46 protein-coding genes (1 of these 46 running past the window's edge) are annotated in these 57,671 nt (G+C 72.4%); 24 read left to right on the plus strand and 22 right to left on the minus strand.

What is annotated here, in order from left to right; genetic code table 11:
• Window positions 1-290 precede the first annotated feature (290 nt).
• Window positions 291-1,226: an acyl-CoA desaturase gene (locus ABD126_RS29345; protein WP_343937218.1), complete on the plus strand. Its 936-nt coding sequence runs from the start codon at window positions 291-293 to the stop codon at window positions 1,224-1,226.
• Window positions 1,223-1,780, plus strand: a complete 558-nt coding sequence (locus ABD126_RS29350) for a GNAT family N-acetyltransferase (protein WP_343937219.1) — start codon at window positions 1,223-1,225, stop codon at window positions 1,778-1,780. Before ABD126_RS29345 ends, ABD126_RS29350 begins: the two co-directional genes overlap by 4 nt.
• Window positions 1,781-1,930: 150 nt before the next feature.
• Here the strand turns inward: ABD126_RS29350 and ABD126_RS29355 are convergent, their stop codons facing one another.
• The 3 genes from ABD126_RS29355 to ABD126_RS29365 form a co-directional block, all read right to left on the minus strand.
• A complete protein-coding gene (locus tag ABD126_RS29355) occupies window positions 1,931-3,073 on the minus strand; it encodes a GTP-binding protein (protein WP_343937220.1) in 1,143 nt (380 codons plus the stop codon).
• An 82-nt stretch (window positions 3,074-3,155) separates the two neighbouring features.
• Complete coding sequence (locus ABD126_RS29360; RefSeq protein ID WP_343937353.1) at window positions 3,156-3,677, minus strand: TVP38/TMEM64 family protein; 522 nt, start codon at window positions 3,675-3,677, stop codon at window positions 3,156-3,158.
• 230 nt (window positions 3,678-3,907) lie between these two features.
• On the minus strand, window positions 3,908-6,037 hold the full coding sequence (locus ABD126_RS29365) for a hypothetical protein (protein ID WP_343937221.1): 2,130 nt from the start codon (window positions 6,035-6,037) through the stop codon (window positions 3,908-3,910).
• Window positions 6,038-6,195: 158 nt separating this feature from the next.
• On the opposite strand from ABD126_RS29365, the gene ABD126_RS29370 reads away from it, so the two are divergent.
• The 6 genes from ABD126_RS29370 (at window position 6,196) to ABD126_RS29395 (ending at window position 17,340) form a co-directional block, all read left to right on the plus strand.
• Window positions 6,196-9,504 carry a protein kinase domain-containing protein gene (locus tag ABD126_RS29370; protein WP_343937222.1) on the plus strand — a complete coding sequence of 1,103 codons (3,309 nt, stop codon included), beginning with the start codon at window positions 6,196-6,198 and terminating at the stop codon, window positions 9,502-9,504.
• 332 nt (window positions 9,505-9,836) lie between these two features.
• Window positions 9,837-11,099 carry a NucA/NucB deoxyribonuclease domain-containing protein gene (locus ABD126_RS29375; RefSeq protein ID WP_343937223.1) on the plus strand — a complete coding sequence of 421 codons (1,263 nt, stop codon included), beginning with the start codon at window positions 9,837-9,839 and terminating at the stop codon, window positions 11,097-11,099.
• An 18-nt stretch (window positions 11,100-11,117) separates the two neighbouring features.
• Window positions 11,118-11,696 (plus strand): hypothetical protein, encoded by a 579-nt coding sequence (locus ABD126_RS29380; protein WP_343937224.1) that lies wholly within the window; start codon window positions 11,118-11,120, stop codon window positions 11,694-11,696.
• Window positions 11,697-12,340: 644 nt separating this feature from the next.
• Window positions 12,341-15,079 carry a hypothetical protein gene (locus ABD126_RS29385; RefSeq protein ID WP_343937225.1) on the plus strand — a complete coding sequence of 913 codons (2,739 nt, stop codon included), beginning with the start codon at window positions 12,341-12,343 and terminating at the stop codon, window positions 15,077-15,079.
• Window positions 15,076-15,627 (plus strand): hypothetical protein, encoded by a 552-nt coding sequence (locus ABD126_RS29390; protein WP_343937226.1) that lies wholly within the window; start codon window positions 15,076-15,078, stop codon window positions 15,625-15,627. Before ABD126_RS29385 ends, ABD126_RS29390 begins: the two co-directional genes overlap by 4 nt.
• A 192-nt stretch (window positions 15,628-15,819) precedes the next feature.
• Entirely contained in the window at window positions 15,820-17,340 is a 1,521-nt protein-coding gene (locus ABD126_RS29395) for a non-reducing end alpha-L-arabinofuranosidase family hydrolase (protein ID WP_343937227.1), read from the plus strand.
• 41 nt (window positions 17,341-17,381) lie between these two features.
• On the opposite strand, the gene ABD126_RS29400 is transcribed toward ABD126_RS29395, so the two are convergent.
• Complete coding sequence (locus ABD126_RS29400) at window positions 17,382-18,527, minus strand: hypothetical protein (protein WP_343937228.1); 1,146 nt, start codon at window positions 18,525-18,527, stop codon at window positions 17,382-17,384.
• Window positions 18,528-18,915: 388 nt separating this feature from the next.
• On the opposite strand from ABD126_RS29400, the gene ABD126_RS29405 reads away from it, so the two are divergent.
• From ABD126_RS29405 to ABD126_RS29415, 3 genes are all read left to right on the plus strand, one after another.
• Complete coding sequence (locus ABD126_RS29405; RefSeq protein ID WP_343937229.1) at window positions 18,916-19,500, plus strand: CGNR zinc finger domain-containing protein; 585 nt, start codon at window positions 18,916-18,918, stop codon at window positions 19,498-19,500.
• Window positions 19,497-19,940, plus strand: a complete 444-nt coding sequence (locus tag ABD126_RS29410) for a protein-tyrosine phosphatase family protein (protein WP_343937230.1) — start codon at window positions 19,497-19,499, stop codon at window positions 19,938-19,940. Before ABD126_RS29405 ends, ABD126_RS29410 begins: the two co-directional genes overlap by 4 nt.
• Window positions 19,941-20,534: 594 nt before the next feature.
• Window positions 20,535-20,885 carry a hypothetical protein gene (locus tag ABD126_RS29415; protein WP_343937231.1) on the plus strand — a complete coding sequence of 117 codons (351 nt, stop codon included), beginning with the start codon at window positions 20,535-20,537 and terminating at the stop codon, window positions 20,883-20,885.
• On the opposite strand, the gene ABD126_RS29420 is transcribed toward ABD126_RS29415, so the two are convergent.
• Window positions 20,869-21,168 carry a hypothetical protein gene (locus tag ABD126_RS29420; RefSeq protein ID WP_343937232.1) on the minus strand — a complete coding sequence of 100 codons (300 nt, stop codon included), beginning with the start codon at window positions 21,166-21,168 and terminating at the stop codon, window positions 20,869-20,871. The two genes, ABD126_RS29415 and ABD126_RS29420, sit on opposite strands and share 17 nt — an antisense overlap.
• Window positions 21,169-21,435: 267 nt before the next feature.
• On the opposite strand from ABD126_RS29420, the gene ABD126_RS29425 reads away from it, so the two are divergent.
• The 4 genes from ABD126_RS29425 to ABD126_RS29440 all read left to right on the plus strand — a co-directional run bounded on the left by ABD126_RS29425 (window position 21,436) and on the right by ABD126_RS29440 (window position 24,212).
• Window positions 21,436-21,648 carry a DUF397 domain-containing protein gene (locus ABD126_RS29425; protein ID WP_343937233.1) on the plus strand — a complete coding sequence of 71 codons (213 nt, stop codon included), beginning with the start codon at window positions 21,436-21,438 and terminating at the stop codon, window positions 21,646-21,648.
• A 72-nt stretch (window positions 21,649-21,720) separates the two neighbouring features.
• Window positions 21,721-22,575, plus strand: a complete 855-nt coding sequence (locus ABD126_RS29430) for a helix-turn-helix domain-containing protein (protein WP_343937234.1) — start codon at window positions 21,721-21,723, stop codon at window positions 22,573-22,575.
• Between the two features lie 81 nt (window positions 22,576-22,656).
• Window positions 22,657-23,517, plus strand: a complete 861-nt coding sequence (locus ABD126_RS29435; protein WP_343937235.1) for an SAM-dependent methyltransferase — start codon at window positions 22,657-22,659, stop codon at window positions 23,515-23,517.
• Between the two features lie 263 nt (window positions 23,518-23,780).
• Entirely contained in the window at window positions 23,781-24,212 is a 432-nt protein-coding gene (locus ABD126_RS29440) for a hypothetical protein (RefSeq protein ID WP_343937236.1), read from the plus strand.
• A 66-nt stretch (window positions 24,213-24,278) separates the two neighbouring features.
• On the opposite strand, the gene ABD126_RS29445 is transcribed toward ABD126_RS29440, so the two are convergent.
• A complete protein-coding gene (locus ABD126_RS29445; protein ID WP_343937237.1) occupies window positions 24,279-24,644 on the minus strand; it encodes an exonuclease/endonuclease/phosphatase family protein in 366 nt (121 codons plus the stop codon).
• A gap of 387 nt (window positions 24,645-25,031) precedes the next feature.
• On the minus strand, window positions 25,032-26,240 hold the full coding sequence (locus ABD126_RS29450; RefSeq protein WP_343937238.1) for an MFS transporter: 1,209 nt from the start codon (window positions 26,238-26,240) through the stop codon (window positions 25,032-25,034).
• An 87-nt stretch (window positions 26,241-26,327) separates the two neighbouring features.
• Here ABD126_RS29450 and ABD126_RS29455 point away from each other — a divergent pair, with 87 nt between their 5' ends.
• The 3 genes from ABD126_RS29455 to ABD126_RS29465 all read left to right on the plus strand — a co-directional run bounded on the left by ABD126_RS29455 (window position 26,328) and on the right by ABD126_RS29465 (window position 28,698).
• On the plus strand, window positions 26,328-26,780 hold the full coding sequence (locus ABD126_RS29455; protein ID WP_343937239.1) for a winged helix-turn-helix transcriptional regulator: 453 nt from the start codon (window positions 26,328-26,330) through the stop codon (window positions 26,778-26,780).
• Window positions 26,781-27,066: 286 nt separating this feature from the next.
• Window positions 27,067-28,515 carry an amidase gene (locus ABD126_RS29460; RefSeq protein WP_343937240.1) on the plus strand — a complete coding sequence of 483 codons (1,449 nt, stop codon included), beginning with the start codon at window positions 27,067-27,069 and terminating at the stop codon, window positions 28,513-28,515.
• A gap of 9 nt (window positions 28,516-28,524) precedes the next feature.
• Window positions 28,525-28,698 (plus strand): hypothetical protein, encoded by a 174-nt coding sequence (locus tag ABD126_RS29465; RefSeq protein ID WP_343937241.1) that lies wholly within the window; start codon window positions 28,525-28,527, stop codon window positions 28,696-28,698.
• A 52-nt stretch (window positions 28,699-28,750) separates the two neighbouring features.
• On the opposite strand, the gene ABD126_RS29470 is transcribed toward ABD126_RS29465, so the two are convergent.
• Both ABD126_RS29470 and fxsT read right to left on the minus strand, forming a co-directional pair.
• A complete protein-coding gene (locus tag ABD126_RS29470; RefSeq protein ID WP_343937242.1) occupies window positions 28,751-29,074 on the minus strand; it encodes a hypothetical protein in 324 nt (107 codons plus the stop codon).
• 265 nt (window positions 29,075-29,339) lie between these two features.
• The gene (gene fxsT / locus ABD126_RS29475; RefSeq protein WP_343937243.1) at window positions 29,340-31,688 is read right to left on the minus strand and encodes an FxSxx-COOH system tetratricopeptide repeat protein; all 2,349 of its coding nucleotides are present in this window, start codon (window positions 31,686-31,688) and stop codon (window positions 29,340-29,342) included.
• A gap of 299 nt (window positions 31,689-31,987) precedes the next feature.
• Here fxsT and ABD126_RS29480 point away from each other — a divergent pair, with 299 nt between their 5' ends.
• Window positions 31,988-34,387 carry a tetratricopeptide repeat protein gene (locus ABD126_RS29480; protein ID WP_343937244.1) on the plus strand — a complete coding sequence of 800 codons (2,400 nt, stop codon included), beginning with the start codon at window positions 31,988-31,990 and terminating at the stop codon, window positions 34,385-34,387.
• A gap of 233 nt (window positions 34,388-34,620) precedes the next feature.
• Here the strand turns inward: ABD126_RS29480 and ABD126_RS29485 are convergent, their stop codons facing one another.
• Window positions 34,621-35,079 (minus strand): hypothetical protein, encoded by a 459-nt coding sequence (locus tag ABD126_RS29485; protein WP_343937245.1) that lies wholly within the window; start codon window positions 35,077-35,079, stop codon window positions 34,621-34,623.
• A 173-nt stretch (window positions 35,080-35,252) separates the two neighbouring features.
• On the opposite strand from ABD126_RS29485, the gene ABD126_RS29490 reads away from it, so the two are divergent.
• Window positions 35,253-38,039 carry an AfsR/SARP family transcriptional regulator gene (locus ABD126_RS29490; RefSeq protein WP_343937246.1) on the plus strand — a complete coding sequence of 929 codons (2,787 nt, stop codon included), beginning with the start codon at window positions 35,253-35,255 and terminating at the stop codon, window positions 38,037-38,039.
• Window positions 38,040-38,218: 179 nt separating this feature from the next.
• Window positions 38,219-39,283 (plus strand): spore photoproduct lyase family protein, encoded by a 1,065-nt coding sequence (locus ABD126_RS29495; protein ID WP_343937247.1) that lies wholly within the window; start codon window positions 38,219-38,221, stop codon window positions 39,281-39,283.
• A gap of 124 nt (window positions 39,284-39,407) precedes the next feature.
• On the opposite strand, the gene ABD126_RS29500 is transcribed toward ABD126_RS29495, so the two are convergent.
• The 10 genes from ABD126_RS29500 to ABD126_RS29545 all read right to left on the minus strand — a co-directional run bounded on the left by ABD126_RS29500 (window position 39,408) and on the right by ABD126_RS29545 (window position 53,683).
• Window positions 39,408-39,662 carry a hypothetical protein gene (locus ABD126_RS29500; RefSeq protein ID WP_343937248.1) on the minus strand — a complete coding sequence of 85 codons (255 nt, stop codon included), beginning with the start codon at window positions 39,660-39,662 and terminating at the stop codon, window positions 39,408-39,410.
• Between the two features lie 215 nt (window positions 39,663-39,877).
• Window positions 39,878-42,298 (minus strand): tetratricopeptide repeat protein, encoded by a 2,421-nt coding sequence (locus ABD126_RS29505; RefSeq protein ID WP_343937249.1) that lies wholly within the window; start codon window positions 42,296-42,298, stop codon window positions 39,878-39,880.
• 1,050 nt (window positions 42,299-43,348) lie between these two features.
• On the minus strand, window positions 43,349-44,065 hold the full coding sequence (locus ABD126_RS29510) for a GAF and ANTAR domain-containing protein (RefSeq protein ID WP_343937250.1): 717 nt from the start codon (window positions 44,063-44,065) through the stop codon (window positions 43,349-43,351).
• Window positions 44,062-44,838 (minus strand): GAF and ANTAR domain-containing protein, encoded by a 777-nt coding sequence (locus ABD126_RS29515; protein ID WP_343937251.1) that lies wholly within the window; start codon window positions 44,836-44,838, stop codon window positions 44,062-44,064. The genes ABD126_RS29510 and ABD126_RS29515 overlap by 4 nt, the downstream gene beginning before the upstream one ends.
• On the minus strand, window positions 44,835-45,206 hold the full coding sequence (locus ABD126_RS29520; RefSeq protein ID WP_343937252.1) for a hypothetical protein: 372 nt from the start codon (window positions 45,204-45,206) through the stop codon (window positions 44,835-44,837). The genes ABD126_RS29515 and ABD126_RS29520 overlap by 4 nt, the downstream gene beginning before the upstream one ends.
• A gap of 360 nt (window positions 45,207-45,566) precedes the next feature.
• Window positions 45,567-46,952, minus strand: coding sequence for a DUF7125 family protein (locus tag ABD126_RS29525; RefSeq protein WP_343937253.1), 1,386 nt, complete (start codon window positions 46,950-46,952; stop codon window positions 45,567-45,569).
• Complete coding sequence (locus ABD126_RS29530; RefSeq protein ID WP_343937254.1) at window positions 46,949-48,022, minus strand: DNA-binding transcriptional response regulator; 1,074 nt, start codon at window positions 48,020-48,022, stop codon at window positions 46,949-46,951. Before ABD126_RS29530 ends, ABD126_RS29525 begins: the two co-directional genes overlap by 4 nt.
• Window positions 48,023-48,299: 277 nt before the next feature.
• On the minus strand, window positions 48,300-49,073 hold the full coding sequence (locus ABD126_RS29535; RefSeq protein WP_343937255.1) for a GAF and ANTAR domain-containing protein: 774 nt from the start codon (window positions 49,071-49,073) through the stop codon (window positions 48,300-48,302).
• 567 nt (window positions 49,074-49,640) lie between these two features.
• Complete coding sequence (locus tag ABD126_RS29540; RefSeq protein WP_343937256.1) at window positions 49,641-50,159, minus strand: hypothetical protein; 519 nt, start codon at window positions 50,157-50,159, stop codon at window positions 49,641-49,643.
• A gap of 101 nt (window positions 50,160-50,260) precedes the next feature.
• On the minus strand, window positions 50,261-53,683 hold the full coding sequence (locus ABD126_RS29545; RefSeq protein WP_343937257.1) for an indolepyruvate ferredoxin oxidoreductase family protein: 3,423 nt from the start codon (window positions 53,681-53,683) through the stop codon (window positions 50,261-50,263).
• Between the two features lie 163 nt (window positions 53,684-53,846).
• Here ABD126_RS29545 and ABD126_RS29550 point away from each other — a divergent pair, with 163 nt between their 5' ends.
• Window positions 53,847-54,302 carry an Lrp/AsnC family transcriptional regulator gene (locus tag ABD126_RS29550; RefSeq protein WP_343937258.1) on the plus strand — a complete coding sequence of 152 codons (456 nt, stop codon included), beginning with the start codon at window positions 53,847-53,849 and terminating at the stop codon, window positions 54,300-54,302.
• 67 nt (window positions 54,303-54,369) lie between these two features.
• On the opposite strand, the gene ABD126_RS29555 is transcribed toward ABD126_RS29550, so the two are convergent.
• Window positions 54,370-55,014, minus strand: a complete 645-nt coding sequence (locus ABD126_RS29555) for an HD domain-containing protein (RefSeq protein ID WP_343937259.1) — start codon at window positions 55,012-55,014, stop codon at window positions 54,370-54,372.
• Between the two features lie 237 nt (window positions 55,015-55,251).
• Here ABD126_RS29555 and ABD126_RS29560 point away from each other — a divergent pair, with 237 nt between their 5' ends.
• Both ABD126_RS29560 and ABD126_RS29565 read left to right on the plus strand, forming a co-directional pair.
• Window positions 55,252-56,733, plus strand: a complete 1,482-nt coding sequence (locus ABD126_RS29560; protein WP_343937260.1) for an MFS transporter — start codon at window positions 55,252-55,254, stop codon at window positions 56,731-56,733.
• Between the two features lie 4 nt (window positions 56,734-56,737).
• Entirely contained in the window at window positions 56,738-57,307 is a 570-nt protein-coding gene (locus tag ABD126_RS29565; protein WP_343937261.1) for a TetR/AcrR family transcriptional regulator, read from the plus strand.
• Window positions 57,308-57,425: 118 nt separating this feature from the next.
• On the opposite strand, the gene ABD126_RS29570 is transcribed toward ABD126_RS29565, so the two are convergent.
• Window positions 57,426-57,671, minus strand: the end of a protein-coding gene (locus ABD126_RS29570; RefSeq protein ID WP_343937262.1) for an NAD(P)-dependent oxidoreductase. The gene runs 621 nt beyond the window's last position; 246 of the gene's 867 nt are visible here — the last part of the coding sequence; its start codon lies off the right edge, out of view; its stop codon occupies window positions 57,426-57,428.

Here is a 57,671-nt window from a genome sequence, read left to right on the forward strand (position 1 = left end):
ACCGGAGCCTCCTGCCCACCCCGGCCGGTCCTGCCCTGTCACGTGCTGGTCGCTCGATGCGGCCACCGTACGCCCGGTCGCAGGCGGCGGCTCGCGGTAATCGGTGCCGGGTCGTGGAGCCGTGTACCGTTGGGGGCAAGCGCGGAAGCCGCTGCCAGACCGGTCGGCACGCCGCTTCCCCGCCATCCTCCGGCCGTCCGGCCCGCTGGGGTCCGGACGTGATTCGCGCCGACGCCGGTTCGACCGAGCACCGCTCGGCACCGTGTCGCTCTTCAGTCAGGTAGTGCCCCATGACTTCGTCCACACTCGCCGCACCGAAACCGCTGTTGGCCGAACAACCCCGTTCCCGCACCGAGATGTTCGTCATCCGGGCGTTCCTGGTGATCCCGTTCGCCGCGCTGGTCGCCGCCGTGCCGCTGACCTGGGGGTGGGGGTTGAGCTGGGTGGACGTGACGCTGGCGGCGGTGTTCTACACCCTGTCCACGCTGGGTGTGACGATCGGCTACCACCGGTACTTCACCCACGGCGCGTTCAAGGCCAAGCGGGCGCTGCGGGTGGCCCTGGCCATCGCCGGCGGCCTGGCGGCGCAGGGCCCGGTGATCGGGTGGGTGGCCGACCACCGCCGCCACCACGCCTTCTCCGACCGCGAGGGCGACCCGCACTCGCCGTGGCTGTTCGGCACCTCGCCGGTGGCGTTGGCGCGGGGTTTCTGGCACGCGCACATGGGCTGGCTGTTCGGCCGCGACACCACCAACGTCGACCGGTTCGCGCCGGACCTGCTGGCGGACAACGACATCCGGGTGGTGGACCGGCTGTTCCCGTTGTGGGTGGCGCTGAGCGTGGCGGTGCCGACGGTGCTGGGCGGTGTGATCACGTGGTCGTGGTGGGGCGCTCTGACGGCGTTCCTGTGGGCCGGTCTGGCGCGGATTTCCTTCCAGCACCACGTGACCTGGTCGGTGAACTCGATCTGCCACATGATCGGCGACCGCCCGTTCGCCGCCCGCGACCGCTCGGCCAACTTCTGGCCGCTGGCGATCCTGTCCATGGGCGAGTCCTGGCACAACTCCCACCACGCCGACCCGACCTGCGCCCGCCACGGCGTGGACCGCGGCCAGCTCGACGTGTCCGCGCGGGTCATCTGGGCGTTCGAGAGGCTCGGCTGGGTCTGGCAGGTCCGCTGGCCGCGCCCGCGGCGCCTGGCGGCGTTGCGCGTGGACACCCGGTGAACACCGACCGGCTGGTGCTGCGCGCCTGGCGCACCGACGACGCCGAGGCGGCGCTGGGCATCTACGGCCACGCCGACGTCGCCAAGTGGCTGAGCCCCGCCATGGACCGCGTCCCGGACCTGCGCGCCATGCGCCTGCTGCTCCAGCAGTGGATCGCCGAGGACGCCCGCTTCGCCGAACCCGGCGGTCGCTGGGCGGTGGAGCGCGCCGCCGACCACAAGGTGATCGGCGGCGCCGTCCTGCTGCCCCTGCCACCCGGCAACGAGGACTGGGAAATGGGCTGGCAACTGCACCCGGACGAGTGGGGACAGGACTACGCCGGCGAGTGCACGTTCGCACTCGCCTCCTGGGCGTTCTCCCACGGCCTGGACGAGATCTTCACCGTCGTGCGCCCCGACAACACCCGCACCGCCGGTGCGGTGCGCCGCAACGGCATGCACTGGGTGGGCGAAACCCGCAAGTACTTCGACCTGGACCTCCAGGTCTTCCGCCTGCGCGCGGCCGACCTCGACCGCGCCGCCCACGAAGGCCACCGCCCCCCGAACCACACCTGACCACCCCGCGGGCCGGCGCCGCGGTTCCGGGAGCGGCTCCTGGAACAGCGGCTGGTCGTCGTGCGGCGAGGTGGTCCGCGCCGGCCGGTGGACCTCGGGGCGGCTGACCAAGCTGTCGGACACGGCTGGGGCCCAGCGCCGCCGCCGCGTTCAGCGCCGGGAGAGGGCGTGGTCGTGGTCGTGCGGCTCCACGTCGTCCCACAGCGGCAGCGGGTCGTCCAGCTGCCGCCACGCGGTGGGGCCTGAGGCCAGTTCGGCGTCGGTGAGCAGGGCCGGGTCGAGGCGGCGGCGCGGCTCGTCGGGGTCCAGGCCGATGCCGATGAAGACCAGTTCCTGGCGGGCGGTGCAGCCGTCGAGCAGTTCGCCCGGTTCGATGGTCAGGTTCGGCCCGGCCTGGGACCACACGGCGAGGGTGTGCGGGCGGCTGGCGATGTGGCAGAAGCCCTTGCTGCGCACCACGCCCTCCCAGTCGGCCAGCGCGGTGACGAGGCGGGCGGGGTGGAAGGGCCGGTCGGCGCGGTAGGTGACCGAGCGGATGCCGTACTCCTCGGTCTCGGGGGTGTGCGTGCCCGCCAGCTCCTGTGCCCACCCCGGTGCCGTGGCGGCCGTGACCGGGTCGTAGCGGCCGGTGTCGAGCACCTCGGCCAGGTCGACCACGCCGCGCCGGGCGCGGACCAGCCGGGCGTTGGGGTTGAGCCCGCGCAGCAGCGCCTCGGTGGTGGCGAGCTGCTCGGGGGTGGCGAGGTCGGTCTTGTTCAGCACGAGCACGTCGGCGAACTCCACCTGGTCCACCAGCAGGTCGGAGATGCCGCGCTCGTCGTCCTCGGCCGCTTCCAGGCCGCGCTGGTCGAGCCGGTCGCCGCGCTCGACCTCGGGCAGGAAGGTCGAGGCGTCGACCACGGTGACCATCGTGTCCAGGCGGGCGTGGTCGGACAGGCTGGTGCCGTCCTCGAAGGTCCACTCGAACGTCGCCGCCACCGGCATCGGCTCGGAGATCCCGGTGGACTCGATGAGGATGGTGTCGAAGCGGCCGGCGCGGGCCAGTTCGCCGACGCTGTCGAGCAGGTCTTCGCGCAGGGTGCAGCAGATGCAGCCGTTGGTCAGCTCGACCAGCCGCTCGCCGCCCCGGCCGGAGACCAGCGCGGCGTCGATGTTGACCTCGCTCATGTCGTTGACCACCACGGCCACGCGCCGTCCCTCGCGGTTGGCCAGGACGTGGTTGAGCAGGGTGGTCTTGCCCGCGCCGAGGAAGCCGGACAGCACGGTGACGGGTACTCGCGGATCGGCGCTCATGTGGTTCTTCCGGTCGGATCGGACAACGACAATGATTGTCAGATTCAACCACGCCGGCGCGCCCGCGGGTGGACGCGGACCGCTATGCGCGCTGGTCGCCCACGGAAGCGCGCTTGAGCAGGCGTGCGCCCCACACCACGCCGACGCCGGCCAACACGACCCACACGGCGGCGACCGCGATCGAGCGCGGCGAGCCGAAGTCCTCCCAGGCGTCGCCCAACAGGGCCGCCACCACGGTGGTGGGCACCAGTCCCAGCGCCGTGCCGAGGGTGAACGAACGCGGGCGAACGGCGGTCACGCCCGCCGCGTAGTTCGACACGGCGAACGGCACCACGGGCAGCAGTCGAAGCACGAGCGTCGCCGCCACGCCGCGTCGGGCGAAGACCGTTTCGACGGCCCTGAGCCGCCCTTCCCCCAGTCGGCGGGCGACGGCCTGCCGACCCAGACCACGCGCGACGAGGAACGCGACCAACGCGCCCACGGTAAAACCGGCCACGGCCAACGCGACGCCCGGCAACACCCCGAACAACAGCCCGGAGGCGGTGGCCAACACAGGCTTGGGGAAGAACAACGCCGTGCCGACGGCGCACGAGACGAGGAACACCAACGGCGCAACCGCACCGTACCCCCGAACCCACTCACGAACCTGCTCCGCACCCGGAAGATCGACCACCGCCACGGCCACCACAAGCGCCACAACAACGGCAACCAACCCGACCAGCCGCACACCACTACTACGCTCCATCGGGGACCAATGTGTCACCTCGCTGCACACCGGAGCAAACCTTGGCGTGCCCGGCAGCCGGCCGCGCCGCAGGGCCGGCGGTCCGCTGGTCAGCGCCTGGTGCGCGGGCGTCGGCCGGGTGGTGTCGGGTCGGGGCCGGTGGTGTCGACGGCGAAGAACGTGATCGGGCTGATCGGCCCGAGGTCGCGTGCGCCGAGCCGTGCGCCAGCCTCGACGTGGGCGTGGGGGCCGGCGGCGTTGCCGGAGGTTCCGGTGCGGCCGACGGGTCGGCCCGCCGCCGCGGTCCCGCCGGTCTCCACGTCGCCCGCCACCTCGGAGAGGTGGGTGAACGTCACCCGCACGGTGATCCGCTCGCTGCCCCGGTCGTACCGGTAGTCGACGCTCACCTCGCCGCCGCCGGGGCGGTCCACCGGGACCGGGCCGCGGTAGTCGGCGTGCCGGCCGCTCATCGGCGGCAGCGGGCCGGGGGAGCCGGTGGCGGAGGTCAGGAACTCCTCGACCGCGCGTCCCAACGCCGGGTCGGTGCTCAGCGCCGCGCCGGTCGCGTTCTGGATGGCCGTGACGACCGCGCTGGTGCGCGCGGACGGGACCAGTGCGTGGGACCACGCGATGTCGCCGGGAGCGCCGGCGTCCACCGTCCCCAGGGCCTGGCGCAGTGACGGGAGTTGGGGGAACCGGCGCTGCAACTGCGGGTCCACGGCCCGGGCCAACCGGTCGCGCAGCTCGGCTCGGCGGGTCTCGACGGTCGGGGTGCCCGGCGGTGGCGCGGTGGCGGCCGAGGCGGTGACGGTGTCGCGGTAGGCCAGGGCCGCGAGGAACCGTTCCGGTGCCGGGTGTCGCACCAGCGGATCGCCGGTGACCGCGCCGTAGTGTCCCGAGCGCAGGCGGAGGTAGACGCGTGTCGGGCCTTCGCGCGGCACGTCCGCCAACGCGCGCCGGTAGGCGGGGTCACGGGCGGACGCGGCGCGCAGGCTCGCGGTGAGCCTGGCCCGGAAGCCGAGCCCGAAGTAGCCGGCGGCGACCTTGGTGGCGAGGTCCTGGGCGGGGCCGCTGCGGTCCACCCACCCGAACGTCGCGCCGTGCAGTTGGAAGTCGTCGCCGACCAGTCCGGCCGCACTCGCCTGGAGCCGCTGCGGGAGCAGCACCGTCACGGTCGTCCCGGTGCCGCCCGAGATGTCCACCGCGCCGGGGCCGTGGCCGCGGTAGGTCGTCATCCGCGGTCGCGCGCTGCCGACGCCGGTGACACGGAAGTCCCGGACGCCCTGGTTCTGCGCCGCCATCACCAGGCCCACCATCGCCTCGCGTGACGCCGGCGCCGGCGGGCGGGCCAGGCCCTGCGCCACCAGCGCCTCGAACGCCGCCCGGTCGACGTCGGTGGCGCCGGCCAAGCCGCGCAACCCGGCCGACAGGCCTTCGCGGCGGGCGGTGCGCGACCGGTCGATCGCGGCGCGGGCGTGCCTGATCCGGTCCGGGCCGTCGTTCTCGCCGGCGGCGAACTCGGCGAGGTCCCGGCCGGCCTGCTCGCCGGGCGGGCGGTCGGGGCGCAGTTCCAGCCGGGCCAGGCGGGCGTCCGCCTCCACCTCGTACTGGGGCGTGTGGGCGACCGTGGCGAACCGCCGGCCCGCGTCCGCCAGGAACCGCGCGTGCGCCTGCGGCGCCGCCCCGGCCATGCCCGCCGACAGGTCCCCGAGCCGGCCGATCGACGTCCTCGCTTCGGCGAGCGCGCCGGTGAACGAACTCCGGCCCGGTGCGAGCAACCGCCGCGCGTCCGCGCCCAGCGCGTCGTTTCGGTGCTGTCGTGCCCATGCCTCCACGGCGGCGGTGTAGACGAGTTCGTGGTAGGCGGCGAGCAGCCCGTCCACCGCCGCACGCGCCCGGCTCAGCCACGCGTCGGTCCGCGACGCCAACAGCGAAGACACCTCCGCCGCGCGCGTCGGGTTGCCGCGGACGTAGTCACCCAGGGCCGCCCGCGCGGGTGCCGCCTCCTGGTCGGCGTCCAGCGCGGCGAGGTAGGCGTCGACCAACGCGACCTCCTCCCCGGTCGGCTGGCGCTGCACCACAAACGACCGCGCCACCCGCGCGGCAACCGCGTTCCCGGCCTGCCGCTGGATCCGCGCGACCAGCCCCGCCACCCCACCGAGCGCGGTCGCGCCGGCCCGCGGCACCGACTCGGCCGCCTCGACATGCACGCCGGCCGACCGCACGGGCTCCCGCACCATCCGCCCACCCTGCGCGATCCGGCGCACACGCTTCCAGAGCCGCGGGTGTGGCTGTGGGGGAAGGGAGCGCTGCCCGGTTCGTCGGCCGGCCCGCGCACCGGCGTTCCCATCCGCGATCGATGCCACCATGGTCGTCGGGGACGTGGAGGGGAGAGGGTGTGGCGCGACGGGACGAGCGGTGGTGGTTCCAGGAGGAGGTGTCGCCGTTTCGGTGGGAGCAGGACGCGCTTGAGCACGTCAAGCGGTCGGTGCGTGGGGAGTTCCCGTACCGGGGCTGGGCGACCTTCACGTTCACCGCGGCCACTGGGCGGGTCAACGAGTGCGACCTGCTGATCGCCGCGCCCGGTGGGTTGTTCCTGGTCGAGATCAAGTCGCATCCCGGCGCCGTGCGGGCGCACACCGGCAACTGGCGGTTCAACGACGGCGGTACGCGGCGGGCGTTGCGCAACCCGCTGCACCTGGTCGACCGCAAGGCCAAGGAGTTGCGGATGGTGCTGGACCGCGCCGCCGGGCGGCTGGGCGTGCCGGACCGGGTGCCGCGGGTGGAGCCGGTGGTGTTCCTGTCCGCGCCCGGTCTCGTCGCGGACATGGACGAGGTGCAGCGCCACCGCGTCTACGCCCGTGACCGGGAGAGCACGGGGTTGCCGTGGCTGTGGCGCGACCTGCTCGGCGTCGACGGGACCGAGGTGTCCCCGGAGTTCGCCCGTGACGTGCTGCCGGACCTGTTGGCCGAAGCCGACATCGGGGCCGCCACCGCGCACCTGCGCTTCGGCGGGGAGTGGGAACTCGACCGCGGGCCGCTCAACGCCGGCGTCGACTGGGAGGACCGGCTCGCCCGGCGCGACGGCGACATCGTGGAGGAAGGCCGGCTGCGCGTCTACCTGTCGGCGGACCAGGCCACCCCCGCGGCCAGGCGCGCCGTCGAACGGGCCGCCGAACGGGAGTACCGGCTGCTGCAACGGATCGTGCACCGCGGTGTCGCGCAACCCCTGCGCTTCGGACCGCACCCCGGCGGCTGGGCGATCCTGTTCCGCCACAACGCCTCCGACCTGCGCCTGGACGACTACCTCGAACTGCGCGAACCCACGCTGGCGCAACGGCTGGACCTGGTGCGCCAACTCGCCGAGGCGGTCCACTACGCGCACGGGCACGCGTTGTGCCACCGCGCGTTGTCGGCCCGGTCGGTGTGGGTCAGCGCGGACGAGCGACCGGTGCTGCGGATCGCGGACTGGCGGTCGGCGTTCCGGCTGGCGCAGCCGGCGGCGTCGGTCGGGCACACGGTCGCGGTGTCCTTCTCCGACCCGGACGACCCCTACCTGGCGCCGGAGTCGGAGATCCCGGGCGCCAACCCGGTCGCGCTGGACGTGTTCGGTCTCGGCGCCATCGCGCACCTGGTGCTGTGCGGCGAGGAACCCGCGCGGCGGCGCGCGGAGCTGCGGGACCGGCTCGCGGTGGAGCAAGGGCTGCGACCGCCTCGCGGGATTCCCGAGGGGTTCTCCGAGCTGGTGTTCGACGCCACGCGGAACGACCCGCGCCTGCGGTTGTCGGTCGACGGGTTCCTGCGCCGCCTCGACGCCCTCGAACGCGAGCACCTGGCCACCGACCACCTGCCCGCCGTGGACCCGCTGGTGGCTCGACCGGGCCAGTACCTCGAACGGCGGTGGCTGGTCGAGCGCGTTCTGGGCACCGGTTCGACCGCCCGCGCGCTCCAGGTGGCGCGCACCACCGACGACGGTGGCGTGGACCGGCGGGTCTTCAAAGTCGCGCTGGACGAGGGGCGGGCCGCCCGGCTGCGGGCGGAGGCGGACGTGCTGCGGCACGTCGGCGGTTCCGGTGTCGTGCGGCTGTTGGCGGGTCCGCGCGAGGTGCACGGGCGCACGGTGCTGGAACTGGAGTACGCCGGGACCCGGTCGGTCGGCGCACGGCTGCGCGCCGAAGGTCGGCTGGACCGCCCCGAGCTGGAGCGCTTCGGCCTGGACCTGCTGCGCGCGCTCGCCCTGCTCGCCGCCGAGGGCGTGGTCCACCGCGACCTCAAGCCGGACAACTTCGGGCTCCGCGAACGCCCGGGGTCGGACCCGGAGTTGGTGCTGTACGACCTGTCGTTGAGCGACGCCCCGCTCACGGAGGTCACCGTCGGCACGGGCGGCTACCTCGACCCGTTCCTCGGCTCGGCCCGCCGGCCGCTCTACGACGGCCACGCCGAGCGGTACGCCGCGGCGGTCAGCCTGCACGAGATGGCGTCCGGCGTCCTGCCGGTGTGGGGTGACGGCGGCACGCACCCCGGCGCGGTGGCGGCCGACCGGCCGGAACTGGCCACCGACCGCTTCGACCCGGAGCTGCGCGCCGGGCTGACCCGGTTCTTCCAGCGGGCGCTGCACCGCGACGCCGCGCGCCGCCACCCGGACCTGCCGGCGATGGAGGCGGCGTGGCGCGAGGTGTTCCCGACCCGGCGGCGTTCGTTGGCCGGGATGCGATTACGCGCTCCGGCGTGGACGCGGGGTCGGGCGCCGGTCGGGTTCGCCGCCGTGGTGTTGCTGACGTTGTCGGCGGTGTACGCGTTCGTGGCGTTGCAGCCGCCCCGGCCGATGATCTGGACCGTGGTGACGCCGAGCGTTTCCAAGGTGCCGCCGCACCGGCCGCCGGGTCCGGTGTCGGTCGAGAACCCGCAGATGACGTTCACGATCACCAGCCCGCCGGGCGGCGCGTTCGTCGCCGACACGGGGATCTTCGGTGGTGTGCAGTCGGAGTCGGTGTACTACGACGACCGGGCGCGACACCTCGCCGCGAACGTGAAGCTGTACCCGCCGGGCACGTTCGACCGCACCGCCGTCCTCGGCCGGCGCGCGTTCACCGTCGGCCCGCGCACCGCGTTCCACCTGGACGACTTCCCCGACCCGCGCCCGCGTTCGGGCTGGACGTACCCGACGCCGGCGGTCGTGGTGCAGTACGGTGCCGACACGTGGCTGGTGGTGCGGGGGTACGAGTGGTCCGAGCGTGACGAACTGGTGGACCTGGCGGGTCGCGTGGAGGTCGGCGCGCGTCGGCAGCTCCGGTTCCCGGTCCGGTTCGGGTACGTGCCCGGCGGGTTGGCCGTGTGCGGCGCGTACGACGGGCTCAGCGACCCTGGGCGCGGCGCGAACGACGGTTGGCGCGCGTACCTGCACCTGTGCGACGACAAGGCGAGCGAGTCCGCCACCGGTTACGGCGAAGCCGTGGTGATCGACCTGTCCTCCGCGAACCTCACCCCGGCACGGCCCGCGTGGGACACCGACACGACAGGCCACACCACTCCTTTGGAGGGTGGTCTTGTGGTGGACTGCGGCACGTTCGGGGCGGCGATCGTCGTCCGGGCGTCACACCGCTCCCGTTACGCGGAAGCCGACCTCGAACAGATGGCCCGCTCGCTGGAGATCCGCGACCTCACCGACCCGACGACGTGGTTCACCGCGGCCGAGGCCATCGGCTGACCGTCGAGCGGGGCGTCACACCGCGCCGTCCAACTGCCCGACCGAGCTGACGCCGACGATGGCTGGTTTGCGGTCGGCTCCGGTCTCGCCGGCGACCATGTCGGCTTGGCCCATTTGGCGGTCGTACCGGAATCTCGCCTCGTGCAGGGTGGGGTTGTCCGGGGGCGGCGAGGGGATTCACGCGAGGTGCCGCCATTGCACGTACTCGCGCCGAACAGCGTGGCGCATGTCGTGATGCGCAGAACCGGTGCGAGGTAAGTTGCATTACAAGGGGGGAATAAATGGGTATGGCAGCGCGGTTACGCGCAACCAGTGCCATCTTGTTCGCAGCAGTGTTGGTCACCGCGATGTCACCGCCTGCGGCACATGCGGCAGTGGTGGTTCCGTCCGGGAACGACGGTGGTTTCGTCTCTCCGACACTCCAACCGGACGGGACGGTGTCGCGGGTTCAACCGGAGCACCGGTCCGGCACGGTTGAGGAAGCTCGTTCCATCGCGGCTCGCAAGAACGCGATCTCCGATGTCGGCGGGATCGACGAAAAGGACCTGGACGACTACCGGACCACACTCGCCCGTGCCGCCGAGGTGGCGGAACCGCCGTCCGGCCCGTTGGAGGAGTGCCTGGCGAGTGACGAGGCCGGAAAGCCCGGCGGGAGGGTGCTGAACAGGCACTTCTGGTGTCAACGCAACACCATTCACGGAGAAGTGCTGTTCAACGGCAAGAAGGAGGGCGAGTTCACGGTCCAGTACCGCGCCGCCGCCGTGGCGAATCCGTTCACCAGGCAGGTGCACTACTTCCTGCATGGAGACGACTACGACACGGAGGGGACCTTCTCGGCCTGGTCGAGACTGTCGATCAAGATCGAGTGCGTCGTCCTCACCGCGGGCTGCTCGGTGGACCGGGGCGCGGTGGTGATGGACATCGGTGACTGGGACGACGGCGAGTGGTTGAACTGGAACATCAGTTCGGACGAAGGCGTGGCGACACAGCAGCCGGAGAAGGTGTTGCGCAACATCTTCACCGGCACCGGGCATGCCGTTGACGACTTCGGCCGGGGGGTGGAGCTCACCTCGACCACGCGTCCGGGAATCCGCTGCGATTCGGCGAGCTACTTCCCGGGCGCGGAGAAAGCGTGCACCTTCACCGACGTGATCCCGCGGCTGAACTACCGGTACGGGCAGGGCTACGACGAGGTTGTGACGCACATCAAAACGGCGCACGAGAATCCCTCGGCGACCGACCCGAAGAAGGTCGACAAAGTGGTCCCGGGACGTTGGGACGGCTATCCGACCTCACCCGGGTTGCATCGCGTGCCGTACGCGGGAACGACGTGGCAGTCCAACCGCAACGCGAAGGATCGAGCTTGTCGGCCGCTGACCGGCACGCCTGGTCAGCAGTGCGACGAGTTCCCGTTCGCGGTGACCAAGGAGGGAGCCGGTCTTGGTGACGGCAACTTCTCCGTGAAATACGTCAACGGCTCCCAGAACGGGTTGGCCGGGATCGAACTGCGGATCTACCTGAGTTGGGACCGCATCCTGTACGAGGAGACGCCGGCCGACGGCGTTCTCGACGAATTCTGGGTCAAGGCCGGCTGACGCTGCTACGCTGATCCGGTGGTCACCCACTTCCTCGGATCAGCGGACGGTGTCGTCGGGGTCGAGTACGGCCACTTCTACGTCCAATCGCGGGGGCTCGCCGAGCCTCCGCGATTGGCGTTGAGCGCGGACGATTTCTTTTTCGCGACGACCGATGCGATCGCGATCATGGCGGAATCGGGTGAAACCCGGTATGTCCTGGTCCAGATCGAGTCGTGGGCCGAAGAACCCGTCACCGCCGGACCGCCGGGCGCCGACGTCGCCGAGCGCGTGATCGCTTTCACCGACCCGGTCGTCCACGCGCAGGCCGTGATGGCCGTGGCGCCCGAGACCGCCTCTCTCGACCTCGGCGCACCCGGGACCTACCGCGCACGCGCCTATCGCTGGGGTGGCCACGTCGTGGAACAGGTTGTGCGGGCGAACGCCGATGCCACCCGTCACCGCACCGAGAGCGTGCTGCTGCAATTCTGGCCCGCGCCGGGCGCGCGCCCGACCGCAGCCGCCGCACCGGGTTCCACCCAGTTGGACGACCTGAACACGCAACTCCGACGCTGGGCCACGACCGCGGCTGAGTCACGTCCTGCCGACACGACCTGACGGCAGCGACCCATCACCCCTGACGGTCCGCTGCCCACCCGTTGCGAGAGGTCACAGGAACCGCGGCCGAGGCCATCGGCTGACCAGACGCGGCTGCCGACTTGCACTGAAGGGCGGTGCGAACTGCCCTTGTGAGCGTGCGTGCGTCGGTGGACGCGCGGTGGCGGGCGGGCGATGCTCGGATCCGGCTTTCCCGCCTTGACGTGCCGAGGTGAGCGATGCGCAGCCAGGAGGACCCGGCGCACCGGCAGTCCGACGCGCCGACCCGTGCCCGGCGGCGGCAGACCGACGCGGTGGCCGGTCCGGGCGTGGTGAACCGGTGGCAGCGTCTGGTGGGCAACCGCCGGGTGACCGCCGCGCTCCAACGCAAGTCCGCTTCCGCCGAAGCGGGGGCCGAGGAGAGCGCGTTACCCGAGCGACCTCCACCGCCCCAACGCCCGCCGGCACCCGAGCGCCCCCCGACGCCCGAGCGTCCGCCGGCACCCCAGCGTCCCTCAGCCCCTCAGCGCCCCGGCCCTCCCGCGCCTGCCGCCCGGCCCGCCGACCTCCCGCCCGGTTCACCGCGACCGGCCCAACAACCCCTACCAGGCCCCGAGATCGAGCCCGTCCCGCCGCCGCAGCGCCTGACACCCCAACCGGGAGCGGTGAGCGCGGAGGAAGGTGCCGCGCGACTGGCCGAGGCCGTCGCCCAGACCCGTGCCGAACTGGACGCCGTCGCCCCGCCCCCGGTCGCCGCTCCCGACAGTCCCGGCGCGCGGCTGGTCGTGGAGGCCGTGACCGGTGCGGCGCAGGCGGGTCGGGCCGCTCTGGTCGCGGCTGCCGGGGAGGCGGTCCAAGCGGTGAGCGGCACGGTGGGGGAGCAGTCCGCGCGGCTGGAGCAGGCGCGGGCCGAGCAGGTGGCCGGTGTCGCCGCCGACGCCGCGCAGACCAGGTCGCGGGTGGGGACCGCGGTCGGCGAGCAGACCGCCGCCGTCGCCGGGGTGAGCGCCGCCGAACGGGACCGGGTCACCGCGTGGCGCGCGGCTGGCGCGACTCGTGCGCAGGAAGAGGTCGCCGCGCGTGCGGATCGCGTGCGGGACATGGGCGTGGAACGGGAGCAGCAGGCCGTGGCCGCCGGGGAGACCGCCGCCGGGCAGGCCGCGAACGACCTCACCGGCGCGGCGGCGCAGTCGCGCGACCACACCGCCGGCGGTGGCGGTGACGCGGCGGCCGAGGGCAGGGCCGAGGTCACCGCCCGGGTCGGCGGCGACACCGCCCGGCAACTCGACGAGTCCGCCGCCGAAGCCCGCACCGGGCTCCGCGCGCACGCGGCGGAAGCGGGCGCGGAGGTGCGGCAGCAGGCCGGTCGGACCGCCGCGTCCCTCCAAGCGGAGGCGGGCGTGCTCACCGCCGGGCTCGCCGACACGGCCACGGCCGCGACCAGCGGGATCAGGCAGGCGGCGGCCACCACGACCGACCAGCTCCGCCGCCACGGCGCGGAGGCCGGCACGCACCTCGCCGCCGCCGAAGCCGACACCACCCGCGCCCTGGACGCACGGGCCGACGAGCAGCGCGGCCAGGTCGCGGCGGCCGGCGCGGCGGCGGTGACCGGGTTGCGCCGGCAGGCCGTGCGCGCAGCCGAACAGAGCGCCCAGGCTGAAGCGCAGGCCGTCGAACGCGTGTCCGCCGCGCGCCTGGACGAACGGACCGGCGCGGACATCGCCGCCGAGGCCGGGGCGCGGCTCACCGAGTCCCACGAGACCGCGGCGGCCGGCGCGCGGGCGGTCGGCGACGGCGTCTCCGCGGAGCTGGGGCGGACGGGGGAGCAGGGCGGGGCGGAGTTGGCGGGCGCGGCGGCGGAGGTGCGTGGCCGGTTCGCGGTGGCGGCCGACCGCTTCGGCGCCGAGGCCGCCCGGGTCGGCACCACCGCGACCGGCGCGATGGCCGGCGCGGCGCGGGCGGCGACGGCGGCGGGCGACGAGGCGATCACCGCCACCGGGCGCGGCCTGGACGGCGTGGTCGCGGCGGCGGACTCCGGGTTCGGCGAGGCGGCGGGCGCGGTGGACCGGTCGTTGGCTGGCCGCACCACCGAGACCGGCGACCGGGCGCGCGAGGCCGTCGCCGACAGCCGGGCCCGCATCGCCGAAGGGCACGACCGGGTCGAGGCGCGGGTGGCCTCGCACGTCCCGGTGCAGCGCAGCGTCCTGTCGGCGGTCGGGGACTGGTTCGCCGAGCAGTTGGCCGACCTGTGGAACATGATGAAGAGCCCGTCGTTCTGGGTCGGGCTGGTCGTCGCGCTCGTGCTGTTCCCGTTGATGGGTCCCGGCGCGCTGGTCATCGCGGGCGCGCTCGCCGGGCTCGCGTCCGGCATTGAGGACAACCTGCGCAACGGGCGGCCGTGGTGGGACCCGCACGCGATCATCCGGCACGTGTTCATCGGCACGCTGGCCGGCGCGGCGATGGCGTTCGGCATCGGCGTGATCATCGGCGCGGGGCTGGAAGGGCTGGCGGCGCTCGGCGCGACGATGGCGCTGTCCGCCGTGGTCGGGATCGTCACCAACGTCGCCACGGGCGAGCGCTGGGATCGCGGCCTGCTGGCCAACCTGTTCCTCGCCTGGCTGTTCCACCGGATCTTCGCCGGCCGCGCGCGTCCGCCGGGGGAGGAGACACCGCCGCCCGGCGGGCGGTCCGGCGACCTCGCGCCCGGCCTCTACAGCGGGATCGACCCGGCTCGACCGCCGACGGGTTGGCGGTTCGTGGACACCGTCACCCGGCGCGGCAACAACGTCACGGTGGAGACGGAGGTCGTCGCGCCGGACGGCTCCACCGGCTCGATGGGGCGTTCGGTGAACACGTCCAACAGGACCTTCTCGATGGACTACGCGTTCCTGGACCAAATCCCCAAGGCGCTGCGCATGGTGGCCACCGAACCGGAGATGCTGCCCGGCCGTGGCACGCCGTTGGAGGCGTACATGACGATGCGGCAGATGCGCATCCTGGAACAGCAGGCGGGCGTGTCGTTCACCGGCCCCCGCACCGTCCACATGAGCACGATCATCAACGCGCGGACGGTCATGGAACTGGCTGCGCTGGAAGCCGGCAACACCCCGCGGAACCAGGCCATCCTGTCCACGCACTCGGTGCAGTACGCGCGCAACTCGATCATCCAGAGCGGCGGGCGGATCAGCCACGCCGAGGTGGTCGGCGGGCGGATGGTGCGCGCGGCGGAGGTGCACAACGGCGAACCCGCCCGCTACGGTGTCGATCCGAACGCCGAGGTGCTGTACGGCTTCGACATCGACATCCACGTCGTGCCCGCCGACGCGCCGGTGACCCCGTCCGGGCAGGGCGGTCCCGTGCCGGTGCCGGTCGGGCCGGGTTCGGACCAGGGGGATGAGCCGTGACCGGACTGCGGCGGGTCGTGGTGGTGCCCGGCGACGCGACCGTGACCGACGTGTCGGACGCGGGCGCGGTCCCCGTTTCGATTCGCACGGCCCGCCGATTCGACGACCTGGCCGCGGTGCTGGGAGCCCGCTTGGGCGTGCCCGCCGAGGTGAGCGACGACTGGTCCGGCCTCGAACCGACACCCGGCACTGTGGTCGTGTGCCGTCCGGACGGCCTATGGCGTCTGGAGAATTCGGACGCACTCGCACAGGTGGTCGTCGTGGACCTGCCCCGGGGCGAGGTGCTGACCCGCACGGAGGAGTTGGGCTTGGCCGCGTCCGTGCAATCCCCGGACTACCAGGCCTGGTTGTCCGGTCGAGGCCCGACGGCATTCCACGGCCTCGCCGCCCTGGCCGCCGCGCTGGGCGCGACCACGTCGGACAACCCGCTGGAACGCGGCGCCCGCTACGCCCGCCTGACCTTCCCCCACGCCGATCTGCCCACCGCGCTGGCCGACTACCTGGCCGCGTTGACGGCGAGCGGAATCGGTCGGCGTCCGGTGGGCTAAAGATTTCGACGATATTTTTAGCAATCGACTGTGCGACCCCGGTCGCACTTCCGTGAATCCCGTACGAAACATTTTCGTCGCATCTTGACCGGGCGGAGATCGTCCTCCACAGTCTCTGCAGAATGCGCCATCGGGCGTGATTTGTCGCCCGTTCTGCGGTTCGCACCAACCTCGACGAGGAGGAGTTCCCCCATGGTCGGATCAGGCCATCACCCGCCCACCGCCGTCCGCCGGGCCCGGGGACGTCGCGCGGCCGGGATCGCCGCCGCCGTCGCCGTGCTGCTCGGCGGGATGGTGGCGGCCTTCAGCGCGGCGCCCGCGTCGGCGGCGACGGTCGACACGACCGCCTGGTACGTGCTGGTCAACCGCAACAGCGGCAAGGCGTTGGACGTCTACAACCTCGCCACGAACGACGGCGCCCGCATCACCCAGTGGACCCGCAACGACGGCAACCAGCAGCAGTGGCAGTTCGTGGACTCGGGCGGCGGCTACTACCGGTTGAAGTCACGGTTGTCGGGCAAGGTCCTCGACGTCTACAACTTCTCCACCGCCGACGGCGCGAACATCGTGCAGTGGTCCGACCACAACGGCGCCAACCAGCAGTTCCGCCTCGCCGACTCCGACGGCGGCCACGTGCGGCTGATCAACCGCAACAGCGGCAAGGCCGTCGAGGTGCAGGGCGCGGCGACCAACGACGGCGGCAACGTCGTGCAGTACAGCGATTGGGGCGGCGCCAACCAGCAGTGGCAGTTGGTCCGCGTCGGCACGGGCCCCACCACGACCACCACCACCCAGCCGGGCGGCGGGTGCTCGCTGCCGTCGACCTACCGCTGGACCTCGACGGGCCCGCTGGCCACGCCGCGCCAGGGCTGGGTTTCGCTGAAGGACTTCACCTACGTCCCGTACAACGGCAAGCACCTGGTGTACGCGACGACCCACGACACGGGGACGTCCTGGGGCTCGATGAACTTCGGGACCTTCAGCAACTGGTCGGAGATGGCCACGGCGCCGCAGCAGGCCATGAACTCCGGCACCGTCGCGCCGACGCTGCTCTACTTCGCCCCGAAGAACATCTGGGTGCTGGCCTACCAGTGGGGCGGGACGGCGTTCACCTACCGGACGTCGAACGACCCGACCAACCCCAACGGGTGGTCCGCGCCGCAGGTGCTGTCCACGGCCAGCATCCCCAACTCCGGCACGGGTCCGATCGACCAGACGTTGATCGGTGACGGCACCAACATGTACCTGTTCTTCGCCGGCGACAACGGCAAGATCTACCGCCAGACCATGCCGATCGGGAACTTCCCGGGCAGCTTCGGCTCGTCGTGGACGCAGATCATGAGCGACACGACGGCCAACCTGTTCGAGGCGGTCGAGGTCTACAAGGTCCAGGGCCAGAACCAGTACCTGATGATCGTCGAGGCGATGGGCGCGAACGGCCGCTTCTTCCGCTCGTTCACCGCCACCAGCCTGAACGGCTCGTGGACCCCGCAGGCGGCCACCGAGAGCAACCCGTTCGCGGGCAAGGCGAACAGCGGCGCGACGTGGACCAACGACATCAGCCACGGCGACCTGATCCGGGCCAACCCCGACCAGACGAAGACCATCGACCCCTGCAACCTCCAGTTCCTCTACCAGGGCCGCGACCCGAGGTCCGGCGGCGACTACGGCTTGCTGCCGTACCGGCCGGGCCTGCTGACCCTGCAACGCTGACGGTTCGGGGCCGGCGCCCTCGCCTCGGCGAGGGTGCCGGCTCACGTGTTCGGGAAGGTCTGTGCCATCTCGGGGTCGTTCATGTTCTTCCGTGCTTCGTCGCCGTACCAGGTGGGATTGGCCAGCGCCTCCGGGGTGCGGCTGCCGCCGATGTTGTACTCGGTGGCGATGATCTTCGTCGCGCGCTCGTGGGCGCCGAACGCGGCTCGCGACATGCCCGGGTAGCGGTGGGACCGGTTCTTCAGCCTCGCCAGCAGTCGCGCCGCCGTCGTGATGTTGGACTTCGGCCAGCTCAACAGGGTGATCAGGGCGCGCTGCCGGCTGGGGCTCAGCGACAGGAAACCCTGTTGGACGGCGGCGCGTGCCGGTGACCGGTTGGCGCGGTCCTGCTCGGTCCACGCGGTGTCGCCCAGGAGCATCGCCGCGGTGCTGGGTTTGACCTGGCCCACGCCGATCGACGCGTCGAGTTCGCCGGCGTCGACGGTCCCACCCGCCTCCCGCCTGCCGACGGCCGCCTGGGACCGGGCGATCTCGCGGTCGCGTGCCGCGGGTGGCGACATGAACGGCAGGGCCGGGGTGTTGGCGATCTCGATGCGCAGGACCGCCGCGAGGAACAGCGCGGTGATGCCGTTCGGGCCGGTGGCCGCCGCCGCGTCGAGCACGTACTGGGACAGTTCGTTGGTCAGTTCGTCGAGGGCGGCGGCGTCCTGCCCGAAACCGGAGACCGCGACCCGGGCACGGGTGTCCTGGTCCAGCGACACGCGGGACAGTTCCCCGCGTCCGCGGGTGACCGCGCACGTGATCCGATATCGCGCTCCGACGCCGGGCAGGCGCAGGTTCACCACGGGCGAGGTGGTGTTCACCAGCCGGACCACCGCACCGGACGACCGGTCGGCGAGCGTGAACCGGTACCCCGTCACCCCGGGCACCGGCAGTGGTTCGGCCTCGTACCGGACCGTCGCGTCCGCGGGCACGGGCGTCGACAGGGACGCCGTCAGCGCCATGACCCCGTTGGACACGTGCTGACCGTGTTCGGCCGAGAGCCGTTGCACGGCGAGGCGGCCGGTCACCGCTCGATTGCCCGCCTGCCGTTGCAGGGCCAGCAGACCGTGCTCGTCGCCGGCAGCGCGCCGTCCGCAGCGGTGGACGTCAGCCCCGGCGTCCACCGCTGCACGTGCGTGCTCCATGCCGACGACCGTAACCGGCCCGACCGGCGGCCCGGAGCAACCGCGGGGGCGGCTGTGAGGGCACCGCGCGCCTCCCCGACAGCCGGCGGGTCACCCGAGGTACGTGTCCCGGCTGCCGCAAGGTTATGCCCGAGGCGATCTGTGGACGGGCCCGGCCGAACCGATGCCGGTCGAAGGATCGATGGTCGAACCACGAGGCCGCAATGGCGACAGCGCAACGATGCCCGACCGCCCCGGGCTTCCGTCCCCGACCCGCGGACACGGTGGCCTCGACGCGGGAGGACGGCAACCTGGTCGCGGTGGCACGAACTTACGAACTCTGAACCCATGTTGATCACCGTCTGAAAGGGTTGTAGTCTCGTTTTACCTCTTACATCGAAAGGGCGCCGTGGACATACCGCTGACCGACTACACCACCGGTGCCGCGGTGGCGACGGACCTGGTCAACACGTCCCCAACCGTGCGGACAGCCGGGGACGGCCTGCCCGACCCGGAGTCGCTCACGGCGTTCCTGGCCGACCGCGCCGTGCGGCCCGACGCCCTCGCCGACCGGGAGCCGACCGCTGACGACGTGTTCCAGGTCCAGCTGCTGCGCCGCGAGGTGCGGATGATCCTGGAGACCGAGACGGAGGACCAGGCCGTCGCGGGCGCGCACGTGCTGACGCGCCGCGCCGCGCTCGGCCCGGTCCTGCGCCCGGCCCCCGACGGCGGGTGGCGGTGGCACGTCCCGACCGCTCCCGGCGCGTCACTGGCCGACGAACTGGCCGCGCTGTTCGGCGTGGCCCTGCTGGGCGTGGTTCGGGCGCTGGGTCACGACCGGTTCCGGGCTTGCGAAGCGCCGGGCTGCCGGGGCGTGTTCGCCGACACGAGCCGCGCCGGCCGCCGCCGCTACTGCACACCGGAACGCTGCGGCAACCGCGTCAACGTCGCCAACCACCGCGCCCGCCAAACCCCAGAAAGCGCAACCCGATGACCACCCCACCCCTGCCCGGCTCCATCCAACTACCCGACGGCTCGTGGGTCCGCGGGCGCGGCCTCCGCCACCCGCTACCGGCCGGCCCCACCCCGGACTTCGGCCTGTACCTGGGCTCCCACCGCCTGCGCCGCACCCACGACGCCGCCCTGACCTGGCCCCACACCTGGCTGGACTGGCCGGACTTCCGCCTACCCCGAGACCACGCCGCCGCCATCCGGGAAATCCACGCACTCCACGCCCGCGCCCGCGCCGGTGAAGCCGTGGAGGTGTCGTGCGGCGGCGGCATCGGCCGAACCGGAACCGTCCTAGCCTGCCTGGCGATCCTCTCCGGCATCGCCCCGGAAGAAGCCGTCACCTGGACCCGCCGCCACCACAACCCGCGCGCCGTCGAAACCCCGTGGCAACGCCGTTGGGTTCTCCGGTTCCCACGGGCGTGACATGGCTGCCCGGAGCGCAGCCAGCCGCACGTCTCAAGGCTCACCGCCGCGCTGGTCACCGCCGCGTTCGGCGGACTCGCGTTGGTTGTCGCCCTGCGCGAAAGACGCGATTAGGCGCAAGTGTCGAGTCACCGGTCGCCGCTTGAAGTGCCGCCGCAACAGGCCGCACGGTCGTGACGCGGGCCCTTGCGCGAATAGTCGCTGAGTTCCCCGGTGGACATGTGTTCCCGGATACCACACTTTAGGGTGACATTTCGGCGTCCGGCATTGCTTGTCGGTGTTGTCCTGTGCGCCGTTCGAGTGATCTATTCCTGGTCGGCGCGGCAAGTGAACGCCGCTGGGGTGGAGCGGGCGGTATCACCGCCGGCTATAGCGCGCTAACCGCTCGGCGCGGTCGTCTCGCCGCTCGTCGCGGAATGGTCGGAACGGTTGGCGCGCGGGTGATCCGGCAGGGCATGATCTCGTCGTTGCGTGCTCACGTCGCCATTGTGCGGTCGCGACAAGCAATGCCGGACAGAACAAAGACGCGGTCTCCCGCTGCCACGGGAAACCGCGTCCATCACTCGTTGAAACCCACACGACCTAGGAATCAACATGACGATGGTACGTCGCATCCGGACGACTTCCGCGCAACGCGGTGGCCCGGACGTGTCTGCCGAGACGCCCGGTCGGGCGTCGCGACTGCCCCAGCCGCCGGTCGCGCGTCGAGCCGGGTGGCTGTGCTTGCTCGCCGAGAACCTCCGTGGTTGGGGTGGAACCCTGCGCATCGTGGTCCTGCTCGTCGTGATCTTCGCCGGGTGCGCCCTGGTGGCGGGGGCTTCGGCGGGCGCGAGCGGGCTCGCGGTGGTGATCGCGTGCCTGCTGGTGCAGCACCGCCTGCGGGTGCTCGGCCGCGGAGGTGGGCTGGACGGCGAAGCCCCGGTAGCCGTCACGGCGGAGTTGTAGCCGCGATCCGGTGTCGGTCGCGGGCCTCGCGTCCGTGACCGGCACCGGTGTGGTCGCGCAGGCGCCCGCCCCGCGCCGGCAGCGCTGCCGGACGGCGCGGTAGGGCAAACCCGTCGCCTCGGCGGCGCACCGGCTCGCCGGACCGGTGCCGGTCGGCCAACCGCTGTGCTGCCGCCAATTCCTGGATGGACGTCTTGTTCTCGACGAAGTCCGCCGCCACCCGTGCGGCCACCTGTCGCCTCAGCCCGCCGCGCAACGGCTTCACCGTCCCGGACCTGCTCATCGGCCCGCCTCCCCGGCCCGTGGGCAGTGGAGGAACGCGTCCCCGGTCCACTCCTTGCGCGAGGACACCGCCGTCGTTCTCCGGTCCGACCCGGTGGGCGGGAAGCGCGGGCACCTCCTCTTCCGTCGTAGACCTGCCGCGTGAATCGTGCTCGCCCGGCCGTGTGAACGGTCGCGCGTCCCAGGCACGGGAAGCCGTTTTGCCCTGTTGCCGCGGGAAAAAGCGCACGGGACCATTTCCCGCGGTCGCGACATGTCGGGGGTGGTCATGGACGACCGGTTTACGAACAAGGACGCGTCGGAACGGACATGGCGCAGAGCCGGACGGTGCGGTCCCGACGGCGGGGATTGCGTCGAGGTCGCCTGGGACCGGTCGGGTGTGGTGGGGGTGCGGGACTCCAAGCCGCGCGCCGAGGGGGAGGAGTTGCGCTTCCCGGCGCGCCGGTGGGGGGAATTCCTGCGCGCGCTCCGCCGCCGCTAGGCGGGTGACCGAACCCCGGTTCCCCGTGGCGAGGACGAGGCACGAGGTCGGCACGGCGCGCGGGCGGGTGCCGTGACCAAAGGCGTGAGCGTGCCCACCGTCGCGAGCCTGCGACTGGGGGCGACGATCCACCGTGCGCGCAAGGCCGCGGGGCTGACCCAGGAACAGCTGGCGAGCATGCTCCACTGGACGCAGACCACGGTCACGCGGGTCGAGTCCGGGCAGACGCGGATCGAGTACCCGAAGCTCATCGAACTGATGCGGTGCCTCGACGTGCCCGAGGCGGTCCGGGCCGAGATGATCGAACACCACCGCGCCTACGTGCGGCCGAGTTGGACCGGTCACCGCGCGCTGATCCCGGACTGGTTCCGCGAGTACAGCCTGCACGAACCGCACGCGGTCACCATCCGAAGCTGGCACCAGGGGAACGTCCCCGGCGTGCTGCAGTCGACGCCCTACATGCTGGCCTTGTTCGGCAGTCCCCGCGTCGAGGGCATGACCCAGAAGATCCGCAACCGCACCGAGCGGCAGAACCTCCTCGAATCCACGCCGCACGCCGACCGCACCTACATCATCGGCGAGTCGACGTTCCGCCGCGTCTTCAGCAGCGCGGGCCGGACCGTCGCGCTCGACCAGGTCGAGCACCTGCTCGGGTTGGACGGCCGGTACCCGACGCTCACGATCCGGGTCCTCACCGAGGCCATCCCGTTCCTGCACATGCCCGCAGACTTCACCATCCTCACGTTCGGAGACGACATGAAGCCCCGTGCCTACGTCGAATGGGCGAACGGCGCTCGCTACAAGGACGACCCCGGGTTCGTCGCGGACCAGGAAAACGCCTGGCGGCGGCTCGCGGCGGCAGCCCTGGACCCGGATCGGAGTCGAAGGTTCCTCGAAAACCTGCGTCACCATTTCAGGCGACGGTGAGTCATGCGGGTGACCGCTGTTGCGCGACGGACGACCAGCGATAGCGTCGAAGTGCCGGAGTCGTGTGGACGAGAGGGCGCCGTGACCGAACCGCACGAGAGCTTCCCCCTGCCCGGCGTGGACCTCCAGCGCCCCAGCGATGCCCGCGTCTACGACTACCTGCTCGGCGGCACCGCGAACTGGGCGGTGGACCGGGAGTTCGCCGACCGCGCGCTCGCCGGGTTCCCCGAGTTGCGCGACATCGCCCGGGCCAACCGCCAATTCCTCCAACGGGCGGTGCGCTACCTGGTGCTACGCGGAGTGCGGCAGTTCATCGACATCGGTTCCGGCGTGCCGAACTCCGGCCACACCCACCAGGTCGCCGACGAGGTGGCCCCAGGTGCCACGCGCGTGGTCTACGTCGACAACGAACCGGTGGCCGTCTCCCACTCCCGGATCCTGGTGGAGGACAACGGGGACGCGGCACGGCACGCCGTCGTGCACGCCGACCTGCGGGACCCCGACACCGTGTGGCGCGAAGTCGGCGAGACCGGCGTCCTCGACCTCACCCGGCCCGTCGCGCTCCTGGTGGTGGCGGTCCTGCACGTGCACCAGCCCGGCGCCGACAACCACGACCTCGCCCCGTCGGCGATCGCCCGCTACCGCGCCCTGATCGCACCCGGGTCCCACCTGGTGCTGTCCCATGTCACCGACGACGGCGTCCCGGAGACGATCCGACGCAAGCTCGCGCGGCTGAAACAACGCTGCGACGCCTGCGGCAGCCCCGTGGTCTGGCGGTCACGAGCGGAGATCGAGAGCCTGTTCGGCAAGCTGCGCCTCGTGGAACCGGGCCTGACGTGGACACCGCAGTGGCGCCCGGACCACGTCGGTCCCAACACTCGCACGACGCGGTTCGACACACCCGCCGGGGCGGCCGTCCTGGCGGCCGTGGGTGTCCGGTAGCCGCTCCGCCCGACGCGGCCATCCACATCGGACAGTCGGCGACTCCTCCGTCGACGGTTTCGGCGCAGAAGGGGAATCCACTCGGGCGGTTGATCTCCGCCGTGTCGCGGTTCACACGTGCGGACGAACTCCCGGGGATAATCTGGTCGCGGTTTTCGGGTGGGTAGGACGGGCCTGGGAGCGTGGTTCACCTGAAGCGGGCTCACCGTGAAAGTGCGACGTGTTCCCGACGTGCGCGCGCATGTCCGCCTGGTGGCGTCGATGTGCGCGTTCGCACTGGTCGTGGCCGTCGCGGGCCGAGCCGGGCGCCGGGCAACGACCTGACGCGAATCCGATTCGACTGCTGGCAACCGGACCAGCCGAGCAGGCTCCTGGGCCTCGCCGAGGCGGAGGCGGCGTACGCGGCGCTGCCCCCGACGGCGTCGGCCACGTTCAGCTGGAACGACGGCGGCGACGAGGTCGTGATCATCGGAGTGGGCGAGGACTGGTCCACCGCGACGATGATCTGGGACGGCACCTTCTACGACCTGGAGGCTTCGGAGGCGGAGGGCGAGCGCGACATCGTCCTGTGCGGTCAGGTGACCGAGTACCCCGAGCGCCTGCTGCTGCCGCGGGAGCGCGGTGTGGAGCTGCTGCGCGAGGCGGACGCCGACTTCGCCGCGTTGGCCGACCGGTACACCTGGGTCGAGCGGTAGACCGCCGGGCGACCGGCGTCATCCCCGCTTCGCTCACCGCGCGACGAACGCCCCGAGACTCCGGCATCAGAAGCGGAAGCGGGTGGTGACGGCCGCGTGGTCGGAGGACCACAGGTTGTCCTGGTGGCTGGGCACCGCGGTGGGCGTGCCGAGGACGACCGCCTCGCTGCTCGTCGCCTGCACGCGTCCCGCCGACTGGACGAAGTCGATGCGGTCCCGGGGTTCCGGGACGCCGGTCGAGCCGTTGTGGCGCGGGTAGACCGGGGACCACGTGGTGCCCGGCTTGGTCACCGGGTCCGGGTGCACCACCCGGTAGGCGTCGGTCAGACCCGCCTGCTGCACCGCCCGGCTGACCGGCCGCGGTGGGTGACGGACGAACCCCTCCCGTCCGCCGGCCGAACACCCGTCCACACCCGCGTGAACCGCGTTCACGGTCAACCGACCGACATCCGACGCGCCACGGGTGCGCTGGACGTCACGACGACCGGTGAGCCGGCCCTGCACCGGATGGACGAGTGCCGGCTCAACGCGATGTGCGTAGTCTCGATCACGAGAGGGGAGTACCTCCGAACACGGCGATATCGTCAGCACGGGGTCCAGCGTCGGATGCCCGGTGTCGTCGGTCCAAGCTCTTGGTTGGGCGAGGGAGACCTCCGGTTCATTCAGCGTGCCTGAATGCCGGAGGTCCCTCGTGCGCCCTTCACAGGATCGCTCGGGGGAAGCGCCGGCGGAATGCAGAGGATCCGGTGCTCGACCTTCTCCAGTTGATCAACGACACGGCGGGGACCCTGGCCGCTCTCGCGGCGTTGGCGGTGTCGATCAAAGCGCTTCGGTCGAAGCGGCGCGGTGACCGTGACAAGCCGAAGTCGTAGCGACTGGCCTGCTGTCCTTGACCCCGACCTTCCTTCGCGCCACCAGGTCGATGGTCCAGACGGCCAGCGCGCAGCACGCGAAGCCCGCTCCCAGGACGCTGGAGCCCGTCCACCCGCGCGTCGCGAAAACCGCGGTGGTCGTGGTCGCCCCCAACGCCGAGCCGAGCGAGTAGAAGACCATGTAGCCGCCGATCACGGTGCTCGTCCCGGCCGTGCCGGCGGTCAGCACGTGTTGGTTGCTCACGTGCACCGCCTGGACGGCGAAGTCCAGCGCCACGATCCCGGCCGCCAGGAGCCACAGTGACCAGGGGAGTTGCGCGATGGCCGCCCACGACGCGATGAGCAGCACGAGGGACAACCCGGTCACGCGGTGAGCGTGTCCGGCGTCCGCCCAACGGCCCGCGCGTGCGGCACCCAGCGCGCCGGCCAGTCCGGCGATCCCGAACAGCCCGATCAGGCTCTCGCCCAGGTGCCACGGCGCGTCGGCCAGCGGTAGGGACAGGCCGCTCCACAGCGTCCCGAACGCGGCGAACAGGAAGAACGCGATCATCCCCCGGGTCAGGAAGTGTCGCCCCAACAGACCGGTGAGCTGGACGCGGCGGGCGGCGCGCCGGTCGGCGGGCAGCACGGCGAGGACCACGGCCGCGAGGCTGGCGGACAGGACCGCGAGCACGGCGTAGACGCCACGCCACCCCCATACCTCGGCCAACGCCCCGGCGACCACCCGCGCACCCAGGATGCCGACCACGACGCCCGAGGTCACGACGCCGATGGTCCGGCCGCGCTCGGCCGGTGCCGACACCGACGCCGCGTAGGCCACGGTGGTCTGCACGACCACCGCGAGCAGCCCGGCCGCCGCCAACCCGGTGAACGCCACCCAGCCCGCCCACGCCCACGCCGTCACCGCCATGGCCACGGCGGTCAGCGCCAGGTGCGCGGCGATCAGCCGTCGCCGGTCCACGACATCGCCCAGCGGCACCAGGAGCACCAGCCCCACCAGGTAACCGAGCTGACCGGTCGCCACGATCCACCCGGTCAGCCCGGCCGACACGCCCAACTCCGCGCCCATCGGCCGCAGAACCGGTTGCGCGGCATAGATCCCCGCCACCGCCACCCCGCACACCACCGCGAGCACCAGCCGCCGTCCCGCGTCCATGCGCGACCCCAATCAGTAGCAGAATGCAACCATTCGGACCGTACGGCATGATGGTTTCAAACCGCAACCGAACGGGAGGGGTGCGCGGTGCCCGACTGGACCGACCCGGAGTGCCCGGTCGCGCGCGCGTTGGACCTCGTGGGCGACCGGTGGAGCCTGCTCGTCGTGCGCGACGCCATGGACGGGGCGCGCTCGTTCACGGAGTTCCAGCGCCGCACGGGAATCGCGCGCAACATCCTCACCGACCGCCTGCGCCGCCTCACCGCCCACGGCCTGCTGACCCAGCGCCCCGCGCCCTCGGGACGACGGCAGGAGTACGTGCTCACCGACGCCGGACGCGACCTGTTCCCGGTCATCCTCACGTTGCGGCAGTGGGGAGAACGGCACGCCTTCACCGCCGGGGAAACCCACTCGACCCTGGTCGACCACCACGGCGAACCCGTCCCGACCGTCGTGCCGAGCGGCACCGACGGCACCCCGCTCGACGCCGACACCACCCGCGTGCTCAAGGTCGGCTCAGGCCCGGATGCGGGGAAGTAGCGCCGGTATGGCGGATCTCAACCGCGCGTGGACGATGGGCACGCGCTGGCCGACAACGGCGTTCGACCGGCCTGCTCACCCAGACGTCCACCTCATCCCGTAATTGAGACATCCGCCCTGTTGCACAATGCGTCATAACATGGCCTGTGTCAGTGGCGGCTTGCTGTCGGTGCTCTGACCTGCGATGGATCGCCTTCCGCGGTAGAACGAGCGCGCAAGTTCACCGGTTGCGGTGGCTTTCTCCGTGATTTCGTGCCCTCCTCAGCGGGTCGATAGCTTCGGATTCATGCGAAGCTTTGATTCGGCCGAAGAACTTGTTTCAGCGTTGCGTGCCGGTGCGGTGACCTCGGTGGAATCGACCGAGGAGGCGATCGCCCGCATCGAGCGCGACGACGAGGTGATCAACGCGATCTGCGTGCCGGACTTCGACCGCGCGCGGGCCGCCGCGCGCCAGGCCGACGAGGCACGTGCGCGTGGCGAGGACCGGCCGCTGCTGGGTGTTCCGGTGACGGTGAAGGAGTCGTACAACGTCGCCGGGCTGCCCACGACCTGGGGCATGCCGCCACACCGGGACTACCTGCCGGCCGAGGACGCGGTGCAGGTGTCGCGACTCAAGGCGGCGGGCGCGGTGGTGCTGGGCAAGACCAATGTGCCGTTGGGGTTGCAGGACATCCAGACGTTCAACGAGATCCACGGCACCACCATCAACCCGTGGGACCACAGTCGTACGGCGGGCGGATCGTCCGGCGGGTCGGCGGCGGCCCTGGCGTGCGGGTTCGGTGCGCTGTCCATCGGCTCCGACCTGGCGGGCTCCCTGCGCACCCCCGCCCACTTCTGCGGCGTCTACGCGCACAAGCCGACGCTGGGACTCGCGGCCACCCGCGGCATGGTCGCGCCGTCCGAGCCCGCACTACCGGTCGACTTCGACCTGGCCGTGGTCGGTCCGATGGCACGCACCGCCCGCGACCTCACGCTCCTGCTCGACGTCATGGCCGGCCCGGACCCGCTGACGCTCGGCCTGGCGCACCGCGTGGCCCTGCCACCCGCCCGTCACGAACGTCTTGACGACTTCCGGGTGCTGGTCCTGGACGACCACCCGCTCATCCCGACCGGTTCGGCCGTGCGGGCAGGCGTGAACCGGGTGGCCGACGCGCTCATCGACGGCGGTGCCCGCGTCGAACGGGACAGCCCGCTGCTGCCCGACCTGGCCGAAGCCGCGACGCTCTACATGCAGCTGCTGATCTCGGGAGCCGTCGCGCGTTTCCCCACCGATTCCCTCGAACAGCTCAGGACCCGCGTCGCGGGACTGAGCGCAGCCGACCAGAGCCTTGACGCCGTACGCCTGCGCGCGATGGTGTCCAGCCACCGCGACTGGCTGGAGACGAACGCCCGCCGCGAACTGCACCGCCACGCCTGGCGGCGACTGTTCACCGAGTTCGACGCCGTGGTGTGCCCGATCACGCCCACCCCCGCGTTCCCCCACGACCACAGCCCCAACCCGATGGAACGCCACATCACCATCGACGGCCTCGACTACCCGTACTTCGACCAACTCGTCTGGGCGGGCGTGGCCACCATGCCCGGCCTACCCGCCACCGCCATTCCCACGGGCCCTTCGCCCGAGGGCCTACCGGTCGGAGTGCAACTCATCGGCCCGATGTACGAGGACCGCACCCCGCTGCGGCTGGCCGAGTTGCTCGAAAAGAAGATCGGCGGCTTCCGGGCACCGAAGTAGGGTGCGTGCTTGGCCGCCAACGCCGTGGTGGCGGAGCCGGCCCTGCGCGGGCCGCAGGCACCCGAACCTGCCACCGACATCCTGATCGCCCTGCTGGAAGACCCGGATCTGGCTGGAGACGCAGCCGCCAACCCGTCACTGCCGGTCGAGGTCATGGAATGGATGATCGCTGCTCACCTGTGAGGTCTCACGGTGAACCGGCTGTCGGCGGCAGCGCATCACAGGCGGCGGCGCATTACAGGCGGCGGCGGCCTCGCCCGCGTAGCCGAGCGCGGAGCGCGGCGTATCGGCTGCCGGTGCCCAGGTGCCGTTCCCGTCGGGCGCGCACGCGGCCGTGCCGGGTGGCGTGGCGTCCGCGGCCGGAGGACGGACCGTGGATGTGCTCGTCTCCCTCGAACATCCACCGGCGGTCGCGTTCGCGCAGCGGCACGTGGATGCGTTCGCGGATGGGCTGTTCCGGCGCGTGGACGACGGGCAGGCCGAGGTCGTTGACCGTCCAGAGCGCTTCCCGGTCGAGGTCGAACCCGAAGGGCAGGACGGTACGGCGGAGGTCACTCATGGTTTCGGTGGACTCCAGTGCTGTGCAGGAGGCGTGGTACATCGCCTCGGGACCAGTGGCGAGCGGCCCGCACCGATCACGCGGTGCGGGCTGTCGAGAGGCACGGCGGGGAGTGGGTGGATCCCACCGTCGACTCTCCGGGCGTCACTGGTTACTGCTGCATGTCGGCCATGATGATCAGCCTGCGCACCGCCGGTCAACGGGTTTTCGGCAACCTCCACGGCTCGACCTGGCGGTTCGAGCGTCATCGACCTGCGGCCTCGGATCACTTCCGGGTCAGGCCGTCGAGGTTCGAGCGAAGGGTCACGGTGTCCGGGTGGTCGGGGCCCAGCACTCGTTCGTGCTGCTTGAGGACGGCGCTGAGCACGGTGACCGCGAGGTCCGGTCGTCCCGACGACACGAGCATGCCGGCGAGGTTGCCGCGGATGGTCAGGGTGTTCGGGTGGTCGGGTCCCAGAACGCGTTCGCTGTCGGCCAAGGCGGTTTTGACCAGCGTGAACGCCTGGCCGGGATCGACGGCCACACAGGCGCGGCCCAGGCTGTTGCGGCTGTTGATGGTCGTGGGGTGGTCGGATCCGAGGACGCGTTCGGAGTCGGCCAGGTTCTGCCTGAGCAGGGGTAGCGCTCGGTCGAGGTCCCCGGCGGCCTGGTAGGCCAGGGCGAGGTTGTTGCGGTTGCGCAGGGTGTCCGGGTGGTCGTTGCCCAGCACCTGCTCGGTGGCGGTCACGGTCGCCTCGAACTGCGGGATGGCGTGTCGCAGCTCGCCTGCCATCTGGTGGGCGTAGGCGAGGTTGTTGCGCGTGGTCAGGGTTTCGGGGTGGTTGGAGCCCAACACCCGTTCCCGGTCGGCCAGGGCGGACCTGAGCAGGGGGATCGCTCGGCGCGGGTCGCCGGCCGCCTGGTGGGCGTAGGCGAGGTTGTTGCGCGTGGTCAGGGTTTCCGGGTGGTCGGGGCCCAGCACGCGCTCGCGGTCCGCGAGGGTCTTCTCCATCAGCGGGATGGCCCGGCCGAAGTCGCCGGTCGCCAGGTAGGCGCCCGCGAGGTTGTTGCGAGGGGTCAGGGCGGCGGGGTGGTCCGGGCCCGACACGCGCTCGATGTCGGCGATGACCTGCTCGTACAGCTCGATCGCCCGCTTGAGGTCACCGGCGGTTTCGTGGCAGCGCGCCAGGTTGTTCCGGGACATGAGGGTGTCGTGGTGGGTGTGGCCGCGCAGGCGCGCCAGGCTCGCGGTAGCGCGGGTCAGGTAGGCGATGGTGGTGGTCGGGTCGCCCTGGTCGAGGAGGTACTGGGACACCGAGTTGATCAACTGGCAGGTCGCGGGCGTGTCCGACTCGGGCGTGGCGTGGTCGACCAGTGCTCGGGCGTGGGGCAGCAGCGTCCGGAACCGCGGCCAGGTCGCGGGGTCGATGGGGTTGTGCCCGTGCAACGCCCCGGCGAGGTTGATCGTGGTCGCGTCGCGGGCGTCGGCGATGTCCTCGGCTCGGCGGTGCGGGTCGTCGTCCGGGGTGCGGCTGACCGCTTGCACCAAGCGGTGGACCCGGACCGCTTCGGCGTCCAGGGTGATCATGCTGTAGGCGGCCAACCGGCCGAACGCGTCGATCACGTCGGGATCGGGGACGCCGCCCTCGCCGCCGGGGGTGAACAGCCACCGGGGGATGTCGTCGGGGGCGCACCAGGCCAGGCGGCGCAGGAGGTGTCCAGCGAGAGGGGTGTTGGTGAGGCGGTTGAGCGTCACGTGCCAGACGCGGGCGATGGTGCGTTCGGTGTCGTTCTCTGCCGTCGCGGTGAACATGCGCGCCGGGAATTCGGCGAGCAGTTTCAGGTAGGCGGTCGGGACGGTGCGGGTCTGGCCGAGGTAGGCGCCCGCTTGTCGGATGGCCAGCGGCAACCACCCCAGCTCCGCGCACAACTGCTTGCCGTCGGTGAGGTCCGGCTTGGGCCAGTGCTCGCGCACGACCCGGGTCAACAGCCGCAAGGCCTTGGCCCGTGGCAGCACGCCGACCGCCACGGTGGTCGCGCCGCCCCACCCGCCCGAGGTGCGGGAGGTGATCAGGACCGTGCCGTTCTTGACCCTGTCGAGCAGCACGGACGCGTCGGCGAGGTGGGTGAGGTTGTCCAGCACGAGCAGCCACCCGTCGTGGGAGCCCAACCAGTGCACCGCCAACTCGACCAGTTGCTCCAAGCGCAGTCCGGCCGTCTCGGGCGCCAGTGCCACGGCGAGTCGAGCCAACCCGGCCTCCACGGCGGCGGGGGAGTCGGCGTTGATCCACCACCTCGGCGCGAACCGCCCTGCGTGCAGCTCGGCGAACCGCGCGGCCACCGTGCTCTTGCCGGACCCGCCCAGCCCGTGCAACACGATCCGCCCACGCCCGCCGGAGGAGGTGACCGCGGCGTCGAGGCGGGCCAACTCGGCTTGCCGACCGACGAACGAGCCCGGCACGTCCGGCACCCGCAGCAGCCGAGCCGGTTCCCGAACCGCTTCCATCCCCGGCACCGGGGCCGGCGGGTGCGTGATCGTGACGTCCCGGCCGGCGACGTACACCGTCGAGCCGTGCGAGGCGGTGACGGTCTGGTGCGGCGCGCTCGGGAACTCCCCCTGGCCAGAACCGATCAACTCCGCACCCGCCCCCATCGACCACGACCAGAGCCACCACCTCAACCGCCTCGCGCGCGTCACACAACGCACAACTGCGGTCAGGCGGCCGGGTTCGCCGGACTCGACGACCTCACGATCAGTTGCGTGGTAGCCGTCGAGTTGTCCGCAGTTGTGCGTTGTGGCGGGTCGTGCGGGTGGGTTGGGTTGGCGGTCGGTCTGTGGCGGCTAAGGGTTCGGGGTGTGCGTTGGTCGGATCGGAGGACGATGGTGGCCCCGGCCTGGTGAGGCAGGACGTCGCGGCCGGGGATGGTTCGGTCGTGAATCAGGTGGGCCGTGACCTCACGGTGCTGCCTCCCGCGGTGGTGCCGGTGATGGAGTCGTTGTCGGCGGTCGCGGGTGTGGGTCGCGTTCGGGCGAGTACGGGCGTGTTCGTGGGCCGGTCGGAGGAGTTGGCGGGGTTGGACGCCGCCGTCTCCGGGGCGGGTGGTCGTGCGGTCGTGGTGGCGGTGCACGGTTTGGGCGGGGTGGGCAAGTCCACGTTGGCCGCCCGGTTCGCCGAGTCGCGCGGGGACCGGTTCTCGTTCGTGTGGTGGGTGACGGCGGACTCGCCGGCGGCGATCGCGACCGGGCTCGCGGACCTGGCCGTCGCGATCGCGGCGGAGGCGGCGGTGCTGCCGGCGGAACAGCGGGTCGAGTTGGGTGTCCGGTGGCTGGCCACGCACGACGAGTGGCTGTTGGTCCTGGACAACGTGACCACGCCGGCCGACGCGGCGGGGTTGTTGGAGCGGGTGCGCACGGGCACGGTGGTGATCACCAGCCGCCGGGGGACCGGGTGGGGCGGGATCCCCACCGTGGCGGTGGACGTGCTCACGGCCGGACAGGCGGTGGACCTGCTGCACCGGTTGGTGCGGTCCGAATGGCCCGACGCGGATCTGGCCGGCGCGGAGGCGTTGTGCGCGGAGTTGGGGTTCCTGCCGCTCGCGGTCGAGCAGGCGGCGGCCTACCTGGCCCAGAACCGGATCAACCCGACCGCGTACCTGGACCTCCTCGGCAGGTCCCCGGCACGGATGTTCGCCGCCGCGAAGGAGGACGGGGACGCTCGGCAGACGATGGCCCGGGTGTGGCACGTGACGCTGGACCGGCTGGCCGACACCCCGCTGGCGGGTGAGGTTCTGCGGGTGGCGGCCTGGTGTGCGCCGGACGGGATTCCCCGCGATCTCCTCGCCGATCTCGGCGAGGAGATCGACGTGCACGAGGCGTTGGGGCGCCTGGCCGCCTACAGCATGATCACCCTGACCGGGACGACGGTGTCGGTGCACAGACTGGTCCAGGCCGTCACCCGCACCCAGGACCCCCACGACCCGCATCGCCGCCCGGAGGACGTCGCCGCCGCCCGCGACACCGCCACCACCATCCTGTCCAACGCCGTGGCCGAACTCGATCCGCGCTCACCCGCCGACTGGCCCCGCTACCAACAAGTGCTTCCCCACGCCCGCGCTCTGCTTGAGCACACCACTCCCGACACGGACACGCCTCACACCATCCGCCTCCTGGCCCGCCTCGGCCACTACCTGGACAGCCGGGGCGACCCCGGCGCCGCCGTCACCCACCACGCCCGTGCCGCCCAGAGCTGCCAACGTCTCTACGGACCGGACCACCGGGAGACGCTGCCCTTCCGCGGCAACCTCGCCAACGCCTATCGGGCCGCCGGTGACCTGGACCGGGCGATCCCGCTGCTCGAAGCGGTCGTCGCCGACCGCGAACGTCTCCTGGGTCCTGACCATCCGGACACGTTGACCGCTCGCAACAACCTCGCCTACGCCTACGAGACCGCCGGCGACCTGGGCCGGGCGACCCCGCTGTACGAAGCCGCTCTCGCCGACGGCGAGCGTGTCCTGGGTCCCGACCACCGGGAGACGCTGCCCTTCCGCGGCAACCTCGCCAACGCCTATCGGGCTGCCGGTGACCTGGATCGGGCGATTCCCCTCTACGAAGCCAACCTCGCCCACTCCGAGCGTGTCCTGGGTTCCGACCACCTGGTCACGTTGATCTCCCGCAACAACCTCGCCTACGGCTACGAGGCCGCCGGTGACCTGGATCGGGCGATCCCGCTGTACGAGGCCACTCTCGCCGACCGCGTGCGTCTGCTGGGTCCCGACCATCCGGACACGTTGGTCTCCCGCAACAACCTGGCCTACGCCTTCCACGTCGCCGGTGACTCGGATCGCGCGATCCCACTCCTGGAAGCGGTCGTCGCCGACCGCGAGCGTGTCCTGGGTGCCGACCATCCCCATACGCTGGATTCCCGCAACAACCTCGCCTGCGTGTGCCAGTTCCTCGGTGACCTGGACCGGGCGATCCCGCTGCATCAAGCGGTCCTCGCCGCCCGCGAGCGTGTCATGGGCTCCGACCACCCGAACACGTTGGCGTCCCGGAGCAACCTCGCCAGCGCCTATCTGGCCACGGGCGACCCGGACGCCGCGATTCCGCTGCTCGAAGCCGCTGTCGCCGCCCGCGAGCGCGTGCTGGGTCCCGACCACTGGGACACACTGGCCGCACGGGCCGGCCTCGCCAACGCCTACTGGAACGCCGGTGACCGGGGTCGGGCGGTTCCGCTGCTTGAGGCCGTCGTCGCCGACTTCGACCGTGTCGTGGGCCCCGACCAGCCGATCACGCTGATCCTTCGGGGCAAGCTGGATCGCGTGCGCCACAGTTGACCGCTGGACCGGCTGGCGGGACTGGGTCCGGCCACGCGTTCCCCCAGGTCGATCGACGATCAGTGCCGTCGAGCCTGCACGGGCGACATCCCGGAAAACAGTCTTGTTCTTCACCGCCGCCTCAACCGCCCGGGTCACGCGCTGGTGGGCGGCACGCGCCGCAACCCTTGGTCCTCCGCGGGAGTAAGGAGGGACCAAGGGTTGCGGTCATCTGCGATCAACCCGGTGTGGCGTCACCCGCAGAAGTACGTGCCCGACCACTTGCCGTTGCCGGGGTCCTTGTGGCACCAGGTGGTGTGGTCGCGGCCCTCGTGGGCGACGATCCTGGCCTTGCCCTGCTTCCGCGCGTCCAGGATGTGCCAGGCCCAGCCGCCCATGGACTTCCAGCCGCCGCTGCCCGGCCACGCGTGGTAAACCTGGCGGTTGGTGCCGACCACGAAGGTCTCCAGGCGGTTGTTCCCCCAGTTGACGTCGATGCCGCGGCTGCCGCACGGCGACCAGCCCCGGTAGCCGTACCGGTCGACCGGGCAGTTCTCGGCCTCCGCGGCACCGATCGGAGTGAACGTCGAGACGCTCGCCGGTGCCGACGTGGTGCCCGGAGCCGCCGAGGCGGGTGCGACCAGCATGATCGCCGTGCCCGCGACGGTGGCGGTGGCCACGCCGATGGTCTTGAGGACGGACTGCATCCCCATGGGTCCCCCTTCTCCAACTGTTGTGTGGTGCGGCGGGTCCGCCTCCTCGATCCCCCTCGACGGGCCCGCCGTCCGGACCATCCTGCGCGTCCGGTCGTGGGCAAAACGTTGCTTCATCGTTGAGTCGGGTGGTGGGCGGGACTACACAGGCACGGGGGATGTCAGGGGGAGTCGTGGAGTTCCGTGTGCTGGGCAGCGTCGAGGCCTGGGTGGACGGGAAGGCGGTGGACGTCGGGCCGGCTCGGCTGCGGTCGGTGCTGGCCGCGTTCCTGGTCGAGCCCAACCAGCCGATTTCGTCGGATCGGCTGGTGGAGCGGGTGTGGGCGGATCGTGCGCCCGCTGGGGCGCGGGACACGTTGCGCACCTACCTGACGCGTCTGCGGCGTGTCATCGCCGGTGCCGACGGGGTTCGGATCGGTCGCCGTGCGGGCGGTTACGTGCTGACGCTGGACCCTTTGACGGTGGACGTGCACCGGTTCCGGGCGTTGATCGGACAGGCCCGGGTGGCTGATGAACCCGCGGCTGCCGACCTGCTCGGGCGGGCGTTGGCGTTGTGGCGGGGTGAGCCGTTCGCCGGGTTGGACGGTGAGTGGATCAGCGCGTTGCGGGCGGAGTTGGAGGCCGAGCGGGTCGAGGCCGAGTTGGAGCACGTCGACCTGGTGCTTCGGCTGGGCCGGCACCGCGAGGTGGTGGCGGGTCTGGTCACGCGGGCTGCCGAGCGGCCGTTGGATGAGCGGTTGGCCGGGCAGTTGGTGCTCGCGCTGCACCGCAGTGGTCGGCAGGCGGATGCCCTCGACGCCTACCAGCGCATCCGCACGCGGTTGGCCGAGGAGTTGGGGAGCGATCCCGGGCCTGCGTTGCAGCGGTTGCACCACCAGGTGCTGGCCCGGGATGCGGCGTTGGACGTGGGGGTGGCGCGTCCGGTGACGGCCGGGCCGCCTCGGCAGCTGCCCGCGCCGCCGCGACTGTTCACCGGTCGTCGGCGGCAGTTGGACGCGCTGACCGCGTACCTGGCCGGCGAGGCGGAACCGGGTGCCGACCTGGTGATCGCCCTGATCGGTGGAACCGGGGGGATCGGCAAGACGTGGCTGGCGCTGCACTGGGCCCACCGCAACCTCGACCGCTTCCCCGACGGGCAGCTGTACGTGAACCTGCGCGGGTTCGACCCGCGTGCGCAGCCGGTGTCGCCGGAGGTGGTGGTTCGGGGTTTCCTCGACGCGTTGGGGGTTCCGCCGAGTGGCATCCCGGCGGATCCGGACGCCCAGGCTGCGCTCTACCGCACCCTGGTGGCGGACAGGAAGGTGTTGGTGGTGCTGGACAACGCGGCGGACGCGGGCCAGGTCACCCCGCTGCTGCCCGGCAGCCCGGCGTGCGCGGTGCTCGTCACCAGCCGCAACAAGCTCACCAGCCTGGTCACCACGCACGGGGCGCGGCCGGTGTCGTTGGAGATGTTCAGCCACGACGAGGCGCGTGACCTGCTGGCCGGGCACCTCGGCGCTGACCGGCTGGCCGCCGAGCCCGAGGCGGCGGAGGGCCTGTTGCGGCACTGCGCGGGGTTGCCGTTGGCGCTGGGCATCGTGACGGCGCGGGTCGCCACCCACCCGGGCATCCCGCTGGCCGTCCTGGCCGACGAACTGGGCGACCACTCGACCCGGTTGGACGCGTTGGACACCGGCGAGGACTTGGACGTGCGGGCGGTGTTCTCGTGGTCGTACCGGACGCTCAGCCCGGCGGCGGCGCGGTTGTTCCGGCTGCTGAGCCTGCACCCCGGGCCGGAGATCAGCCTGGCCGCCGCCGCGAGCCTGGCGGGGTGCCCGACCGGCGGGGTGCGCCCGCCGCTGGCCGAACTCGGCCGCGCGCACCTGCTCACCGAGCACCGGCCCGGTCGCCACACGGTCCACGACCTGCTGCGGGCCTACGCGATCGAGCTGGCCGACCGCCACGACCCCGCTGAGGACCAGCACCGGGCGGTGCGCCGCCTGCTCGACCACCTCCTGCACACCGCGCACGCCGCCGACCGCCTGCTGGAACCGCACCGCGACCCGCTCGCCCTGACCGACCCGGCGCCGGGCGCGGTCGTGCAGCGCGTGACCGACCACCGCCAGGCGCTGGACTGGTTCCGCGGCGAGCTGCCCGTGCTGGTCAGCGCGGTCGGGCTGGCGGCCGGGCACCGGATGGACGAGCACGCCTGGCGGCTGCCGTGGACGCTGGTCACCTTCCTGGACCGCTCCGGGCTGTGGCCGGACTACGTCGCCACCCAGCGCACGGCGTTGGAGGCGGCGCACCGCCGGGGCGACCGCGACGGCCAGGCCAGGACCCACCGGCTGCTCGGCAACGCCCTGGGCCGGCTCGGCCGCGACGACGAGGCGCGGGCGCACCTGGCGGAGGCGCTCGGGCTCTACGCCGAGATCGAGGACCCGATCGGCCTGGCCCGCACGCACCGGGCGATCTGCTGGCTGCTGGGCCAACGCGAGCGCCACACCGAGGCGATCCGCCACGCCACGCGTGCGCTGGAGCTGTTCCGGTCGGCCGGCCACCGCAGCGGCGAGGCGCGGGCGCTGAACGCGGTCGGGTGGTACCACTCCCTGCTCGGCGACCACCGACGCGCCCTGGAGAAGTGCGAGCAAGCCCTTGCCCTGCACCGGGAATTGGGCAGCAAGGACGGTGAAGCGGCCACTTTGGACAGTGTCGGTTTCGTGCACCACCACCTGGGCGACCACGTCCGGGCGGAGGCCTGCTACCGGCAGGCGCTCGGGCTCTACGAGGAGTTGGGCGACCGCAACGGCATGGTGGAAACCCTCGACCACCTGGGCGACACCCATTCCGCGCTCGGCGACCACGAAGCGGCCACGCGCGCGTGGCGGCGGACGTTGGCCCTGATGGAGGAGGTCGACCACCCCGACTCCGCCCAGATCCGCGCGAAGATCGCCCGGTCGCACCAGCGCAACGCCTCCGGGTGACGGGGCGGACAAGTCGACGGTGACAACAGGGTTGAGGTCCGGACACAACTGACGCCCGGTGACCCGGGCCACGGCAGGGAGCCGCTTGATGGCGTATCACCCGATCGTGTGACAGTGAGTCGGCCCACAGGGGCGGCCCTGACGTGCGTTTTCGTCGGTCCCGTTCGGACACTGGAAGGGTGAGCACCAAGCCGCTGATCTCGCCGACCCGCATCTACGTCGAGCCCGCCGCCGCGGAGCTGCCGCGCGGCCGTGCGGTGCTCGACCGGTTCCCCGACGCCGAGCGCGTCGAGGTGGACAGCCACTGGCGCATTCCCGAGCTGCACGGTGACGAGGCCAACGCCCGGCGGTGGGTGCGCATCAAGCAGGAGGCGTTGGTGCTGGGGGTCAAGAAGTCGCTCAGCGCCCGGCCCAACGGGCGTTCCGCCCACTTCATCGCGCCGTCCACGGCCAACGGGTGCGCGATGGCCTGCGCGTACTGCTACGTGCCGCGCCGCAAGGGCTACTCCAACCCGATCACGGTGTTCGCGAACATCGAGCAGATCACCGGCTACCTGGCCCGGCACGTCGCGCGGCAGGGCCCGATGACCGAGCCCGGCCAGGTGGACGACGCGGCGTGGGTGTACGACATCGGGGAGAACTCGGACTGCTCGGTGGACGCGCTGGTCAGCGACAACGTGCGCGACCTGGTGGAGCTGTTCCGCGGGCTGCCCACCGCCAAGGCGTCCTTCGCGACCAAGCACGTCAACCGGGACCTGCTCGACTGGGACCCGCGGGGCCGCACCAGGGTGCGGTTCTCGCTGATGCCCGAACGCACCGCGAAGCTGCTCGACCTGCGGACCAGCCCGATCACCGAACGCCTGGCCGCCCTGGACGACTTCCGCGCCGCCGGCTACGAGGTGCACGTGAACCTCAGCCCGGTCGTCGTGCACGACGGCTGGCTGGAGGACTGGCGCGAACTGCTGGTGGCGCTGGGTGACGCGATCTCGCCCGCCACCCGCGACCAGTTGGCCGCGGAGATCATCATGCTCACCCACAACGCCGCGTTGCACGAGGTGAACCTGCGCTGGCACCCGCGCGCCGAGGACGTGCTGTGGCGTCCTGACCTGCAGGAATCCAAGCGCAGCGAGGGCGGCGGCACGAACGTCCGCTACCGGCGCGGCCTCAAGCGGGCGCTGCTGGACGACCTGCTCGGCCTGATCGACCAGTACGCGCCGTACCTGCGCGTCCGCTACGCGTTCTGACGCGCTCGCGATCAAGCCGCCGGAACGAGCACGGCGTCGAGGAGAACCAGTTCGACGTCGCAGTCCGACGGTTCGACCTCCAGCTCGACCCGGAGCGCTCCGGTGATGTCGGTCTCCAGGGGTTTCACCTGACCGACCCCCACGGTCGCGCCGCCGCGAGCGCCGCCGTCCGCTTCCACTTGCAGGGTCGCTTCGGCCTGGAGTCGTCGGTCACGCCGATCCGCATTCGCAGTGTCGTGTACTCGCGGTCGACTTGGAGGTCCACTGATCGGGTGCTGCGGAGGTGGCAGTCGGGTGTCACCGCCACGGCGTTGTCGTGGTCCTCGGCGTTCACCCTGACCGATCCGGCTTCGAAATGGTTCTTGTCGGGGCCGGTCACGGGAACCGACCAGGCTTGCACTGTCCCGGGTTGCGCTGCTGAACGCGATGGCCGAGGGCTTTCGATCCACACGACGACCGCTGAGACGTCCTCGACAGCGGCGACCACCCCCGACCGGGGCTACGCCGACACGACGCAGTTCTACCGGGCCGCCGGTTTCCGGCCACTGGAGGAGACTCGCGACCTCTGGCCGGGCACGCCCTGCCTGATCATGGTCAAGGCGCTCCGGTAGAGAGGCCGCCGAGCCGGGTTGCTTGGAGCATCGCGATGAGGTGGTGTCGGGCGTCGAGCACGCTTCGGCACGTGGTCAGCAACGCGTCGAGTCGCCTGCGGTCGGCGGTGCTGTGGGCGAGGTGGTATTCGCTGGTCAGCGTGTCGGGGTGGAGCGGGCCCAGGACGCGGAGCTGGGCGGCGAGGACGTCGCGGACCTGTGCCTCGGCGGTGGGGTCGCCGCGGTGGCCGGTGACGAGTGCCAGGTCGAGGCGGGCGAGGAGGGTGTCCGGGTTGTCCTTGCCGAGGACGCGTTCGCAGGTGGTGACGATGTCGCGGAGTTCGGCTTCGGCGGTGTCGAGGAGCCCTTGGTCGCGCAGCACGCACGACCGGCGGTGGCGGCTTTGCAGCACCTGCGGGTGTTCGGGGCCCAGCACCCGGTTGCCGACCGTGACGATGTCGCGGTACTGGGCCTCGGCCTCGACCAGGTCGCCGCACCGCCAGAACACGCCCGCGAGGTTGTGCCGGGTGGTCAGGGTGTCGGGGTGTTCGGGCCCGAGGACTTCCCGGCGCAGCCGCAGGACCACGCGGAACTCGCGCTCCGCGTCGGCGAGGTCGCCGGACTGGCGCAGCACGAACGCGAAGTTGTTGTGGGAGTCCAGGGTGGCCGGGTGCGCGGCGCCCAGGACGCGGGCGCGGACGCGGAGCACGTGGCGCAGCTCGCTCTCCGCTCCGGTCAGGTCTCCCTGGCGGCGCAGCACCCTGGCCAGTTCGTGCCGGGTGGCCAGCGTGGCGGGTTCTTCGACGCCCAGGACCGCCTCGCGCAGGTCGAGCACCCGCCTCAGCTCCGCGGCGGCGGAGGACAGGTCGCCGCGGTCGCGCAGCATGAGGGCGACGCAGTGGCGGGCCGCCAGGGTGTCGGGGTGCTCGGCGCCCAGCACGCGCCACCGGAGGGTGGCCGTGGCCCCGTAGAACCGGTCGGCGTCGAGGTGCAGGCCCGCCGCGTGGCAGGCGTCGCCGACGCGGTGGGCGATCCGCGCGACGACCAGTGCCCGTTCGTCGGTCCACAGTGGAGCGAAACGGTCGATCAGGTGCGTGCAGTGCGGCACCAGCGATCGCCACCGGGGCCAGTGACCGGGGTCGTCGTGGGTCATGCCGGCCACGGCGTGCTCGACCAGCCGCACGGCCAACCACAGGTACTCGCCCATCGCGGCGATGGCGTCGGCCTGGTGCCGGTTGGCCTCGCGCACCACCGGGTGGACCGTCAGCGCGTCCCACCCCGGCCCGACGCGGTCGACCAGGCCCACCCCGGCCAGTCCCGCCACGGCGTGCGCCAGGTCCGCGGCGCTCGCCGTCCCGAACAGCCCCGAGTCGGCCAGCACGGCGGGGTGCAGCAGCCAACCGGGGATCCGCGCGCCGTCCAGGACCGACAGCAGCCGCATGAGCGGGCGGGCGACCGGCAGGCCGCGGGCGGCGAGCAGGTCCAGCGACAGTTCCCACGTGCGGTGCAGGGCCCGGCGTTCCACCGGCACCGGCTGGTCCAGCCCGCGCGTGACGATGTCGGCGAACCGGGTCTCCCACGCGGTGAGGTACTCGGCGAACGTCCGGGGCTCCGCCACGCCCGACAGCGCCGGCACGCGGTTGGTGGCCGCCAGGTAGGAACCCGCCAGCCGCAACGCCAGGGGCAACCCGCCCAGCCGCCGGGCCAACGCCTCGGCGTCGGCGCGACCACCGGCCGCGGGGGCGAGGTCGGCCAGCACGGCGGCGGCGTCGGAGCCGGCCAGCGGTTCGACGGCGACCAGCCGCGCTGAGCCGCCCCAGGCCTCCGCGCGCCCGTCCCGACTGGTCACCACGAGCGTGCCGCCGGGGCCCGGGGTGCGCAGCCACCCGTGGCCGTCCACCACGACACCCTGGGCGTCCGCGAGCAGCCCGACGTCGTCGGCGTTGTCCACGACCAGCAACCACCGCTGCGCCATCCCGCGCAGGGCCCGCCACAGCAGGTCCGGCATCGACCCGAGCCCGCCCCACGCCGACCGCGCCTCGGTCTCGCCCGCGCCGGCCTGGAGGGCGACCGCCCCGAACCCTTGAGCCAGGCTCGCGGCGCTGCTCCCGTCGACCCACCACACCCGCGGCCCGGTCCGGCGCGCCAACTCCAGCGCCACGGTCGTCTTGCCGCAACCCCCGACGCCGTGCAGCACGACGACCTGCCCGGCCGCGTCGACCAACCGATCCAGCAGCACTCCACGCCCGCGCACCGACCGCGCCGCCCACCCGTGCGGCAGAGCCACCGACACGGGATGCGCCGGGTACGGCTCCGGCACGGCGGGATCGCCGTGCACGTGCAGGTCCCGCCCGGCCTGGAACACCCGCCCGCCCCGCGCCACGCCCACCTGCCCCAGGGCGTGAACGTCCGCGTCGGGCCCCACCGTCGCCTCCACCTCCGCACCGGCATCGACGTGATCCGGACACAAGATCGCGAACTCGGCCGTGGATCAACGCAAAGATGCGGCTCGGCCGGGGTGTGGTCAGCGGGTGGGGATGGTGCCGCGCCGAAGGACCAGTCGCGGGTCGAGCGGCGGGGTTCGACGATCGCGTGGTGTTCCAGGGTGGTGCCGCGCCGCGCGGCGACGGCGAGCGCGATGCTGCGCCGGGCTGATCGTGGGCGCGATCCGTCACCCACAACACCGGAGTCGGGACTCGTGTTCTGACCCTCGATAAGGCGCGGACGCGCAGCACTCTCGGGCGGTGGCGGAAGCGGCCGAATTCCACGTTGGGGTCGGCTTCGACCTCGACGACGACCTTGGGGTGGACGGGGAGGTAGGTGGCGGCGGGCCGCGAAGTCCAGGCGCCCGCCGAGCAGCGCGACCAGTTCGCCGTCCAGGACGAGGTCGCCGAGTCGCCGGCTCGCGGCGTTGAGGATCTCGGGGAAGCGGCGGGACAGGGTGGTGCCCGACCGGGAGTGCAGCACGCCTCGCGCGATGCAGGCAGCCGCGCCACCCGTCGTACTTGGGCTCGAACCACCACTCGGGCGCGTCCGGGACCGTGCGCTCCGCTTGCGCGAGCGCCAGCGGTCGCTGCGGTGTGAGAACTGGCATCGGCGGCGGCCTCCCGGAACTGGCCCCGGCACCGAGGTCAACCCGAACGGCCCAACGGCGCGGATCGGCGAGGGCAGGACGGTGGGGAGTCGGCCGCCGTGCGAGGGGCCCAGGAGTCGCGTACGGCACCCGCGCCGCCGATCGCGGCGAGCGGTCGATCGTTCAGGCGTCGGTGCGCGTTCCGCTCGGCTTTCCGAGCCCTGCCGAAGCTTGCGCCGTTCAGGATCCCGGCGGCCCGGTGGACGAGGCGTTCGAACGCCTGCGCTCCCGGGCCCGCGCCGAGAACGGCAAGCTGCTCCACGTCGCGACCCGGGTCGAGGAGGGCATGTCCTCGACTTCGGCGCGAACCGAGTAGCAGGTCGGGGCCGGGGCCGGGGCCGGTCAGCCCGGGCGGCGGGTCAGGTCCGCGACCTCCGGGGTTCTGTCCAGCACCGCGCGTGCCACGTCCAGCACCCGCGTCCGGTGGTGGCGGGCCCACGCGCGCAGTGCCGTGAACGCCTCGTCCACGTCACCGCCGCGCAGCGCGGCCAGCACACCCTTGGCCTGTTCGACCACGATGTGGTTCTCCACCAGCGCGCGCAGCCGCTCACGGAGGACCTCCGCCCGCGGGCGGGTCGCGGTGTGCGGGATGCACAGGCCCGCCATGTCGGCGAACGCCTGGGTCAGCCGCCCGTGTTCCGGGTCGGGCGGCCGGCGCCGGTGGAACACGGCGACCACGCCGACGGGCTGCGCGTGCGCCCTGATCGGCGCGGCCCACGCCGAGGCGTACCCGGACCGGTCGGCCAGCGCGGTGAAGCGCGACGGCGCCCGGTCGAGGCGGTCCCACGACACCGGTTCGCCGCCGTGGAAGCACTCCAACGCGGGCCCGTCCCGGTCGGCCAGCAGCACGTGCAACTCCAGGCACTGCTCGGACACCGACGCCACCGCCAGCGAACCGCGCGGGTCGGCCAGCAGCACGCCCGCGGCGCCCGCTCCCAGCGTCCGCGCGCAGTGCTCGCTGATCTCCTGCAGGAACTCGATCTCGTCCGTCCCGGTCGCGAGGACCCCGGCGAGTCCGACCAGGCTGTGCGCCACTCGTCGCTCCAGCACCCCGCTCATCTCCGTTCCTCCGGCCAGGGGCCCCAGCCGGGTCCCGCGCCCGGCTCCGGCGAGAACCTCTCCCGGCCCGTCACCACGTCCGCCGCGACGTCGGTCAGCCGTCGGTCCGTGCAGTACGCGTGGGCCCGCAACCGCACGAAGGCGGTCGTCAGGTCCACGTCCAGTTGTGCCGACACCACTCCGGCGGCCTGTTGGACGGTCGCCCACCGGGCTTCCACCGCGTCGGCGAACGGGTCCACGCCGGTGGCGGCGGGCAGGCCGCTCAACAGCACGACCACCACCGCGTCGGCCAGCAGCAGCCCGTCGGCCAGCCGCTCGCGGTCCACCTCGACCGGCTCGGCGTGGTAGACCTCCAGGCAGCCGACCACGATCGCGCCCAGGCACACCGGGAACGCCGAGACCGCGCACACCCCGTGCGCCAGGGCGATCGGCGCGAACACCGGCCACCGCGCGAGGTTGACCTTGGTGTCCAGGTCGGCGACCAGCGCTGGGCACTCGTCGAGCACGGCCTCGATCGCCGGGCCCTCGCCCGTGGTGACCTCGGCTTCGCTGAGCACGTCCGCGACCGGATCGGTGACGGCTACCGGCACGGCGCCGTCGCCGTCGGGTGCGGTCTCGTAGAAGACGACGCCGCACGCGTCCAGCGTGGTGGCGGCGACCGCGCACACGTGCCGCACGGAGACGGTTGTGCCGCCTTGCCCGGCGAGGTCCCGGATCCGGCCCCACAGCCATGTCCTGCGCTCGTCGGCGGAACGCCACTCGTCTTGGGTCATGGTGTCCCCACCGTGTCGTGCCGCGACCGTGCGCCGACCGGGTCGTGTCCCACCGCCAACACCGCCCAGATGACGGTGCCGCCCGAGAAGGTGCCGGACCACCCGCACCGCACCACCGGGCCGGGCGCGACGGCGCGCCGCAGGTCCGCGGGCCGGCACGGCACGGGCCGGTCGTCGTCCACCGCGACGACCACCCGCTCGGGCGACCAGCCGAAGCACACCACGACCGCGAGCGGCAACATCAGCACGGCCCGCAGCAGCGCGTCGCGCACGAGCAGGTGGTCGCGTGGACGGATTTCGCCGGACAGCTTCAGCACGCACACGCCGCCGTGACCGGACATCGCGACGCGAAGGGCATTCCCGCTCACGGGTCTCCACCGATCGACTCGAACCGCCGAAGAATCCCGGCTTCCCACCGACGACCACCGCCAACCACGGGTACGGCGATCGGCCGCGAGCCACTCGGGTGGTGCACCGGCTGCGGGACGACCGGCAGCCGGTGACCGCTGCCGTGCACAAGGCCTACGACGCTGGGCCCGATGCGGGTGTGGGGCGGGGAGGGCGGGGAGGACGTGCGCGCGGCCCAGCGGCGGCCGGTGTTCCGACGCGGCCCGCGTCCGCTTCGCCGACACCGCCTGTTCCGGGGCATCGGCGCGCCGTGGACCGACCACGCCAAATCGTTGTAGGGCAAGGAAACCCGGACACCCGCGGGTTCCGGGCCCGAGCGGTCAGGGTCCGGTCACCGGGTCGTCGATCACGATCCCCTTCGGGGTGATCACGAACCTGCGGGAGTCGGGTTGGTTCTTGTTCGCCCGGGACTTGAGCACGGTCATGGCCCGGTCCATCCTCGTCCCGTCGCGGACGTAGTGCAGCAGGATCAAGTTGTCGGACAGGTGGGCGATGCCCAGTTGGGGCAGTCGGTGGCGGCTGTAGAGGTCGGGCACGTCGAGGGTGAGCATGGTGCTGATCCCCGCCTGCGCGCAGCGGCTGAGCAGGGAGCGGATGAACTCGCTGAACCGTTGCGGGTCGTCGTCGCAGGCCGTGGCGAGGGCGGTGAGGCTGTCGATGACCAGCCGCCGGCAACCGGTGGCCTTCAGGGAGTCGACCAGTTCGTAGTACCACTGGTCGATGTAGATGTCGTTGGGGGATTCGCAGCGCAGCACGATGTTGTCGTCCTGCGGGTCCCAGCCCAGGCTGCGCACGGCACGGCCGAGTTGGACCTGGTTCTCCTCCAGCGTGGTGAAGGTGCACTTCTCGCCCAGCTCCGCGCCCCGGTACACGAAGTACAGGCCCAGCACGGTCTTGCCCGATCCCGGCGGGCCCGCCACCATCGTGCTCGATCCGGGCCAGTAGCCGTCGTTGAGCATCGTGTCCAGCGCGGGGATGCCCGAACTGACCCGGGTCGTGTCGCCCTGCCACTCGGTCATCCTGCCGACGTCGCTGAGCCGGGGGAAGACGTCGAGTCCCCGTTCGGTGATGCGGTAGGCGTGCCAACCCGACAGGCTCCCGCTGCCCCGGTGCTTGAGCACCTGCAGGGCGCGGTTGGTGCGTTGGCCCGTGGTGTGGGTGGACAGGACGACGGTGCTGTCGCCGATCGCGTACTCCGGTGAGGCGGTCAGTTCGGCCAGGTCGTACTCGGCGAGCCACAGCGAGCTGGTGGACAGGGCGCTGAGCCGGCCGGCGAGCTCGTAGAGGAAGCGGACGTACTCGGTGGCGTTGCGCGCGGCGAACCGCAGCGCCTTGATGCTGTCGACGACCAGCACCGCGCCCGGTGTGTGGGTGAGGATGTCGGTGATGCGTTCCAGTCCCTTGCGCAAGCCCCCGGTGACGACCAGGTCGCCGATGTCCTCGAACACGACCTCGGCGCCGATCCGGTCCGGGTCGCAGAAGGCCAGGCCCTGCACGAACTGCGTGATCTTGGTCAGTGGCTCGGTGAGGGTGCTCAGGTAGACCACGGGCGCGTCGGGGTGGCCGTTGGCGAACGCCACCTGTTGGGCGAGGACGGTCTTGCCGGTGCCGGGCACCCCGGCCAGGAGCGTGATCGACGGGGTGACCAGGCCGCCGCCCAGGATCGCGTCCAGCCCGGCGGACCCGGTGGGCATGCGGCGGGTCATGTCGGCACCCGCTCGCGTGCGACCGGGTACAGGTCGCGGACGGCGGCCACGACGTGCGCGGGCGGGATCGGCCGGCGCAGCAGGGCGGCGGCTCCGGGCGGGGCCTGCCCCGACCGCGCGGCGGACAGCGCGACCACCAGCGTGCCGCTCGCGGCCAGGTCGCGCCCGAAGTCGGCCGCGCCGGGCAGGAGCTGGTCGACGACCGCCACGGGCGGCGGGTTCGCCCGCTGCGCCCGGGCCGCCTGCACGGTCGTGGTCGTGCTGGCCTCGTAGCCCTCCTCGCTCAACAGCCCCGCCAGGCAGCGGCCGGTGAACGGGTCGGCTTCGACCAGCAGCACGCGGGTGTCGCGGCCCTGTCCGGTGAAGGCGTCGCGGGTCTCGGAGGTCCAGGCCAGCGCCTGCCGCGCGCTGTGCGCCAGCGGCCGGCCGCTGTCCTCGGCGTGCTCGCGCAGCGCGGCCAGCGCCGCGCGGGTGCCCTCGCCACGCCGGGCGGCCAGCGCGCCGGTCGCCTGCCAGACGACGATCTGGTCCTGGAACACGCGGTGGCGCGTGAGGTGCGGGGCCGTGTCGGGCAGGGCGTCGGCGGCGGCGTCGGCGAGCACCCCCGCCGCGGCGATGGCGGCCCAGCCGTGCGCGGTGTCGAGGTCGTCGGCGGTCGGCTCGGGCTCTCGGCGGCACAGCAGCACCAGGGTGCCGGCGAGGACGTCGAAGGCGCGCAGCGGAACGGTGTAGGCGGTGCTGACGCCGTGGGTGTCGGCGAACCGGGCCAACCGGGGCCACCGGTCGGCGCGCGTCGACAGCTCTCGGAACGCCGTCGCCGGCCCGGTGACGTCCTGTTCCGCCGGGGCAACGAGGTCGCGACCGGCTTCGACGGCCTGGAACGCGTCGAACAGCCCCGGATCGGTCGCGGCGACCACGTCGGCGCCGGCCGACACCATCACGCCGGCGGCGTTGACGCCCGCGAGCCGGGCGCACGCGTCGGTGAGCAGGTAGGCGGCGTCGAGCGCGTGTCCCCGGGTCGCGATGGTCAGGGCCAGTCGAGTCGTCGTCGAATCCGGTCGCGACGCCATGGCGGGTACCTCCTGTGCCTGCTGGTGGTTCGTTGCTCACGGCTCGGTCCTCGCGGCGGGACGGGACGCCGGCCGGCCCGGCCGGGGTCGCCGTTCGCGCTGTGCTCTCGGGGTTCAGCCCGGTCGCCACGCGTGCCGCCTTCCGAGCACACTCGATCGCGTTCGTGCGCCTTGTGTCGACCGACGCTAGGTTCGGGCGCACGACATCGGCTAGGGCCGTACGGTTAGGAGGCCGCCTTCGCGGCCGTCTTGGTGAAGCGCCGTCACCCGCCGTGACTCACCTCCACCGCGTTCCGGGACCCGGGCCGCGCCCGGCGCCCGGTTCCGGGGTGAACCGCACCCGGCCGGCCACCACGTCCGCCGCGAGGTCGGCGAGCCGCCGGTCCGCGCAGAAGGCGCTTGCCCGCAACCGCACGAAAGCCGTTGTCAGGTCGACTTCCAGTTGTGCCGACACCACTCCGGTGGCCTGTTGGACGGTGGCCCACCGGGCTTGCACCGCGTCGGCGAACGGGTCCGCGCCGGGGACGGCCGCCAGGCCGCTCAGCAGCACGACCGCCAGGGCGTCGGTCAGCAGCAGCCCGTCGGCCAGGCGCGCGAGGTCCACCTCGACCGCCTCGGCGTGGTAGACCTCCAGGCACCCGAGGACGATCGCGCCCAGGGAGACCGGGAACGCCCAGATCGCGTGCACCCCGTGCGACAGGGCGATCGGGGTGAACACCGGCCACCTGGCCAGGCTGTCCGCGGTGCCCAGGTCCGCCACCAGCGCGGGGCTCTCACCCAGCACGGCCTCGGCCGCCGGACCCTCGCCGGTGGTTACCTCGGCTTCGCTGAGCAGGTCCGCGACCGGATCGGTGACGGCCACGGGCACGCCACCGTCACCGTCGGCAGCGGTTTCGTAGAACGTCGCGCTGTACGCGTTCAACGTGGCGGCGGCGACCGTGCAGACGTGCCGAACGGAGACCGTCGTGCCGGCCCGCACGGCGACCTGCCTGATCCGGCCCCACAACCACGCCCTGCGCTCGTCCGCCGAACGGGGCCCGTGCTCGGTCATGGCCGTTGCGCCGCATGAGCACGGATGCAGCCGGACACCGCGCCGGGAAGGACATCCCCGATCATGGGTCTCCCCACCGATCGACTCGAACCGCCAGTGACCGGCTTACCACGAACGACGACCGCCGGATAACGGTTACGCGATCGGTCGCGGGCCACCCGGGTGGTGCCGCCGGGACGCATCACCCGAAATATCACCGATTCCGGCCGACGTGGACCCGGTTCCGCTCCGGCCGGTGTGCTTTCGGACGAGGAGGTGGCGTGATCGCGGTGCCGCGGCGGCTCCGCCCGGCCTTGCTGTTCACTTCCAGAAGTCGTGCGGCATCACCCGGCGGACGTGGTTGACGGACATGCGGAAGTGCGGGCCGGAACGGAAAAAGCACTGTCGCCGCCGGCGGTCGGGCATCGGCCATTGGCGTGTTCGCCCAGGTGACCTGCCTCACGGGCCGCGTTCGTCCATCCCGAAGCCGGAAGCCACCAGCGCGCGGTGGCGGCGGTGCCAGGAGGCGGACTCGGGCCAAAACCGGCCGTGAGTCGTGTACTCCTCGACTTCACCCCCGTCCTTCGGTCACTGCTCCGTGCTCGCATCGGAGGGAGGTGTCACGTGTGGGCGGATGGCGCGGTTGAGGCTGGTGAGGGCTTCGCGGAACTCGTCGTCGGTCAGGACGATGTCGTAACCCAGGCGATGGACGCCGGCGTCGAAGCGCCAGTTGCGGCCCAGTTTGACGGGCGTCGGGTGGGTCCGGGTGCCGACCAGGTTGATGGTCGCACCCACGACGGGCAGGTGCGGGGCGTGCACCGGCTGCGCCTCGAACCGCGCGATGTCCTTCCACGGCACGACAACCGGACGCTTGAACGGGTGGTAGATCTTCACGCCGTGCGGGCCCACGTAGATCCCGGTCCGGGCGATCCGCCACGACAGGGGCGTTGACACGACGAGGAACACGCAGATCAACACCGTTGCCCACGTGCGGTAACCCGCCCACGCCAAGGCCAGCAGGATGACCAGGGCGCTGCCGTGGACGATCGCGGACGTCCTGGCCCCCGCCCGTCCACCGCGCGGCACCACCACTTTCCATTCCCCCATACCGGGAGTGTGGGTGACGGGCACGCCCGGGGCAAGCGCGGGCGGGGTGGAACGCGCGCCCGGGAGCGGACCTGCCGTCAGGCCCGCTCCCGGGGCAAGGCTCAGGAAGCGGACGTCGCGGGTGCCTCCGACAGGCGGGCCAGGATGGCCGCCTGCCGCTCGCGGTAGCGGCGGACGTTGGCCAGCTTCACGTCCTCGTACCCGCGCACCACGTCGGGCAGCGCCGCCAGCTCGGCCACCGCCGACCGGTCCGCGTCCGGCGTCGTCAACGCCTTCACCACGGCGGTCCGGTACTCCGCGATCAGTTGCCGCTCGACCCGCCGCACGCCGGCGTAGCCGAACACGTCCAGCGCCGTCCCGCGCAGCCGTCGCATCCCGTACAGCCCCCGCAGCACCGGCCGGAACCACGGGCCCAGGGCGATCTTCCGCTTCAGCCCCAACGCCTTGAGCACCGGCGGGTGCAGGCGGAAGGCCACCTTCGCCGCGTCGCCGAACTCCGCCTTGACCCCAGCGGCGACGGTCGGGTCGAGGGACAGCCGGGCCACCTCGTACTCGTCCTTGTAGGCCATCAGCTTGTGGAGGTTGCGCGCGACCTCCTCGGTCACGGTGGTCGGACCGCCCTCCAGCACGCGGACCTGTTCGACGAACTCGGCGTACTCGCGTGCGTAGCGCTCGTCCTGGTACGCCACCAGCTCCGGGATCCGGATGTCGAGCAGGCGGCCCAGCTCGGAGTCCGGCGACGCCTGCACCAGCGCCCGGATGGCCGGGAACGACGGCGGCGCGGCGGGGGCCGGGGCGGGTGCCTCGAAGGGCTGCGAGGCCAGGCGACGGCCGTGGCGGAACGCCTGGATGTTGCGCGCCACCGCGACGCCGTTCAGCTCGATCGCCCGTTCCACCGCCGACGCGGGCAGCGGCAGCGCGCCGGTCTGGTAGGCGACGCCGAGCTGGAGGATGTTCGCGAACTGCCCGTCCCCGAACAGTTCCTCGGCGACGGCCCGCGCGTCGAGCACGACCGTCCGCGCCATCGCGGCCTCCAGCGCCGACCGGACCTGGCCGGGTGCGGGGAACGCCACGGACGTGTCGATCACCATCCGCCCGGTGGGGACCTCGGTGGAGGACACCACGGCGGTGGTGCGCGTCGCGTCGGCGACGGCGAGGTTCGTCGGGTCCGCGCCGACCAGGGGGTCGCAGGCCAGGTAGAGGTCGCACTCGCCGGCGGCCAGCTTGGGCGCGCGGTCGGCGGGCGCGGCGGTGACCTTCAGGTCGGACACGACCGCGCCGCCCTTCTGCGCCAGCCCGGTCTGGTCGAGCGTGCGCACGTGCCGCCCGTCCAGCACCGCCGCCGTGGCCAGGATCTGCCCGACCGTGACCACGCCGGTGCCGCCGATGCCGGTGATCCGCACGGTGAAGTCCGTGCCCGTGAACTCCGGCTCGGGCGAGTCGTCGAACGCCAGCTCGACGGCCTCCCGGCGCGGCTTCGCGCCACCCGGCACGACGGTGAGGAAGGACGGGCAGTCGCCGTCCAGGCACGAGTAGTCGACGTTGCACGACGACTGGTGGATCGCGGTCTTGCGCCCGAACTCGGTGGCGACCGGCTGCACCGACAGGCAGTTGGACTTCACGCCGCAGTCGCCGCAGCCCTCGCACACCCGCTCGTTGATCACGACCCGGGTCGCCGGCGCCTCCTGCTTGCCGCGCCGCCGCTTGCGCCGCTTCTCCGCCGCGCACTCCTGGTCGTGGATCAGGACCGTGACGCCGGGGATCGCGGCCAGCTCCTCCTGCGCCCGCAGCAGCTCGGACCGGTCGAGCACCTCGACGCCGGCCGGGAAGGACCGCTTGCGCAGCGCGCGGGGCGCGTCGCTGGTCACGATGACCTTCCGCACGCCTTCGAGCAGCAGCAACGCGGCGATCTTCTCCACCGGCAGCCCGCCGACGGCGTCCTGGCCGCCGGTCATCGCGACCGCGGAGTTGTGCAGCAGCTTGTAGGTCACGTTCACCCCGGCCGCGACCGCCGCGCGCACCGCGAGGCTGCCGGAGTGGGTGAACGTGCCGTCACCGATGTTCTGGGTGAAGTGCCGCGACTCCACGAACGGCGCGATGCCGATCCACTGCGTGCCCTCGCCGCCCATCTGGGTCACGCCGACCACGGACCCGACCTGTTCGGGCTCCATGAACAGGCTCATGGTGTGGCAGCCGATGCCGCCGCCCACGATCGTGCCCTCGGGGACCTTGGTGGAGGAGTTGTGCGGGCAGCCGGAGCAGAAGTACGGGGTGCGCGCCAGCAGCGGCACCGCGATGCGTTCCCGCCGGCCCCGGCTCCGCCACGCCCGCACCGAGGGGATCTCCAGCGGCGCGAGCACCTTGGCCAGGCCGGCGGCGATCGTGTCCGGGTCGTGCTCGCCGATCTCGGTGAACAGCGTGCGCCCGTCCGGCCCGGTCTTGCCGTGCACCGCGGGCGCGTCGGCCCGCCCGTACAGCAGTTCCTTGACGGCGGTCTCGACGAACGACCGCTTCTCCTCCACGACGACGATCTGCCGCAGCCCGTCGGCGAACTCGCGCACGATCCCGGGCTCGACGGGGTGGATGACGCCGAGCTTGAGCAGCCGGATGCCGTGCAGCGCCAACGCGGCTTCGTCCAGCCCGAGCCGGTCCAGCGCCTGCATCACGTCCAGGTGCGACTTGCCGGCGGTGACGATCCCGATCCGGTCGCCCGGACCTCCGCGCACGATCCGGTTCACGCCCGACGCGCGCACGTACTCCAGCGCCAGCGGCAGCCGCACCTCGTACAGGCCGCGTTCCAGCGCGGCGAGTTCCTTGCCGAGCAGGCGTGAGGTGGGCCGGTGGCGGTAGGCGTGGTCCGGCATCGCGGGCGCGGTCCACTCGCGGCGCACGCGCGCGGTGCTGGACGCGTCGGCGACGTTCGCGACGACCTTGATCGACGACCACAGACCGGCCGCGCGGGACAGCTCCACCGCGTGCAGCCCGTGGTCGAGCACGTCGTGCGAGTCGGCGGGGAAGAAGATCGGCATCGCCAGGTCGGCCAGCGCCAGCTCCGAGGCGCACGGCACGGTGGAGGACTTGGCGTTGGGGTCGTCGCCCACGAACGCGACCGCGCCGCCGCGGGGGTCGGTGCCGGCCATGTTCGCGTGCCGCAGCGCGTCGGTCGCGCGGTCGAGGCCGGGGGCCTTGCCGTACCAGACGCCGGTGACGCCGTCGTAGCGCCGGCCGGGCAGCGTCGCGGTCAGCTGGCTGCCCATGACGGCGGTGGCGCCGAGTTCCTCGTTGAGGCCGGGCCGGTGGACGACGTTGTGCTTGTCCAGCAGCGTCGAGCGCCGCGCCAGCTCCAGGTCGTAGCCGGCCAGTGGCGACCCCTCGTAGCCGGAGACGAACACGGCGGTGTCCAGTCCGGAGTTCCGGTCGTGCCGGACCCGGTCGAACAGGACCCGCACCAGCGCCTGCACCCCGGTCAGGTGGACGATGCCGTCCTCCCGGAGGTACCGGTCCTCCAACGTGAACGCCTCCACGCCGCCAACCTCTCCACTCGAATCGCCCTGCGGTGCGGGTCACACCACACGCAACGCTCCCGCGATGCAACAACGGGCCCCGAACTGGCCGCTGCGACGCAAAGAACAGGAGCATTCTGGCGCAAACCGGCGATTCCGTTGCGCGGGGGCTTACGCTGGGCGGATGCCGGAAGAGCTGGTGGACGACATCGACCACGAGATCCTCGCCCTGTTGCGCGAGGACGCCCGCCGCACGCTGTCCGACATCGCCACCCGGGTCACCCTGTCCACGGCGGCGGTGAAGCGGCGCATCGACCGGCTCCAGCAGATCGGTGTGATCACCGGGTTCACCGTGCAGATCGACCACGCCAAGCTGGGGTGGGGGATCGAGGCGTTCACCGAGCTGCGCTTCGCCGGCACGACGAAGGTCGCCGAGATCCTCAACACGACCACCCGGATGCGGGAGGCGCAGGCGGTGTTCACCATCGCGGGCGACCCGGACGCCCTGGTCTGGCTGCGCGTGCGCGACATGGCCCACTTGCAGCGCACGATCGACGAGATCCGCCGCCACCACCAGGTGACCGGCACCAAGACCCTGATCGCCCTGGACTCCTGGACCCGCGGCCAACACCGCCCGTGAGCGTGGTCGTCGTCGCCGACTTCGCGGTGTCCCCGCCGCTGTCCGGGCGGCGGGGACACCCGACCGGTCAGTCCTGGTAGTCGTGCCAGCTGGGTTCGCGCTGGGCGAGTTCGCGCCACGTCGGCCACGGCCGCCCGGTGGTCTGCCGCACCAGCTCGCCGGGCAGGCTGAACGGCGGGGCCTTGTGCGGCTTGGCCAGCGCCTGCGCCACGACCGCCTCCGCGAGCGCGGCCGTGCCGCCCAGCCGCGGGTAGGTGGCGTGGACGCGGTCGGCGCAGCCCTCGGGCAGGGGGTGGGCCGCGTCGGGGGTGAAGTCGTAGCCCGCGCCGAGGGTGACCAGGGCGATCTCCGGGCGTTTCCGGGTCGCGACGCCGAAGCTGAGGTGCAGGGCGATGGCGTCCCACACGACCTCGACCCGGTCGGCCGCCAGTCCCTGGTCGGCGAGGAAGCCCGCGGCGAGGTCCGCGCCGTCGACCTCGAAGGTCTGGTCGCCGTCGCCCTGCTCGCTCAGGCCGATGTCGTGCAGGACGCAGCCGAGGAACAGCAGTTCGTCGTCGTAGTCGGCGTCGGGGCGCAGGCCGTCGCGCTCGCCCAGGAAGCGCCCGTACAGGTACGTGCGGACGCTGTGGTTGAAGATCGCCGGTGTCTCCGCTGCCCGCGCGAAGCGGAGGGCGGCCCGGGCGATGTCGGTCGTCGGGAGTTCGAGGTCCATCACACCTGCCTGTCTCGGTCCACAACCTTCAATCTGCCTGAAGCTTAACCCAGGCTTCAGGCAGATTGAAGGTCGGGTTCCGGGAGGAGGTGGTGGCGCACCCGGCCTTGACGCGCGGATTTGAACGCTAGTACAACTTGTACGTTCGTTCAATTTCGATCTGGGGGCGGGACGATGGCACGAGGAGCGGCGGGATGGCGCGAATGGGGCGGTCTTGCCCTGCTGGCATTGCCGACGATGCTGTTGGGCTTGGACGTGACGGCGCTCTACCTGGTCGTCCCGCGGCTGTCCGCGGACCTGGCGCCGACCGCCACCGAGACGCTGTGGATCATGGACGCCTACGGGTTCTTCATCGCGGGGTTCCTGATCACCATGGGGACCCTGGGTGACCGGATCGGACGGCGCCGGTTGCTGGTGATCGGGGCGGCGGCGTTCGCCGCGGCGTCGGTCTTCGCGGCGTTCGCGCCCGACGCCCTGTGGCTGATCGCGGCGCGGGCGCTGCTCGGCGTGGCGGGAGCGACGCTGATGCCCTCGACGTTGTCGCTGATCAGCACCATGTTCCCCGATGCCCGGCAACGTGCGTTGGCCATCGGGGTGTGGGCCACGATGTTCGCCCTGGGGATGGCCGCCGGGCCGGTCGTGGGCGGCGTGCTGGTGGCGCGCTTCTGGTGGGGCGCGGTCTTCCTGCTCGCGGTCCCCGTCGCGGCGCTCGTGCTGGCGGGCGCGCCGGCGCTGCTGCCGGAGCACCGCACGCGCGCCGGTCGGCTCGACGTGCTCAGCGTCGGGCTGTCCCTGGCCGCGATGCTGCCGATCGTCTACGCGGTCAAGCACGCCGCCGCTGACGGTGTCGGCGTCCAGGCCGTGGTCGCGGTCCTGATCGGTGGTGGCGCCGCCGTCGCGTTCGTCCGTCGTCAGCTGAGCCTCGCGGAGCCGCTGCTCGACATGAAGCTGTTCCGCGGCAAGGGCTTCTCCGCGGCGCTGTCGGTGTTGCTGGTCGGCCTGGTCGGCTTCGGCGGGGTGATGTTCCTGGTCACCCAGTACCTCCAACTCGTCGCGGGCCTGTCGCCGACGACGGCCGGGCTGTGGATGGGCCCGCCCGCGCTGGCCATGCTCGTCGGAGCGGTCGGCGCACCTCTGGTGGCCCGTCGCGTCGCACCGGGCGTGGTCATGGCGGCCACCCTGGCGCTGTCGCTGGCCGGGTACGCCCTGCTGGCGGTCGCCGGCGCCGACGGCAAGCACGCCGTCGTCGCCGGGTTCGCCCTGGTCTACCTCGGACTCGGGGTCATCGCCGCCCTGGGCACCGACATCGTCGTGGGCGCGGCGCCACCGGAGAAGTCGGGATCGGCCGCCGCGCTGTCGGAAACCGTGCAGGAACTGGGCATCGCCGCCGGCGTCGCGCTGCTGGGAAGCCTCACCACCGCGCTCTACCGCAACGGCGTCAAGGCGCCCGCCGAGCTGTCGGCGTCGGCCGCGGAGACCTACGGCGACAGCCTTTCCGGCGCCTCGTCCCTCGCGGACCGGCTCCCACCCGGCGCTCTCGACCACGCCCGAGCGGTGTTCACCAGCGGCCTCAACACCGCCGCACTCGCCGCGGGTGTCGCGATCGCGGTCGCCGCGCTGGCCTGCTTCGTGCTGCTGCGGCACCTCCGTCCCCTCGGCGACGGCGAACGCGACGCGGAGCCGATAATCTCCACGTCCGGCAGCGGCGATGACAGGTGAAGCGATGGCGAGCGGGCAGGGCGAGGTCGACGAGCGGACTCCGCGCGGGCGGCGCCGCCGGGCCCAGATCATCGAGGCGACGCTGACGATCGTCCGCCGCGACGGTGCGACCGGTGTCACCCACCGCACCGTCGCCAAGGAGGCCGGGATCACCACCAGCCTGACCCTCTACTACTTCGCCACCCTGGACGACCTGCTGGTAGCCGCCCTGACCAGCGTCACGGACGCCTACACCGACCGGATCCGCCGGCTCGTCGACACCGCTGACGACCCGCTCGCCGGCCTCGCCGACCTCATCGCCGAATCCTCCGGGCCCGGTCGCGAACGGGCCCTGGCCGAACGGGAGCTGTCGACCCTCGCGGCCCGCCGACCCGCCCTGAGACCCATCGCCCGACGCTGGCGGGACAACGTCGCCGACCTCGCCCGAACGCTGACCGACGACCCCGGCGCGATCGAGGCGTTCGTCGCCATGGCCGACGGCCTGTGCACCGCCATCCTCCTCGACGACCACGACGCCGACCCCGGCCACATCCGGGAGGTCCTCGGCAAGGTGCTACCGCGCACCGGTCGTTAGCGCCCACCCGGAGCCGTCGAGCGGGCCGAGGCCGCCGCGTCGCACCCGGCTCCCGGCCCGGAACCGCGCTCCGGGTCACCGCGCCGGATCCGGCTGCGCGGTCTCGGGACGACTCCGGTCATGCGCCACCGCCGAACGACTCGACCACGCGGGCGAGGCTCGCGGCGCCGTGGCCTTCGGCGACCTGCCGGTCGACCAGGTCCTTCAACGGTCGCAGCGTGGGCGCCGCGACGCCCAGCGACTCGCCGGCGCGCAGGATCGTGGCCAGACCGGCCCGGTTCATGTCCAGCCCGGACTCCTCGGTCGTGTAGTCGCCGCGGTCGATCTCGCCGGCGAACCCGTGCAGCGCCGGGAACAGGCCGGT

The organism is Saccharothrix mutabilis subsp. mutabilis (genome assembly GCF_039521145.1).
Taxonomy (GTDB): Bacteria; Actinomycetota; Actinomycetes; order Mycobacteriales; family Pseudonocardiaceae; genus Actinosynnema; species Actinosynnema mutabilis.

Coding starts and splice junctions, on each gene's coding strand:
- ABD126_RS29345 (WP_343937218.1), top strand. CDS start 291: ATGACTTCGTCCACACTCGCCGCACCGAAACCGCTGTTGGCCGAACAA.
- ABD126_RS29355 (WP_343937220.1), bottom strand. CDS start 3,073: ATGAGCGCCGATCCGCGAGTACCCGTCACCGTGCTGTCCGGCTTCCTC.
- ABD126_RS29365 (WP_343937221.1), bottom strand. CDS start 6,037: ATGGTGCGGGAGCCCGTGCGGTCGGCCGGCGTGCATGTCGAGGCGGCC.
- ABD126_RS29395 (WP_343937227.1), top strand. CDS start 15,820: ATGGTCGGATCAGGCCATCACCCGCCCACCGCCGTCCGCCGGGCCCGG.
- ABD126_RS29400 (WP_343937228.1), bottom strand. CDS start 18,527: ATGGAGCACGCACGTGCAGCGGTGGACGCCGGGGCTGACGTCCACCGC.
- ABD126_RS29410 (WP_343937230.1), top strand. CDS start 19,497: ATGACCACCCCACCCCTGCCCGGCTCCATCCAACTACCCGACGGCTCG.
- ABD126_RS29415 (WP_343937231.1), top strand. CDS start 20,535: ATGACGATGGTACGTCGCATCCGGACGACTTCCGCGCAACGCGGTGGC.
- ABD126_RS29420 (WP_343937232.1), bottom strand. CDS start 21,168: ATGAGCAGGTCCGGGACGGTGAAGCCGTTGCGCGGCGGGCTGAGGCGA.
- ABD126_RS29425 (WP_343937233.1), top strand. CDS start 21,436: ATGGACGACCGGTTTACGAACAAGGACGCGTCGGAACGGACATGGCGC.
- ABD126_RS29450 (WP_343937238.1), bottom strand. CDS start 26,240: ATGGACGCGGGACGGCGGCTGGTGCTCGCGGTGGTGTGCGGGGTGGCG.
- ABD126_RS29460 (WP_343937240.1), top strand. CDS start 27,067: ATGCGAAGCTTTGATTCGGCCGAAGAACTTGTTTCAGCGTTGCGTGCC.
- ABD126_RS29470 (WP_343937242.1), bottom strand. CDS start 29,074: ATGAGTGACCTCCGCCGTACCGTCCTGCCCTTCGGGTTCGACCTCGAC.
- ABD126_RS29485 (WP_343937245.1), bottom strand. CDS start 35,079: ATGGGGATGCAGTCCGTCCTCAAGACCATCGGCGTGGCCACCGCCACC.
- ABD126_RS29510 (WP_343937250.1), bottom strand. CDS start 44,065: ATGAGCGGGGTGCTGGAGCGACGAGTGGCGCACAGCCTGGTCGGACTC.
- ABD126_RS29515 (WP_343937251.1), bottom strand. CDS start 44,838: ATGACCCAAGACGAGTGGCGTTCCGCCGACGAGCGCAGGACATGGCTG.
- ABD126_RS29525 (WP_343937253.1), bottom strand. CDS start 46,952: ATGACCCGCCGCATGCCCACCGGGTCCGCCGGGCTGGACGCGATCCTG.
- ABD126_RS29530 (WP_343937254.1), bottom strand. CDS start 48,022: ATGGCGTCGCGACCGGATTCGACGACGACTCGACTGGCCCTGACCATC.
- ABD126_RS29535 (WP_343937255.1), bottom strand. CDS start 49,073: ATGACCGAGCACGGGCCCCGTTCGGCGGACGAGCGCAGGGCGTGGTTG.
- ABD126_RS29540 (WP_343937256.1), bottom strand. CDS start 50,159: ATGGGGGAATGGAAAGTGGTGGTGCCGCGCGGTGGACGGGCGGGGGCC.
- ABD126_RS29550 (WP_343937258.1), top strand. CDS start 53,847: ATGCCGGAAGAGCTGGTGGACGACATCGACCACGAGATCCTCGCCCTG.
- ABD126_RS29555 (WP_343937259.1), bottom strand. CDS start 55,014: ATGGACCTCGAACTCCCGACGACCGACATCGCCCGGGCCGCCCTCCGC.
- ABD126_RS29560 (WP_343937260.1), top strand. CDS start 55,252: ATGCTGTTGGGCTTGGACGTGACGGCGCTCTACCTGGTCGTCCCGCGG.
- ABD126_RS29565 (WP_343937261.1), top strand. CDS start 56,738: ATGGCGAGCGGGCAGGGCGAGGTCGACGAGCGGACTCCGCGCGGGCGG.